Annotated in this window: 51 protein-coding genes (1 of these 51 cut by a window edge); 12 read left to right on the top strand and 39 right to left on the bottom strand. The window is 72.6% G+C overall.

Annotation, left to right across the window (positions count from 1 at the left end):
• The 5 genes from ACIOC1_RS30195 to ACIOC1_RS30175 all read right to left on the bottom strand — a co-directional run.
• A protein-coding gene (locus tag ACIOC1_RS30195; protein WP_401857085.1) for a 3-hydroxyacyl-CoA dehydrogenase NAD-binding domain-containing protein crosses the window boundary here: on the bottom strand, positions 1 to 1,470 show its 5' portion. The gene continues 657 nt to the left of window position 1, outside the view; the window shows 1,470 of its 2,127 coding nt (coding positions 1-1,470); its start codon is at positions 1,468 to 1,470; its stop codon lies off the left edge, out of view.
• Positions 1,467 to 2,687 (bottom strand): acetyl-CoA C-acyltransferase, encoded by a 1,221-nt coding sequence (locus ACIOC1_RS30190; protein WP_355338657.1) that lies wholly within the window; start codon positions 2,685 to 2,687, stop codon positions 1,467 to 1,469. The genes ACIOC1_RS30195 and ACIOC1_RS30190 overlap by 4 nt, the downstream gene beginning before the upstream one ends.
• A gap of 285 nt (positions 2,688 to 2,972) precedes the next feature.
• Positions 2,973 to 4,229 (bottom strand): ribonuclease D, encoded by a 1,257-nt coding sequence (locus tag ACIOC1_RS30185; RefSeq protein ID WP_355338660.1) that lies wholly within the window; start codon positions 4,227 to 4,229, stop codon positions 2,973 to 2,975.
• A gap of 215 nt (positions 4,230 to 4,444) precedes the next feature.
• Positions 4,445 to 5,110, bottom strand: a complete 666-nt coding sequence (locus tag ACIOC1_RS30180) for a LuxR C-terminal-related transcriptional regulator (protein WP_188280408.1) — start codon at positions 5,108 to 5,110, stop codon at positions 4,445 to 4,447.
• Positions 5,111 to 5,357: 247 nt separating this feature from the next.
• Positions 5,358 to 5,990, bottom strand: coding sequence for a DUF3000 domain-containing protein (locus tag ACIOC1_RS30175; RefSeq protein WP_188280407.1), 633 nt, complete (start codon positions 5,988 to 5,990; stop codon positions 5,358 to 5,360).
• 597 nt (positions 5,991 to 6,587) lie between these two features.
• Here ACIOC1_RS30175 and hemE point away from each other — a divergent pair.
• Entirely contained in the window at positions 6,588 to 7,628 is a 1,041-nt protein-coding gene (hemE, locus tag ACIOC1_RS30170; RefSeq protein WP_391048758.1) for a uroporphyrinogen decarboxylase, read from the top strand.
• A 4-nt stretch (positions 7,629 to 7,632) separates the two neighbouring features.
• Here the strand turns inward: hemE and ACIOC1_RS30165 are convergent, their stop codons facing one another.
• A complete protein-coding gene (locus ACIOC1_RS30165) occupies positions 7,633 to 8,754 on the bottom strand; it encodes a DUF4349 domain-containing protein (protein ID WP_401857082.1) in 1,122 nt (373 codons plus the stop codon).
• Between the two features lie 148 nt (positions 8,755 to 8,902).
• Here ACIOC1_RS30165 and hemG point away from each other — a divergent pair, with 148 nt between their 5' ends.
• Together hemG and hemQ are read left to right on the top strand one after the other, a co-directional pair.
• Complete coding sequence (hemG, locus tag ACIOC1_RS30160; RefSeq protein WP_401312164.1) at positions 8,903 to 10,315, top strand: protoporphyrinogen oxidase; 1,413 nt, start codon at positions 8,903 to 8,905, stop codon at positions 10,313 to 10,315.
• An 83-nt stretch (positions 10,316 to 10,398) separates the two neighbouring features.
• A complete protein-coding gene (gene hemQ / locus ACIOC1_RS30155; protein ID WP_355338673.1) occupies positions 10,399 to 11,151 on the top strand; it encodes a hydrogen peroxide-dependent heme synthase in 753 nt (250 codons plus the stop codon).
• 157 nt (positions 11,152 to 11,308) lie between these two features.
• Here the strand turns inward: hemQ and ACIOC1_RS30150 are convergent, their stop codons facing one another.
• From ACIOC1_RS30150 to ACIOC1_RS30125, 6 genes are all read right to left on the bottom strand, one after another.
• Entirely contained in the window at positions 11,309 to 11,593 is a 285-nt protein-coding gene (locus ACIOC1_RS30150; RefSeq protein WP_401857080.1) for a hypothetical protein, read from the bottom strand.
• Between the two features lie 162 nt (positions 11,594 to 11,755).
• Positions 11,756 to 12,547, bottom strand: coding sequence for a peptidyl-tRNA hydrolase (locus ACIOC1_RS30145; RefSeq protein WP_401857169.1), 792 nt, complete (start codon positions 12,545 to 12,547; stop codon positions 11,756 to 11,758).
• A gap of 421 nt (positions 12,548 to 12,968) precedes the next feature.
• Complete coding sequence (msrB, locus tag ACIOC1_RS30140; RefSeq protein WP_401857078.1) at positions 12,969 to 13,373, bottom strand: peptide-methionine (R)-S-oxide reductase MsrB; 405 nt, start codon at positions 13,371 to 13,373, stop codon at positions 12,969 to 12,971.
• A gap of 10 nt (positions 13,374 to 13,383) precedes the next feature.
• A complete protein-coding gene (gene murC, locus ACIOC1_RS30135) occupies positions 13,384 to 14,778 on the bottom strand; it encodes a UDP-N-acetylmuramate--L-alanine ligase (protein WP_401857076.1) in 1,395 nt (464 codons plus the stop codon).
• A 328-nt stretch (positions 14,779 to 15,106) separates the two neighbouring features.
• Entirely contained in the window at positions 15,107 to 15,574 is a 468-nt protein-coding gene (locus ACIOC1_RS30130; protein WP_355338685.1) for an indole-3-glycerol phosphate synthase, read from the bottom strand.
• A gap of 210 nt (positions 15,575 to 15,784) precedes the next feature.
• Positions 15,785 to 16,546: a pyrimidine reductase family protein gene (locus tag ACIOC1_RS30125; protein ID WP_401857073.1), complete on the bottom strand. Its 762-nt coding sequence runs from the start codon at positions 16,544 to 16,546 to the stop codon at positions 15,785 to 15,787.
• Between the two features lie 181 nt (positions 16,547 to 16,727).
• Between ACIOC1_RS30125 and zapE the strand changes: the two genes are divergently transcribed.
• A complete protein-coding gene (gene zapE, locus ACIOC1_RS30120; protein WP_391163888.1) occupies positions 16,728 to 17,765 on the top strand; it encodes a cell division protein ZapE in 1,038 nt (345 codons plus the stop codon).
• A gap of 19 nt (positions 17,766 to 17,784) precedes the next feature.
• Entirely contained in the window at positions 17,785 to 18,753 is a 969-nt protein-coding gene (locus ACIOC1_RS30115) for a PPK2 family polyphosphate kinase (RefSeq protein ID WP_391163889.1), read from the top strand.
• 16 nt (positions 18,754 to 18,769) lie between these two features.
• On the opposite strand, the gene ACIOC1_RS30110 is transcribed toward ACIOC1_RS30115, so the two are convergent.
• The 5 genes from ACIOC1_RS30110 to glgX all read right to left on the bottom strand — a co-directional run bounded on the left by ACIOC1_RS30110 (position 18,770) and on the right by glgX (position 27,055).
• Positions 18,770 to 18,922, bottom strand: a complete 153-nt coding sequence (locus ACIOC1_RS30110) for a hypothetical protein (RefSeq protein ID WP_223186409.1) — start codon at positions 18,920 to 18,922, stop codon at positions 18,770 to 18,772.
• Positions 18,919 to 20,685 (bottom strand): malto-oligosyltrehalose trehalohydrolase, encoded by a 1,767-nt coding sequence (treZ, locus tag ACIOC1_RS30105; protein ID WP_401312187.1) that lies wholly within the window; start codon positions 20,683 to 20,685, stop codon positions 18,919 to 18,921. Before treZ ends, ACIOC1_RS30110 begins: the two co-directional genes overlap by 4 nt.
• Before the next feature lie 252 nt (positions 20,686 to 20,937).
• Positions 20,938 to 21,900, bottom strand: a complete 963-nt coding sequence (locus ACIOC1_RS30100) for a GNAT family N-acetyltransferase (RefSeq protein ID WP_401857070.1) — start codon at positions 21,898 to 21,900, stop codon at positions 20,938 to 20,940.
• A gap of 287 nt (positions 21,901 to 22,187) precedes the next feature.
• On the bottom strand, positions 22,188 to 24,710 hold the full coding sequence (gene treY / locus ACIOC1_RS30095) for a malto-oligosyltrehalose synthase (protein ID WP_401857068.1): 2,523 nt from the start codon (positions 24,708 to 24,710) through the stop codon (positions 22,188 to 22,190).
• 206 nt (positions 24,711 to 24,916) lie between these two features.
• Complete coding sequence (gene glgX / locus ACIOC1_RS30090; protein WP_355338705.1) at positions 24,917 to 27,055, bottom strand: glycogen debranching protein GlgX; 2,139 nt, start codon at positions 27,053 to 27,055, stop codon at positions 24,917 to 24,919.
• A 275-nt stretch (positions 27,056 to 27,330) separates the two neighbouring features.
• On the opposite strand from glgX, the gene ACIOC1_RS30085 reads away from it, so the two are divergent.
• Together ACIOC1_RS30085 and ACIOC1_RS30080 are read left to right on the top strand one after the other, a co-directional pair.
• Positions 27,331 to 28,560 (top strand): SAV2148 family HEPN domain-containing protein, encoded by a 1,230-nt coding sequence (locus ACIOC1_RS30085; protein WP_355338811.1) that lies wholly within the window; start codon positions 27,331 to 27,333, stop codon positions 28,558 to 28,560.
• 125 nt (positions 28,561 to 28,685) lie between these two features.
• Entirely contained in the window at positions 28,686 to 29,396 is a 711-nt protein-coding gene (locus tag ACIOC1_RS30080; protein WP_391048729.1) for an exonuclease domain-containing protein, read from the top strand.
• A 169-nt stretch (positions 29,397 to 29,565) separates the two neighbouring features.
• Here ACIOC1_RS30080 and ACIOC1_RS30075 read toward each other — a convergent pair whose 3' ends face one another.
• Entirely contained in the window at positions 29,566 to 30,432 is an 867-nt protein-coding gene (locus ACIOC1_RS30075; RefSeq protein WP_401857065.1) for an aminoglycoside phosphotransferase family protein, read from the bottom strand.
• A 342-nt stretch (positions 30,433 to 30,774) separates the two neighbouring features.
• Between ACIOC1_RS30075 and ACIOC1_RS30070 the strand changes: the two genes are divergently transcribed.
• Complete coding sequence (locus ACIOC1_RS30070; protein WP_188280389.1) at positions 30,775 to 30,996, top strand: STAS domain-containing protein; 222 nt, start codon at positions 30,775 to 30,777, stop codon at positions 30,994 to 30,996.
• Here ACIOC1_RS30070 and ACIOC1_RS30065 read toward each other — a convergent pair.
• From ACIOC1_RS30065 to ACIOC1_RS29990, 16 genes are all read right to left on the bottom strand, one after another.
• Positions 30,955 to 31,977 carry a sigma-70 family RNA polymerase sigma factor gene (locus ACIOC1_RS30065; protein WP_401857166.1) on the bottom strand — a complete coding sequence of 341 codons (1,023 nt, stop codon included), beginning with the start codon at positions 31,975 to 31,977 and terminating at the stop codon, positions 30,955 to 30,957. The two genes, ACIOC1_RS30070 and ACIOC1_RS30065, sit on opposite strands and share 42 nt — an antisense overlap.
• Positions 31,978 to 32,223: 246 nt before the next feature.
• The gene (locus tag ACIOC1_RS30060; RefSeq protein ID WP_401857164.1) at positions 32,224 to 34,473 is read right to left on the bottom strand and encodes an MMPL family transporter; all 2,250 of its coding nucleotides are present in this window, start codon (positions 34,471 to 34,473) and stop codon (positions 32,224 to 32,226) included.
• Between the two features lie 212 nt (positions 34,474 to 34,685).
• Complete coding sequence (locus ACIOC1_RS30055) at positions 34,686 to 35,438, bottom strand: sirohydrochlorin chelatase (RefSeq protein ID WP_355338717.1); 753 nt, start codon at positions 35,436 to 35,438, stop codon at positions 34,686 to 34,688.
• A complete protein-coding gene (locus ACIOC1_RS30050; protein WP_355338720.1) occupies positions 35,438 to 36,373 on the bottom strand; it encodes an ABC transporter permease in 936 nt (311 codons plus the stop codon). The genes ACIOC1_RS30055 and ACIOC1_RS30050 overlap by 1 nt, the downstream gene beginning before the upstream one ends.
• On the bottom strand, positions 36,360 to 37,163 hold the full coding sequence (locus ACIOC1_RS30045; protein WP_391048725.1) for an ATP-binding cassette domain-containing protein: 804 nt from the start codon (positions 37,161 to 37,163) through the stop codon (positions 36,360 to 36,362). The genes ACIOC1_RS30050 and ACIOC1_RS30045 overlap by 14 nt, the downstream gene beginning before the upstream one ends.
• Before the next feature lie 73 nt (positions 37,164 to 37,236).
• Positions 37,237 to 38,382, bottom strand: a complete 1,146-nt coding sequence (locus tag ACIOC1_RS30040; RefSeq protein WP_355338726.1) for an aliphatic sulfonate ABC transporter substrate-binding protein — start codon at positions 38,380 to 38,382, stop codon at positions 37,237 to 37,239.
• A gap of 261 nt (positions 38,383 to 38,643) precedes the next feature.
• Positions 38,644 to 40,008, bottom strand: a complete 1,365-nt coding sequence (locus tag ACIOC1_RS30035) for a sulfate adenylyltransferase subunit 1 (RefSeq protein ID WP_401312203.1) — start codon at positions 40,006 to 40,008, stop codon at positions 38,644 to 38,646.
• A gap of 2 nt (positions 40,009 to 40,010) precedes the next feature.
• Positions 40,011 to 40,946, bottom strand: coding sequence for a sulfate adenylyltransferase subunit CysD (cysD, locus tag ACIOC1_RS30030; RefSeq protein WP_355338732.1), 936 nt, complete (start codon positions 40,944 to 40,946; stop codon positions 40,011 to 40,013).
• On the bottom strand, positions 40,943 to 41,482 hold the full coding sequence (gene cysC / locus ACIOC1_RS30025; RefSeq protein WP_355338820.1) for an adenylyl-sulfate kinase: 540 nt from the start codon (positions 41,480 to 41,482) through the stop codon (positions 40,943 to 40,945). The genes cysD and cysC overlap by 4 nt, the downstream gene beginning before the upstream one ends.
• Positions 41,483 to 41,577: 95 nt before the next feature.
• Positions 41,578 to 42,282 (bottom strand): phosphoadenylyl-sulfate reductase, encoded by a 705-nt coding sequence (locus tag ACIOC1_RS30020; protein ID WP_355338735.1) that lies wholly within the window; start codon positions 42,280 to 42,282, stop codon positions 41,578 to 41,580.
• Positions 42,279 to 42,458, bottom strand: a complete 180-nt coding sequence (locus ACIOC1_RS30015; protein ID WP_355338738.1) for a hypothetical protein — start codon at positions 42,456 to 42,458, stop codon at positions 42,279 to 42,281. Before ACIOC1_RS30015 ends, ACIOC1_RS30020 begins: the two co-directional genes overlap by 4 nt.
• Positions 42,455 to 44,179, bottom strand: coding sequence for a nitrite/sulfite reductase (locus ACIOC1_RS30010; protein WP_391048716.1), 1,725 nt, complete (start codon positions 44,177 to 44,179; stop codon positions 42,455 to 42,457). The genes ACIOC1_RS30015 and ACIOC1_RS30010 overlap by 4 nt, the downstream gene beginning before the upstream one ends.
• A 155-nt stretch (positions 44,180 to 44,334) precedes the next feature.
• Entirely contained in the window at positions 44,335 to 44,418 is an 84-nt protein-coding gene (locus ACIOC1_RS30005) for a putative leader peptide (protein ID WP_355338823.1), read from the bottom strand.
• 127 nt (positions 44,419 to 44,545) lie between these two features.
• Positions 44,546 to 45,097 carry a GNAT family N-acetyltransferase gene (locus ACIOC1_RS30000; RefSeq protein ID WP_401857060.1) on the bottom strand — a complete coding sequence of 184 codons (552 nt, stop codon included), beginning with the start codon at positions 45,095 to 45,097 and terminating at the stop codon, positions 44,546 to 44,548.
• Between the two features lie 229 nt (positions 45,098 to 45,326).
• Positions 45,327 to 46,604 (bottom strand): GAF domain-containing protein, encoded by a 1,278-nt coding sequence (locus ACIOC1_RS29995; protein WP_401857058.1) that lies wholly within the window; start codon positions 46,602 to 46,604, stop codon positions 45,327 to 45,329.
• 383 nt (positions 46,605 to 46,987) lie between these two features.
• Positions 46,988 to 48,625 carry an acyl-CoA dehydrogenase family protein gene (locus tag ACIOC1_RS29990; protein WP_401857056.1) on the bottom strand — a complete coding sequence of 546 codons (1,638 nt, stop codon included), beginning with the start codon at positions 48,623 to 48,625 and terminating at the stop codon, positions 46,988 to 46,990.
• A gap of 18 nt (positions 48,626 to 48,643) precedes the next feature.
• On the opposite strand from ACIOC1_RS29990, the gene ACIOC1_RS29985 reads away from it, so the two are divergent.
• The gene (locus ACIOC1_RS29985; RefSeq protein ID WP_401857054.1) at positions 48,644 to 49,891 is read left to right on the top strand and encodes a YihY/virulence factor BrkB family protein; all 1,248 of its coding nucleotides are present in this window, start codon (positions 48,644 to 48,646) and stop codon (positions 49,889 to 49,891) included.
• 54 nt (positions 49,892 to 49,945) lie between these two features.
• Positions 49,946 to 50,638 (top strand): helix-turn-helix domain-containing protein, encoded by a 693-nt coding sequence (locus ACIOC1_RS29980; protein ID WP_401312217.1) that lies wholly within the window; start codon positions 49,946 to 49,948, stop codon positions 50,636 to 50,638.
• Here the strand turns inward: ACIOC1_RS29980 and ACIOC1_RS29975 are convergent.
• Entirely contained in the window at positions 50,613 to 51,029 is a 417-nt protein-coding gene (locus ACIOC1_RS29975; RefSeq protein WP_391048703.1) for a VOC family protein, read from the bottom strand. The genes ACIOC1_RS29980 and ACIOC1_RS29975 overlap by 26 nt on opposite strands.
• 491 nt (positions 51,030 to 51,520) lie before the next feature.
• Between ACIOC1_RS29975 and ACIOC1_RS29970 the strand changes: the two genes are divergently transcribed.
• Positions 51,521 to 52,765 carry a ThuA domain-containing protein gene (locus ACIOC1_RS29970; protein WP_355338759.1) on the top strand — a complete coding sequence of 415 codons (1,245 nt, stop codon included), beginning with the start codon at positions 51,521 to 51,523 and terminating at the stop codon, positions 52,763 to 52,765.
• A gap of 190 nt (positions 52,766 to 52,955) precedes the next feature.
• Entirely contained in the window at positions 52,956 to 53,204 is a 249-nt protein-coding gene (locus ACIOC1_RS29965; RefSeq protein ID WP_355338762.1) for a sigma factor, read from the top strand.
• Between the two features lie 43 nt (positions 53,205 to 53,247).
• Here the strand turns inward: ACIOC1_RS29965 and ACIOC1_RS29960 are convergent, their stop codons facing one another.
• The 4 genes from ACIOC1_RS29960 to ACIOC1_RS29945 all read right to left on the bottom strand — a co-directional run bounded on the left by ACIOC1_RS29960 (position 53,248) and on the right by ACIOC1_RS29945 (position 56,824).
• Positions 53,248 to 54,360 (bottom strand): ABC transporter ATP-binding protein, encoded by a 1,113-nt coding sequence (locus ACIOC1_RS29960; RefSeq protein WP_401312224.1) that lies wholly within the window; start codon positions 54,358 to 54,360, stop codon positions 53,248 to 53,250.
• On the bottom strand, positions 54,357 to 55,217 hold the full coding sequence (locus tag ACIOC1_RS29955; RefSeq protein WP_391048694.1) for an ABC transporter permease: 861 nt from the start codon (positions 55,215 to 55,217) through the stop codon (positions 54,357 to 54,359). The genes ACIOC1_RS29960 and ACIOC1_RS29955 overlap by 4 nt, the downstream gene beginning before the upstream one ends.
• A complete protein-coding gene (gene modA, locus ACIOC1_RS29950; RefSeq protein ID WP_401857050.1) occupies positions 55,214 to 56,053 on the bottom strand; it encodes a molybdate ABC transporter substrate-binding protein in 840 nt (279 codons plus the stop codon). Before modA ends, ACIOC1_RS29955 begins: the two co-directional genes overlap by 4 nt.
• A 126-nt stretch (positions 56,054 to 56,179) precedes the next feature.
• Positions 56,180 to 56,824, bottom strand: a complete 645-nt coding sequence (locus ACIOC1_RS29945; protein WP_355338774.1) for a lactate utilization protein C — start codon at positions 56,822 to 56,824, stop codon at positions 56,180 to 56,182.
• Between the last annotated feature and the right edge of the window lie 51 nt (positions 56,825 to 56,875).

The raw sequence follows: 56,875 nt of genomic DNA, 5'->3' as shown, positions 1-56,875 counted from the left end.
GACGATCTCCAGCAGCGGCAGCACCGCGACCGGGTTGAAGAAGTGGAAGCCGACGACCCGCTCCGGGTGCTCCAGCTTCGAGGCCATCTCGGAGACCGACAGCGAGGAGGTGTTGGTGGCCAGGATCGCGTCCGGGCGCACCACCGCCTCCAGCTCCGCGAAGACCTGCTGCTTGACGCCCATCTCCTCGAAGACGGCCTCGATGACGAAGTCCGCGTCACCGAAGGCGGTCGCCTTGTCCAGGTGACCGGAGACCAGCGCCTTGAGGCGGTTGGCCTTGTCCTGGCCGACGCGGCCCTTGGCGAGCAGCTTGTCGATCTCGCCGTGGACGTAACCCACGCCCTTGTCGATCCGCGCCTGGTCGATGTCGGTCAGCACGACCGGCACCTCCAGGCGGCGGGCGAAGAGCAGCGCGAGCTGCGAGGCCATCAGGCCCGCGCCGACCACGCCGACCTTGGACACCGGGCGGGCCAGCGACTTGTCGGGCGCGCCCGCCGGGCGCTTGCCGCGCTTCTGCACCAGGTTGAAGGCGTAGATGCCGCTGCGCAGTTCGCCGCCCATGATGAGGTCGGCCAGCGCCGCGTCCTCGGCGTCGAAGCCCTGCCGCAGATCGCCGTTCTTCGCCGCGGCGATGATGTCCAGCGCGCGGTACGCGGCAGGGGCCGCCCCGTGCACCTTGCTGTCCGCGACGGCCCGGCCGCGGGCCACGGCCTGGTCCCACGCCTCGCCGCGGTCCACCTCGGCCCGGTCCACCTCCAGCTCGCCCTTGAGGACGGCCGCGGTCCAGGCCAGCGACTGCTCCAGGAAGTCCGCCGCCTCGAACAGCGCGTCGGCGATGCCCAGTTCGTACACCTGGGCGCCCTTGAGCTGACGGTTCTGGTTGAGCGAGTTCTCGATGATGACGGTGACCGCGCGGTCCGCGCCGATCAGGTTCGGCAGCAGTACGCAGCCGCCCCAGCCGGGCACCAGGCCGAGGAAGACCTCGGGGAGCGAGAAGGCGGGCAGCGAGGCCGACACCGTGCGGTAGGTGCAGTGCAGACCGACCTCGACACCGCCGCCCATGGCCGCGCCGTTGTAGTACGCGAAGGTCGGCACGGCCAGCGACTGGAGCCGCTTGAAGACCTCGTGGCCGCTCCTGCCGATGGTCAGCGCCTCGTCGCGCGTCCTGAGCACCTCGACGCCCTTGAGGTCGGCGCCGACCGCGAAGATGAACGGCTTGCCGGTGATGCCGACGCCGGTGATCGCGCCCTCCGCCGCCTCCTTCTCCACCTGGTCGAGCGCCGCGTCCAGGTGGGCCAGCGACTGCGGGCCGAAGGTGGTCGGCTTGGTGTGGTCCAGGCCGTTGTCCAGCGTGATCAGCGCGAAACGGCCCGCGCCCGGCAGCTCCAGGTGCCGCACCTGGGCCTGGGTGACGACCTCGCCGGGGAACCGCTCGGCCGCCCCCTTCAACAGCTCGGTGGTGCTGCTCACTTGGTGCCTCCGTCGAAGTGGGGGTTCTCCCAGATGACCGTGCCGCCCATGCCGAAGCCGACGCACATGGTGGTGATGCCGTAGCGCACGTGCGGCTGCTCCTCGAACTGCCGGGCGAGCTGCGTCATCAGCCGCACACCGGAGGAGGCCAGCGGGTGGCCGTAGGCGATGGCGCCGCCGTACTGGTTGACCCGCGGGTCGTCGTCGGCGATGCCGTAGTGGTCGAGCAGCGAGAGCACCTGGACGGCGAACGCCTCGTTGATCTCGAACAGGCCGATGTCGCCGATCGACAGACCGGCCTTGGCCAGCGCCTTCTCGGTCGCCGGGATCGGGCCGATGCCCATCACCTCGGGCTCGACACCCGCGAAGGCGTACGAGACCAGGCGCATCCGTACCGGCAGGTCCAGCTCCCTGGCGACGTCCTCCGCGGCGAGCAGCGAGGCGGTGGCGCCGTCGTTGAGACCGGCCGCGTTACCCGCGGTGACCCGGCCGTGCGGGCGGAAGGGGGTCTTCAGACCCGCGAGCTGCTCCAGCGTGGTGCCCGGCCGCATCGGCTCGTCCGCCGTCGCCAGGCCCCAGCCGGTCTCCCCGGCCTCGGGGGTGGTGCGGCGGATCGCGATCGGCACCAGGTCCTGCTGGATCCGGCCGTTGGCGTACGCCTTCGCGGCCTTCTCCTGGCTGCGGACGGCGAATTCGTCGGCGCGCGCCTTGGTGAGCTGGGGGAAGCGGTCGTGCAGATTCTCCGCGGTCATGCCCATGAACATCGCCGACTCGTCGACGAGCTTCTCCGAGACGAACCGCGGGTTGGGGTCGACGCCCTCGCCCATCGGGTGCCGTCCCATGTGCTCGACGCCGCCGGCCACCACGACGTCGTACGCGCCGAAGGCGATGCCGCCGGCCGTGGTCGTCACGGCGGTCATCGCGCCCGCGCACATCCGGTCGACGGAGAAACCGGGCACGGTGGTCGGCAGCCCGGCGAGGATGCCCGCCGTCCGGCCCAGGGTGAGGCCCTGGTCGCCGATCTGCGTGGTCGCGGCGACCGCGACCTCGTCGATCCGCGCCGGGTCCAGATCCGGGTTGCGCCGCAGCAGCTCCCGGATGCACTTGATCACCAGGTCGTCGGCCCGGGTCTCGTGATACATGCCCTTCGGGCCCGCTTTGCCGAACGGGGTGCGGACGCCGTCAACGAATACGACGTCCCTTCCGGTACGAGGCACGGTGGGTCTCCCTCTTCGACGATGTGGAACGCGGCGCTGAAGCACGCTTCCTACGGCTCGCCTCACATGCTACTCGCCGGTAACTCGTGTGCACAGCTTCCCTCGCGGAAGCGGCGCAGCTCACATCGCACGGATGTTACCGAAGGTTACCCCTGTGGCGGGAGACCCTGAGGGAGCGCCGCGGGCGGGTCGGCCGTTCGACACGGAACCACCGGCGGCGGACCACCGACGCAGGACCACGGACGGGGAACCGCCACCCGCGGACGGACCACCGGCCCCGGCGGGCTATTCGCCCGGGGGCGGGTCCGCCGGGCGGGCGGTCAGCGCGACCGTCAGCAGCGGGGTGGTCAGCTCGACCTGCCACGGGCGGGCGCCCATGTCCGCGAGCTGGGCGGCCACGACCTCCTCGCTCGCGTTCGCCGGAGGCGCCCAGCACAGCCGTCGCACGGTGTCCGGGGTGATCAGATTCTCCTGGGGGAGATTCAGCTCCTCGGCCAGCGCGCTCACCGCGGCGCGCGCCGCGGAGAGCCGGGCGGCGGCGACCGGGTCCTTGTCCGCCCAGGCGCGCGGCGGCGGGGGGCCGGTGTACGCGGCGGCGGGCTGCGGCAGCTCCCGCTCGGGCAGCGCGCGCGCCCGGTCGATCGCGGACTGCCACTGGTCGAGCTGGCGGCGGCCCATCCGGTGCCCGAAACCGGGCAGGGCGGCCAGCGCGTGCGCGTTCGGCGGGCTCTCCAGCGCCGCCGTCACGATCGCGGCGTCGCTGAGCACCCGGCCCGGGGAGACGTCCCGCTCACGGGCGGTACGGTCGCGCGCCAGCCACAGTTCGCGCACCACGGCGATCTGCCGACGCCGCCGCACCTTGTGCATGCCCGAGGTCCTGCGCCAGGGGTCGACGCGCGGCGCGGCCGGCGGGGCGGCGGCGATGGCCGCGAATTCCTGGAGCGCCCACTCCAGCTTCCCCTGGGTGCGCAGCTCCTCCTCCAGCGCGTCGCGCAGATCCACCAGCAGCTCGACGTCGAGCGCGGCGTACCGCAGCCACGGGTCGGGCAGCGGGCGGGTGGACCAGTCCACCGCCGAGTGGCCCTTCTCCAGCGCGAAGCCCAGCACGTTCTCCACCATCGCGCCGAGGCCGACCCGGGCGAACCCGGCCAGCCGCCCGGCCAGTTCGGTGTCGAACAGCGAGGTGGGGTGCATGCCGATCTCGGACAGGCACGGCAGATCCTGGGTGGCGGCGTGCAGCACCCACTCGGTGCCGGTCAGGGCGTCGCCCAGGGTGGACAGGTCGGGGCATCCCGTGGGGTCGATCAGCGCGGTCCCTGCTCCGGCGCGGCGCAACTGGACCAGATAGGCCCGCTGCCCGTAGCGGTAGCCGGAGGCGCGCTCGGCATCGACGGCGACCGGACCGGAACCCGCGGCGAAAGCCGCGACGACATCTGCGAGAGCCTCCGGGCTGGCGGTCACCGGCGGGATTCCCTCGCGCGGGTCCAGCAGCGGGACCGGCGCCGGGCCTGCTTGGGTTGCGGTCTCTCTGGCGTCGGTCACTTGTTAAGGGTAGCCGGGTACGGCGTGTCAGGTGGAGATCCAACGGACAGGGCGTACGGTACGTCGCCGCCGGGTCCGTGAGCGCCGGGGCCGCGGCACCGCCACGACGGCCGACGCGCGCGCGTATACGGCGGGCGTACGCGCGGATACGGGCGCGCGTATACGAAACGACCCCCGGCGGAACGTTCCGCCGGGGGTCGCTCACGGCCGGGGCCTCAGTGGATGATTCCGGTGCGCAGGGCCACCGCGACCATGCCGGCGCGGTCCCCGGTGCCCAGCTTCCTGGCGATCCGGGCGAGGTGGCTCTTGACGGTCAGCGCCGAAAGGCCCATGGAGACGCCGATCGCCTTGTTCGACTGGCCTTCCGCGACCAGCCGCAGGACCTCGACCTCGCGGCCGGACAGCTCGCGGTAGCCGCTGGGGTGGCCGGGGGCGCCCGGCGGGCGGCGCTGCATACGGGCCGCGGTGGCGCCCAGCGGAGCCAGTCCCGGCCGGGTGGCGAGACCGCCGGGGCTGTTGCGGGTGCCGGTCACGACATAGCCCTTCACCCCCCCGGCAAGCGCGTTGCGCACGGCGCCGATGTCGTCGGCGGCGGAGAGTGCGAGGCCGTTGGGCCAGCCTGCCGCGCGGGTCTCGGCGAGCAGGGTGAGGCCGGAGCCGTCGGGGAGATGGACATCGGCGACGCAGATGTCGCGGGGGTTACCGACCCGGGGACGGGCCTCGGCGATGGACGAGGCCTCGATCACGTCGCGAACCCCGAGAGCCCACAGGTGTCGGGTGACAGTGGAGCGGACGCGGGGGTCGGCTACGACGACCATGGCCGTCGGCTTGCTGGGGCGGTAGGCGACCAGGCTCGTGGGCTGCTCGAGAAGAACGGACACCGGGCCTCCTGTGGCAAAGGGGACTGAAACGGTCACAATCTCCTTCGGCAGCAATTGCTCCGGCCTTTAGGGAAAGATCACGATTTATTGAGGATCATTTCCGGCAATTCGGACGAGAAATCGAACATGCGAGAAGTGAGTGCGCCGCGCGATACGCCGGGGAGTGCGCGGGGGCGCGTCATTGGGGGCGCGTGACGTCACCGCAGGCCGGGGCGGTACGCCGGGCTACGGAGGCGGTCTGACGGACTCAGGTACGGCGCTTCGGCATCGGCACCACGCCGCTGCCCCCGCGCACCAACGGCTCCGGGCCCTCCGACGGCGGCAGACCCGCGCACGCGCACAGCAGGTCGCACCAGGCCGCCAGGTGCGCCGCCACCTCGGGCGCGCCCCCCGCCCGCTCCCTCGGCGTCCACGACGCCCGGATCTCGATCTGCGTGTCGTCCACCCGGTCCGCCAGCGCGCCGAAGTAGTGCGACGACGCCCGCGAGACCGTACCGCTCGGGTCGTTGTACGCCGCCCCGCGCGCCGCCAGCGCCCCGGTCAGCCAGGACCAGCTCACCTCGGGCAACAGCGGATCCCCCGCCATCTCCGGCTCCAACTCGGCCCGCACCAACGTCACCAGGCGGAACGCGCCGTGCCACGCCTCGTGCCCGTCCGGCTCGTGCAGCAGCACCAACCGCCCGTCGGCCAGCTCCTCGCCGTCCGCCAGCACCGTCGCCTCCAGCGCGTACGCGTACGACGCCAGCCGCTTCGGCGCGGCCGTCTCCTCGATCCTGACCTCCGGCCTCACCCGCACCGAGCGCAGGGTGTCCACCGAGCGCCGAAAGGGGAGGGGGACGTCGTCACTGCCGTCGCCGAGGTGCCCGTGAACCGCTGCCATGCCCGGAAGACTAAGCCGCCGATGCCCTCCGGGCTCGGAACAACACCCTTATTGCCCTTCGGGGCGCCTTCCCGCTCCCCGCGAGGAGCACCCTTGCGCCTGCCACGCGCCCCCAACCCCCCGACTGCGCGGCGGGGTTCGCCGCTGGGGTGGCTGTGGGGGGGTGAACGTCAAGGGGGGCGCTCTTGTGTGGGGTCAGCGGTACGGGGGACCGTGCGGGGGAGCCGTCTTTTCTATGCTCACCGTCCTTCCCCCTTTTTTTTGCCGCCCTCTCGCCTCCGGCGGCTTAGATCCGGTGTCGACGGTCGATCGTGCTCGCTCCCTCGTTCCTCGGTCGCTGTGCGCGTTCTCCCTTTCAACACCGGCGCCGCCTTCGGCTCGCTGGCTACCGGCGAGCCCACCTGCGTAAACGCACCCCAGCGGCGAACCCCAGCGCGCAGCGGTGCCGCAGGGGCGCAGCCCCTCACGCAAACGCACCCACCGGCGAACCCACCTGCGCAGCGGTGCCGTCGGGGCGCAGGACCCTCGCGCGGACGTGTGCTAGGGGCGCAGCCCCCTTGGTGGGGGTGGTGGGGGAGACGTGGGAGGATTCTCGGCGTGAGTGCGCACCAGCAGACCGCTGCTTCCCCGTTCATCCGCGCCTGTCGGCGCGAGCCCGTGCCGCATACGCCGGTGTGGTTCATGCGGCAGGCCGGGCGTTCGCTGCCCGAGTACCTGAAGATTCGCGAGGGCGTCGCGATGCTGGACTCGTGCACGCGGCCCGACCTCATCGCCGAGATCACGATGCAGCCGGTGCGGCGGCACAAGGTCGACGCGGCGGTCTACTTCAGCGACATCGTGGTGCCGCTCAAGGCGATCGGGATCGATCTCGACATCAAGCCCGGCGTGGGCCCGGTGGTGGCGGACCCGATCCGTACGCGGGAGGACCTGAAGCGGCTGCGGGCGCTGGAGCCCGAGGACGTCGGTTACGTCACCGAGGCGATCGGCCTGCTGACGGCCGAACTCGGCGAGACGCCACTGATCGGATTCGCGGGCGCGCCCTTCACGCTGGCCAGCTACCTCGTGGAGGGCGGCCCGTCGCGCAACCACGAGCGGACCAAGGCGCTGATGTACGGCGACCCCGAGCTGTGGCGTGACCTGCTGGACCTGCTCGCCGACATCACCGTGGGCTTCCTGAAGGTGCAGATCGAGGCGGGCGCGAGCGCCGTCCAGGTCTTCGACTCGTGGGTGGGGGCGCTCGCGCCCGTCGACTACCGGCGCTACGCGATGCCCGCGTCGGTGAAGGTCTTCGACGCGGTCGAGGACTACGGCGTCCCGCGCATCCACTTCGGCGTCGGCACCGGCGAACTGCTCGGTCTGATGGGCGAGGCGGGCGCGGACGTCGTCGGCGTCGACTGGCGGGTGCCGCTGGACGAGGCGGGCCGTCGGGTCGGTCCCGGCAAGGCGCTCCAGGGCAACCTCGACCCGTCGGTGCTCTTCGCCCCGACGGCGGCCGTCGAGGCGAAGGCCCGGGAGGTGCTGGACGCGGCCCCGGCCACCGGCCATGTGTTCAACCTCGGCCACGGTGTCCTGCCCAGCACCGACCCGGACGCTCTCACCCGTCTCGTCGACTTCGTGCACACCTCGACCGAGGTGTGACGGCTCAGTCCGTCGGCGGCTCCTCCGCACGCTCCGGCGCGTCCGTACCCGCCGGAGCCGTGGAGGGCGTGCGCTGCGGGTGGATCGGCGCGTGCGAGGACGGGCTCCAGGGGCGCGGCGCCATCGTCGGCGGCTCCTGCCGGGGCCAGCGGCGGCGCACCAGTCGGTAGCCGATGAAGCCGGCCAGCGCGACCACCAGGAACGGCAGCACGGCCGACAGGACGACCAGCACACCGCGGATCGTCACGTAGAAGGCGTGCCAGCCGCCGCCCAGCGCGTGGCCGACCTGCGTCCAGAAACCGTCCTCGTGCTTCGGCTTCGCCGCGACGTGCTTCACCGGCGGCTCGACCAGCCGCAGCGTCACCGTGGCCAGATCCGTCCGCTCCCGCAGTGCCGCCTGCTGCGCCTGGAGGGACTCCAAGTCGGCCTCGCGCGTGCTCAGTTCGCGCTCCAGCGACACCACGTCGCTGAGCGAGCCCGCCTGGTCCATCAGCTTGCGCACCCGCGCCACACTGGCCTGCTGCGACTTGATCCGGCTCTGTACGTCGACCACCTGGCCGGTGACGTCCTCGACGCCGACCTTGCGCTCCATCAGCGTGCCGAGCCCGGCCAGCCGGGTCAGCAGACCGTCGTACGCCGCGGGCGGCACCCGGAGCTGGATCGTCGACTGCTCGTGGCCCCCGGCGTCGACCGAGGTGTCCTCGGTGCCCGCGTAACCGCCCGCGTCGGCGACCATCGCGCGGGCCTTGTCGAGCGCGTCGCCCACCTTCGGGGTGCGGACGGTCAGGTGGGCCGTACGGACGAGGTAGCTGGGCGCGGACGGCTTGGCGTTGTTGCCGGTGGTGGCGGCCTTGTCCGACGCGGAACCGGGCGTACCGGAAGGCGCGTTCCCGGCGTCCGTTCCGCTGCCGCCGTTCTTCATCGAGTCGCTGCCGCTGTCGTCCTGGCCGCGGGCCGCCGGGGCGGCGGCTTTGTCGGAAGCGCCGCCGCTTTCGCTGCTGCACCCGGCGACCGCGAGCGAGGCGGCCAGCAGCAGCGCGGCCGGGACGGCGGCCAGCCGCCGTCCGCGCAGGCCGGCGTGGTGCGCGCGCCCGGTGCGCGGCGCTCCGGGTCTGTGTGTCCTCACGTCAATTCCCCCCAGGTGCGAGCCTCGTGAGGCCCGCCTAGTGACCTGTAGTGACAGTTGGACGTGGATGGTCCGCGCCGGGTTGCGGTCCCGCGGTAGCGATGGGATCACGTTCGGAACTCGGAACGGAGTCTGAGACAGTGGACGCATGAGCCAGACGCACAACGGCACGGGCGCTCCTGAACACGCGATCGTCATCGGCGGCGGAATCTCCGGACTCGCCGCGGCGCACCGGCTGGCGGGCGCGGGCGTCCGCGTCACGCTGCTGGAGGCGTCGTCGCGGCTGGGCGGCAAGCTGTACGCCGACGAGATCGCCGGGGTGCCGGTCGACCTCGGCGCCGAGTCGATGCTGGCCCGCCGCCCCGAGGCGATCGCCCTGGCCCGCGAGGTCGGGCTCGGCGACGACCTGGAGCCGCCCGCGGTGCTCGGCGCCGCGCTGTGGACCCGCGGCAAGCTGCGGCCCATGCCCAAGGGACACGTCATGGGCGTGCCCGGCGACCTCGGGCCGCTCGCCTCGTCCGGTGTGCTGTCCGCCGCCGGTCTCGCCAGGCTCCCGCTGGACCACGTACTGCCGCGCACCGAACTCGGCGACGATGTCGCGGTCGGCGCCTTCGTCGCCGCCCGGCTCGGCCACGAGGTCGTGGACCGGCTCGTCGAACCACTGCTCGGCGGCGTCTACGCGGGCAACGCCTACGAGATCTCGCTGCGCGCCGCGGTGCCGCAGCTCTTCGAGGCCATGCGCACCGGGCGCTCCCTGATCGAGGCGGCCCGCGACATCCAGCGCCGGGCCGCGGCCAGGGCGGGCGGCGCGGGACCGGTCTTCAACGGCATCCGCGGCGGCGTCGGACGGCTGCCGCTCGCGGTCGCCGAGGCGTGCCGCGCCGCGGGCGTCACCATCGAGACCGACGCGCCCGTACGCGAGCTGCGGCGCACCCCGCACGGCTGGCAGGTCGGCCTCGACGGCCGCGCGCTGGAGGCCGACGCCGTGGTGCTCGCCGTGCCCGCGCCGACCGCGGCCCGGCTGCTCGCCGCCGAGTCGCCCGCCGCCGCGGCCGAACTGGACACCGTCGAATACGCGGGCATGGCGCTGGTCACCATGGCCTTCCGCCGCCGTGAGATGACACGGCTGCCCAACAGCAGCGGCTTCCTCGTCCCGCCGGTCGACGGCCGCACCATCAAGGCGTCCACCTTCTCCAGCCGCAAATGGGGCTGGCTCGGCGAGGCAGGCGGCGACACCGTCGTCCTGCGCACCTCCATCGGCCGCCACGGCGACGAGGCGGACCTCGCCTGGGACGACACCGACCTCGTCCGCCTCTCCCGCGACGACCTGGAGGCCGCCGTGGGCCTGCGCGCCGCCCCGATCGCGGCCCGCGTCACCCGCTGGACCGCGGGTCTGCCCCAGTACCCGGTCGGCCACCTCGCCCGCGTCGCCCGCGTCCGCGAACACCTCACCAAGCTCCCCGCCCTGGCCGCCTGCGGCGCCGCGTACGACGGCGTCGGCATCCCCGCCTGCATCGCCGGAGCCCACCGCGCCGCGGCCGAGCTGCTGCCGCGGGGCTGAACGGCTCCGCGCCGGGCGGCCGCGCGGGCGTCGTGGGGGACCCTGGTGCCGGGAGCGTCGGGGGGCGCGGGAGAATGGGGGGTATGACCGACTCGACTGCCGACCGCGCTTCCGATTCCGCCGACGCCACGTCGGCGAAGGCCCCCAACGCGGGGAAGAAGGCCAAGGACCTCAACGAGGTCATTCGCTACACGCTCTGGTCGGTGTTCCGACTGCGCGACACCCTGCCCGAGGACCGCGGCGGGTACGCGGACGAGGTCGAGGAGCTGTTCGCGCAGCTCGCCGCCAAGGACATCACGATCCGCGGGACCTATGACGTCTCGGGGCTGCGGGCCGACGCCGATCTGATGATCTGGTGGCACGCGGAGACGGCCGAGGAGTTGCAGGAGGCGTACAACCTCTTCCGCCGCACCAAGCTGGGGCGCGCGGTGGAGCCGGTGTGGTCCAACATGGCGCTGCACCGCCCGGCGGAGTTCAACAAGTCGCATGTTCCGGCCTTCCTCGCCGATGAGACGCCGCGCGAGTGGGTCAGCGTCTATCCCTTCGTGCGCTCCTACGACTGGTACCTGCTGCCGGACGAGGACCGCCGCCGGATGCTCGCCGACCACGGCAAGATGGCCCGTGGCTACCCCGACGTGCGGGCGAACACCGTCGCGTCCTTCTCGCTCGGCGACTACGAGTGGATCCTGGCCTTCGAGGCCGACGAGCTGTACCGGATCGTCGACCTCATGCGGCACCTGCGCGCCTCCGAGGCCCGCTTGCACGTCCGCGAGGAAGTCCCCTTCTACACCGGCCGGCGCCGCGAGATCGCCGACCTGGTCGCGGGCCTGGCCTGACGCAGCAGCGCCCGTATCGCGGGGTCGCGCGGCGTGCGCGGCCCACGGGCGGCCAGGGCCGACAGCGGCGGCGCGTCCCGGGGTATCCCCCGGAGCGCCTCCTGCCCGGCCGGGGCCGCCCACCGCGTGTACGGATAGACCTCGACGCACGCCCCCGTCAGCAGCAGCGGCAGCACGTACCAGAGCAGCGCGGCGTGCCGTCCGGCGCACGGACCGACCCGTTCAGCGCGACGGTGGCCACCGCCATCGCCAACGTCAGCCCGGTGGCGCCGCGCACCTGCCGCACCCCCGCCGCGAGCCGTTCGCGTGCCGCCGCGGGAACCCCGAGCCCGGCGGCCACCAGCCGCTCGCCGAGCGCGCGTACGGCCTCCGGCCGGGAACGCCGTTTCGTACCGCCCGAGTTCGACGCCGTCCGTGGGCCGCCGCTCTCCGGGCGCTCCACCGGCCGCGGCGACCCCGGCCAGGCACAGGCGCGCGCCGGCGGCGGTCGCCGCGGCACACGCGACGAGCAGCAGAAGAATCCACATGAGGGATTTCTACCGGACTCCGCCGACACCGCGTTCTCGGCCTGTGGATAACTCCGCGATCGGGCTGGCGGGGCCCGTCAGAGCGTGCCGGGGGCGGGACGCGCGCGCAGGGACGGGTGGTCCGCGACGACGGTGGCGGAGCCCGGGGCGACCTCGGTGAAGCCCGCGTCGCGGACGACGGGGAGCGAGGAGGCACTCAGGCGGGTCCACAGGGCGGGGGAGGGGGTGCGGACGGCCAGGGGGAAACCGGCGGCGCGCCAGGCGTCGCGGTCGGCGTCCGACAGCTCCCACCAGGCGAGTTGGGCGCCGTGTCCGGCCTGGGCCATGGCCTTCCCGGCCGACATGGTGACGTCGGGATTCATCCACAGCACGGGGCGCGGGTCGCCGGGTTCGAGCGGTGACGGCGGCTGCGGGTCGTCCAACTCCGTGCCGGAGACCTGGAGTTTGGCCAGTTCCTTCGGCCAGCCGTCGAGCGGCACGGGCGGGTAGACCCGCACTTCGGCGGGCGGCACATCGGCCGTACCCGCTTCCGTGTCCGCCCCCGGCACCGATCCCGACGCGGACCCCGATCCCGATCCCGTCACCGTGATGCCCGGCAGGGCCGCCGCCCGCCGCCACTCCGCTCCGCGCGCCCGCCGTACGACCTTGCGGATCCTGGCGTCCTGCCAGTCCCGTACCGCCTGCGCCCACTCGCCGTCGTCGGCTGTCGCGCGCTCGTCGCAGAGCAGGGTGAGGACGGCGCGCGCCGCCGTCTCCAGAGCGTCGGTACGGGTCGGGGGCGCGTCGCGCTCGATCCGGACGACGAGCGGGAGGACGAACTGGGGTGCCGCGTCGCGGTCGGCGGCCTGGTGCTGGAAGGGGCTGCTCACCGCCCCAGTCTGCCACCCGCTGCTGGACGCCGATCCGCCGTGGCGTGCGGCGTCGGTCCGTACGGAAGCGGCGGCGGCCGCGGCGGCCACGCCGGAGCTGGTGGCGCCCGCCGATGCCGTCGTGCCAGCCACGATGCTCCCGCAGGGGCACCGCCCGCCCCGGCGGGGCGGTTCGGTTGTCTCCGGACCACCGGCCGGTGGGGGCGGGTCGCGCAGTTCCTCGCGCCCCTTCGGGGCCCGTTCCGTCTGTGGGGACAGTGCCCCGCCGTCGTGGCCGGCCGCGCAGTTCCTCCCCCAGCCTTCGGCCGGGAGGTGCCCCCAGCGCCGCTTCGGGGCCCGTTCCGCCGCGGGGGCTGGTCGCGCGTCCCCGCGGCGCTGAAAGGCTGCCCCCCGCCGGAGGCGCACGGCCCCCCCGGAGGGGTTACTCCGTGGGGGTCAAGGTCAGGGAGATGGAGTTGATGCAGTAGCGCTGGTCGGTCGGTGTGCCGTAGCCCTCGCCTTCGAAGACGTGGCCCAGGTGGGAGCCGCAGCGGGCGCAGCGGACCTCGACGCGGATCATCCCGAGGGTGCGGTCCTCGATGAGTTCGACGGCGTCGGTGTCGGCAGGGTCGTAGAAGGAGGGCCAGCCGCAGTGGGACTCGAATTTGGTGTCGGAGCGGAAGAGCTCGGCACCGCAGGCACGGCAGGCGTAGACGCCGGTCGTCTTCGTGTCGGTGTACTCGCCGACGAAGGGCCGCTCGGTACCGGCTTTGCGCAGGACCGCGTACTCCTCCGGCGACAGCTCGGCGCGCCACTGCTCGTCGGACTTGCTGACTTCGTAGGACATGGAGGTCTCCTCAGCTGCCGAGGCGGGCGAGAATCAGGGGACCGAGGTCGGTCACGTCGCCCGCGCCCATGGTGAGAACGAGATCACCCGGCTTCGCCATTCCTGCGACCACGTCCGGTACCGCCTGCTTGTCGTGTTCCGCGGTCACGTCGGCGCCCGCCGCGCGGGCCGCGTCGATGATGAGTGCGCTGGTCACACCGGGGATCGGGTCCTCGCGGGCCGGGTAGATGTCGAGGACGACGGAGGCGTCGGCGAGGGCGAGGGCGGCGCCCATCTCGGTGGCCAGCTCGCGGGTGCGGCTGAAGAGGTGCGGCTGGAAGACGACCAGGACGCGGGCGTCCCCGGCGGCGCCGCGGATCGCCTCCAGGTCGGCGGCCATCTCGGTCGGGTGGTGGGCGTAGGAGTCGATGACCTGGACGCCCGCCGCCTCGCCCTTGAGCTGGAGGCGCCGCTTGACGCCGGTGTACTTCGCGAGGGCCGAGGCCAGATTCCGGGTCGGGGCGCCGATCGCGGTGCCCGCGGCGAGCGCGGCGACGGCGTTGTGCGCGTAGTGGCGGCCCGGCACGGAGACGGTGAAGGTCAGCGGGCGGCCGTCGATGACGACGGTGACCTCGCTGGTCAGCCCGCGCGGGTTGACCTTCGTGATGCGTACGTCGGCGGTCTCGGCCTCGCCGACCGTCACGATCGTCAGACCGCCGATGTCCCGTACCCGCTTCGTCAGCTCGACGGCGCCCGGCTGGTCGGCGGAGATCACCAGTGTGCCGCCGGGGCGGATCTTCCCCACGAAGGTCTCGAAGGAGTCGTAGATCTCGTCCATCGAGGCGTAGTTGGCGTGGTGGTCGAGCTCCACGTTGAGGATGATCGCGACCTCGGGCGCGTACGTGTGGAAGCTGCGGTCGCTCTCGTCGGCCTCCGCGACGAAGATCTCGCCGCCGCCGTGGTGCGCGTTCGAGCCGGGCGCGTCCAGGTCGCCGCCGATCGCGTACGACGGCTCGCTGCCGAGCGCCGTCAGCGCGACCGCCAGCATCGAGGTGGTGGTGGTCTTGCCATGGGTGCCCGCGACCGCGATCGGCCGGGTGCCCTCCATCAGCGCGGCCAGCGCGTCACTGCGGTGCACGACGGGGACGCCGCGCTCGCGGGCCGCCGCCAGCTCCGGATTCTCCGGGCGGATCGCGCTGGAGACGACCACCGAGGTGGCGTCCTGCGCCAGGTGCGCCGCGTCGTGGCCGATGTGCACGGTCACGCCGAGCGCGCGCAGCGCGCCCGCCGTCTCCGACTCACGTGAGTCACTGCCCGCCACCCGCGCCCCGCGCTGCGCGAGGATCTTCGCGATCCCCGACATTCCGGCGCCGCCGATGCCGATGAAGTGCGGTCGGTCCATGGCGGGGGGAACGGACGGGCTCATACGGAGGTCTCCCGGAGATGTGCGTGGTTCGTTTATTGACCGGGTCCTGATTCTCGCACCTCCGGGCGCGCGGACGACTCTGCCCGCGCACCCGTGGCACCTTCCGCCGGCGCTGCCCGCGCGCCCGTGGCACCGCGCGCCGACCCTGACCGCGCGCCCATGACACCCCCCGCCCGGCGAGACGTTTCTGCAAGGGGTGCCCGGGACACACGACGCCCGAGCCGCCGGGCGGCGCGGCGCCGCCTCATCGCGCTCGCCGCCTCATCGCGCCCTGCGGCTCATCGCGCCCTGCGGCTCATCGCGCTCGGCGCCTCATCGCGCGCTGCGCCTAATCGTGCTCGGCGAAGAGCTTCAGCACCGGCACCCCCACCTTGTGCCGCGCCCGCGACGTCCAGTCGCGGTGGAAGAACTCCTCCACGAAGTGCGGCGCGGTGAGCACGATGACCTCGTCGGCGTTGGTCTCCTCGACGACCGTGCGCAGCAGGTCGAGCGGGTGCTTGTCGACGATCCGGCCCACCGCCTCCGCGCCGGAGGCGCGCAGCGCCTCCAGGGAGTGCGCCAGGGCCCGCTCCGCGACCGGGGTGGCGTCGTCGCCCTCCGGCTCGCGGTCCTCGTGCGCGGCGTCATCCAGATAGCCGAGCGCCACGTCGTCCACGGCCCGCAACAGCCGGTCCTGGTCGCCGCGTGGCTGCATGAGCACGACGAAGGAGACCTGCTCGTCGCCGTGGAGAGAGGTGACGAGCTCCACGTCGGCCGGTGCGAGCGGCTTCTCGATCATGAGTACGGTCGTGAACACGGACGCGTCCTTCTTTCTCGTGCTTCGTCGGGGCCACCGGGCCGGCGTTGGAACAATCCTGCCCCGATCTTCGCGGGGCACTCGGGTAAGTGTTCCCGCGCGGAGCAAAACGGAACGAGGGAATCCGCTTTTTTCGGTCGCGGTTCCACCGTGCGGCGCGCCGCTGGTCAGGTGGGTGGCATGAGGGGTGTCGGTGGGACGGTCGGGCGGTCAGGCCCGGACGTAACGGGTGAACAGGAAGCCGTCCTCCTCCAGGACGGAGCGCGGGACGAGGCGGGCCGGGCCCGGAACGTCGGGGCCGTGCATGATCCGGGGCGCGTCGCCGCCCCCGAGCACCGGGGCGACGGTCAGGCACAGTTCGTCCAGCGTGCCGGCCGCGGCGAACTGCGCGAGGACCCGCGGGCCGCCCTCGTGGAGCAGCCGCGTGTGGCCCAGCGCGGCCAACTCGCGCACCGCGCGGACCGGGTCGACGCCTTCGCCGTCGCCCGCGACGACCACATGGGCGCCCGCCGCGCGGGCGGCGGCGGCACGGTCGGCGGGCGGCGACGCGCCGGTCAGCACCAGGGTGGGGGTGACCGGCGCGGTGAACAGCGGTGTCGTGAAGTCCAGATCGAGTCCGCGGCTGATCACCGCGACGGCGGCGGCCGGGGTCTGGCCGTCCGCCGCCCTGCGCGCCGCGAACACCTCACGGGCCCTCGCGGGCCGGTAGCCCTCCAGGCGAACCGTTTCCGCACCCACCAGCACCACGTCGGCCAGCGCGCGGAGCACGCCGAAGACCCGCATGTCCGCCTCCGACGACAGCGGCGCCGACCTGCCGTCGTACCGGGCCGCGCCGTCCAGCGACGACACCATGTTGGCCCGGAGGTACGGGCCCGCTCCCCGTTCGGGGTACGCGTACGCGTCCGCCAGACCGAGCGGTGTCTCCAGCCCGGCCGAATCGTTCGCTCCCGCTACGGGATAGAGCCGTCGCATCCCCGAAGTCTCCCACGCCGCGCCGCTACGGGCCGGTCGGCGCCCTCGGCCCGCCGCTCCCGTACGCGTGGGGTCGGACACATGCCGGCGGGGGCGGAACCGGGAGGCACTACGCTGGTGAGCTGTGTCGACCTCTGTCGTTTCGTCTGGGAGTGCCGCGATAGGCGGCGATGGCGGGCCCGTGTCACTCAGCGCGCGCACGCCGCATGTGCCGGTGGAGCGATTGGTGGCGGAGATGGTGCCGCCGCCGCGGTTCGACGGCGTCAGGTTCGAGACCTACGTGCCCGACCCGAATCAGCCCAGCCAGGCCGCGGCCGTACGGGCCCTGGCCGGTTTCGCGGCGTCGCTGACGGCCGCGCCGACGCCCAAGCGGTGGTTCCGGCGGGAGGCGCCCGCGCCCGGCGGCCCCGGCGGGGTCTACCTCGACGGCGGTTACGGCGTCGGCAAGACCCACCTGCTGGCGTCGCTGTGGCACGCCACCCCGGCGCCCGCCGAGCGCAAGGCGTTCGGCACGTTCGTGGAGCTGACCAATCTGGTCGGCGCCCTCGGCTTCCAGCACGCGGTGGCGGCGCTCAGCGACCACCGGCTGGTCTGCATCGACGAGTTCGAACTGGACGACCCGGGCGACACGGTGCTGGTGTCCACGCTCCTCGGCAAGCTCGCCGACGCGGGCGTACGGCTGGCGGCGACGTCGAACACGCTGCCCGGCAAGCTCGGCGAGGGCCGCTTCGCCTCCGCCGACTTCATGCGGGAGATCCAGGGCCTGTCCGCCCGCTTCACCAGCCTGCGGATCGACGGCGAGGACTACCGGCACCGCGGCCTGCCCGAGGCGCCGACCCCGCACACCGACGAGCAGGTCACCGCCGCCGCGGCCGTCACACCCGGCGCCGCGCTCGACGACTTCGGCGCGCTGGCCGCGCACCTGGCCACCGTCCACCCCAGCCGCTACGGCGCGCTCTGCGACGGCGTCGGCGCCGTCTTCCTGCGCGGCGTGGAACCCGTCACCGACCAGGCGACCGCGCTGCGCCTGGTGGTGCTCGCCGACCGGCTCTACGACCGCGAGATCCCCGTCTTGGCCTCCGGCGTGCCCTTCGACCGCGTCTTCGGCCAGGACATGCTGGCGGGCGGCTACCGCAAGAAGTACTTCCGCGCCGTCTCCCGGCTCACCGCGCTCGCGCGGGACGCCGAGAAGCTGACCGGCACTGGCGGAGACCGCTGATCCGGCGCAGGATCGGTGCATGGCCAAGAGCGGGAGCAAGGGCAAGGGCAAGCACGGCGCCGAGCACGCGCACGTGGACCGGCACGCGCACGAGGACGGCCGGGGCGGCAAGCACGCCGACGCCGCCGCCAAGAAGGCGCAGAAGGACCCGGGCCTGCGCTCCCTGCTGCGCGTGCCGCCCGGCGGCGGACCGGTCAACCTGCGGGCGTACGACCCCTCCGCGACCCCCGGCGGCCCGCGCGACAAGGCGACGGCCCTGGCCGCGACCGCGGAACTGCGCGCCCGGCTGGCCGAGCTCCAGGAACGGCTGTGGGCGCAGAGCACCGCGGGCGACCCGCACTGCGTGCTGCTGGTGCTCCAGGGCATGGACACCTCGGGCAAGGGCGGCACCGTCAAGCACGTGTCCTCCGGGCTGAACCCGTCGGGCATCCGCGTCACCGCGTTCAAGGCGCCCACCGAGGAGGAGCGCCAGCACCCCTTCCTGTGGCGCATCCGCCGCGCGCTGCCCCGCCCCGGCGAGCTGGGCGTCTTCGACCGTTCACACTACGAGGACGTGCTCATCGCCCGCGTGCGCGACCTCGTGCCGCGCGCCACCTGGAGCCGCCGCTACAGCGTCATCAACCGCTTCGAGCAGTCGCTCGCCGACGACGGCGTCACCGTCGTCAAGGTCTTCCTGCACATCAGCTACGACAAGCAGCGCGAGCGGCTGCTGAAGCGGCTCGACAACCCGGACAAGCACTGGAAGTTCAACCCCGGTGACATCAGCGAGCGCGCCCTGTGGCCCGCGTACCAGAAGGCGTACGAGGTGGCCCTGGAGCGCTGCTCGACCGACGCCGCGCCCTGGCACGTCGTGCCGTCCGACCGCAAGTGGTACCGGAACTGGGCGGTCGCCAAGCTGCTCCTCGAACACCTCGAACTGATCGACCCGGCCTATCCGAAGGCCGACTTCGACATCGAGGAGAACCGCGTCGCGCTCCTCAAGACCTGACCCGCGTGCCCCGGTCCTAGCCGGAGCACGCGGTGCGCTGCGCCTCCTGCCACTCGCACACCGGGCAGTACGTCGCGCCGCGCGTGCTCGCCGGATACTCGGTCGGCTCGCCGCACAGCACGCAGTCCGCGAGGGCTTCCGCGTCGGGCGTCGGGGTCGTCTGTGTCACCCGTTCACCGTAACGCGGGCGCGCAGCACGGCGGCCCCCCGGGGCGGAAGCTGGACGGCCGCGTCCGGGCCCGGCAGCACCTTGCACGACGGCCGGGCCAGCACCACCTCGCACGGCACGTCCAGCGGCACCCGCGCGGGCGCGTCGGAGAAGTTCACGACCGTACGGAAGGGGCCGCGGGCCAGCCGCAGCGTCCGGCCGCCCGCGGTCGCCGCGACCGTGTCGAGCTGGGGATCGGTCAGGGCGGGCTCCGACCTGCGCAGCGCGATCAGCCCGCGGTACCACTCCAGCAGCTCGCGGTGCCCCGCCTTGTCCGGCTCGGCCCAGTCCAGGCACGAGCGGTCCCGGGTCGCGTGGTCCTGCGGATCGGGCACGTCCTCCTCCGCCCAGCCGTGGTCGGCGAATTCGCGGCGCCGCCCGCGCGTGATGGCCGCGCCCAGCTCCGGGTCGTCGTGGTCGGTGAAGAACTGCCAGGGCGTGCCCGCGCCCCACTCCTCGCCCATGAAGAGCATCGGGGTGAACGGCGAGGTCAGGACGAGGGCCGCGGCCACGGTGAGCTGGTCAGGGGTGAGCCGGTCGCCGGTCGCGCGGTTGCCGATCTGGTCGTGCGTCTGCGCGTAGCCCAGCAGCCGGTGGGCGGGCGCGGCGGCCCGGTCCAGCGGGCGGCCGTGGTGCCGGCCGCGGAAGGAGGACCAACTGCCGTCGTGGAAGAAGCCCCCGGTGAGCGTCTTGGCCACCGCGGCGGGCCCGGCGGCGGCGAAATCCGCGTAATAGCCCTGCGCCTCACCGGTGACGGCCGCGTGCAGGGCGTGGTGGAAGTCGTCGCTCCACTGGGCGTGCAGTCCGAGGCCGCCCGCCTGGCGCGGGGCCGTCGTCCGCGGGTCGTTCAGATCGGACTCGGCGATCAGGAACAGCGGGCGGCCGAGCGCGGCTGACAGCCCGTCCACGGCCGTCGACAGCTCCTCGAGGAAGTGCAGGGCGCGCGTGTCCACCAGCGCGTGGACGGCGTCGAGCCGCAGCCCGTCGAGCCGGTAGTCGCGCAGCCACGACAGCGCGCTGCCGATCAGGAAGTCCCGCACCTCGTCGGAGCCGGGCGCGTCCAGATTGACCGCGTCGCCCCAGGGGGTGTGGTGCCGGTCGGTGAAGTACGGGCCGAACGGCGGCAGATGGTTGCCCGACGGGCCCAGGTGGTTGTGGACCACGTCGAGGACGACGCCCAGGCACTGCTTGTGCGCCGCGTCGACAAATCGCTTCATTCCCTCGGGGCCGCCGTACGGCTCGTGCACCGCCCACAGCGACACGCCCTCGTACCCCCAGCCGTTGGTGCCGGGGAACGGGCACACCGGCATCAGCTCGATGTGCGTGATGCCCAGCCGGGCCAGGTGCGGCAGCCGCTCGATCGCCGCGTCGAAGGTGCCCTCGGGGGTGAAGGTGCCGACGTGCAGTTCGTAGACCACCGCGCCGGGCAGCGCGCGGCCCGGCCACGGCACCGTCCAGGCGAACGCGTCGTGGTCGACGACGGCGCTCGGCCCGTCCGGGCCCTCCGGCTGGCGGCGCGAGCGCGGATCGGGCAGCGGCGGACCGCCGTCGAGCAGATACGCGTACCGCGTGCCCGGCCCGGCGGACACCTCCGCGCGCCACCAGCCGGCCCGCGCCGGGTCGGGGCCGAGGCCGTGCCGTGTGCGGTCGTCGATCAGGATCTCCACCTGCTGGGCATCCGGCGCCCACACCTCGAACAGCACCCACGGCTCCCGTCTCGTCATCCGGTTCGTTCAGCGTCTTCGGTCTTCCGCGCGGCGGTCTTCCGCGCGGAAGTTCTCCGTACAGCGGTTTTCTGTACGGCGGTACGGCGGTCTTCTGTACGGCAGTCTTCTGTACGGCGGTCTTCTGTACGGGCGCCCCCGAGGCCGTTCCTCGCGGATGCCCGGGGGCCGTGGCCGCGCCACGGACCCCGGGCACATGCATGCCCACGGAACGGCCTCCCGCATCACCGCGAGCGGATCAGCGGGGGAACATCACACTGCGTCGGGGACGAAGTCGATCCGCTCCTGAACGATCGGATACCCCGCCTTCGCGAAATTCCGCGCCATCGGGACGTTCGTCCGGTCGGTGGCCGCCGCGACCTTGACCGCGCCGCGGTCGACCAGGTCGTGAGTGCACTCGACCAGCAGGTCGTACGAGTAACCACGGCCCCGCTGCTCGGGCACCACGGCGATGAAGCCGATGCACGGGCCGGCCGGATTGCGCGCGGGCACGTGCAGCCCGGCCACCTCGCCGTCCGGGGTGTACGCCACCCGCCGCCAGTCGGCGGGCGAGGGGAACCAGTCGAAGAAGCCGATGGTCTCGTCGAGGGCGGCCTCCAGGCCCTGTTCGGCGATCATCCGGCGGTCGTGGGCGTCGAGGGTGCCCTCCATGATGCGGGCCATGACGGCCCGGAAGGCGGTGTCGTCCGGCTCGGGCCGGTACTCAAGACGCCCGGTGCGCGGCGGCAGCGGGCAGTCCGCCGTCCACTCGTAGCGGTACCGCTCGACCAACTCGCGCAGCCCCGCGGCCTCGACGGCCGCCGCGCGGCTCCGCGCCGCCGCCGTCACGTCGGGGCGCTCGCGCCAGTCGGGCGGCAGCAGCAGGCTGTACTCGGTGTTCAGGGGCGCGGCGCGCAGCAGTGCGGTGGCCGCCTCGGCTTCGCCCTCGGCGAAGTCGAACCAGTCCAGGGCCAGCGGCTCGCTGTCCTCGGGCTTGGCCCACCACGCGGCCCGCGCGACGACCTTCGCACCGCGCAGCGCGACCCACGACCACTCGGGCCGGTACTCGCCGCCCGCGTCGAGGGTCGCGAAGGACTGGCCGAGCAGGGCGCGGCCGACGAACGCGTCGCCGGTGCCGGTGCCGGTGCCGGTGCGCGTGCCGGATGCCGTCTCGGCAAGGGAGTTGAACAGGGCGGACTCGCCCGCGACCAGCGGGCGGAAAACCAGATCGGACATGGTGAAGCGATTCCTTCGGGAGTTCGACGGAGCGCTCCCGGGACCATCTCCCCGTGGATCTACGGACGCCCTGCGGAGGGGCGGGAGCGCGGCACAGTGATGTACGTCATCGCTCTCGCCTCCTTCTCGTCCGGTCATGGGCGTGATCAGCACCCTAGGCGGGCGACGGCCGACAAGGCCACCGGTTTTACGCGGCGGCCTTGTCGGGATGTCGACGCGGGTGCGCGGGAGCGAGCGGGGGCGGCTCAGCCCGCCGGGCTCACCTCTCCGGGCTCACCTCTCCGCGCTCACCTCTCCGGGGTCAGCAGGGCCACAGGGCTGCGGCCCAGCAGTTCGGCCAGCGGGGCCGCGCCCTCGTACGTCCCGCCGCCCAGGCGGTCGTGCCAGCGGCCCGGAGGGAGCGGCAGCGACGCCTCGCGCCAGCCGCCCGCCGCGGCGAGGCGGGCGGAGAGCCGGGTGACGACGGTGAGGGCGGAGCCGCCGCGCAGGAAGGCGAGGCAGTGGTCACCGGCAGGACCCTGCGCGACGAGGGGGATGTACGAGGCGGTGGGGCCGTACCACTCGGGGCGGTCGCGCCGCAGCCGGAGCGCCACCGCGGTCAGGCGCAGCTTGGCCTCGTCGAAGGAGCCCGGCGCGGCGCCGTCCAGCAGGCGGTCCAGGGTGCGGTCGACGCCGAACCGCTGGGTCCCGCCGACCGGCCCGTTCATGGGGCCGCGGTTGTCCGGGTCGACCAGGGTGTACACCGGGAATTCGGTGTTCTGGTAGACGTCGGGCACCCCCGGCATCGTCAGGTGCACCAGCGCCGCGCCGAGCGCGTTGGCATCGGCGTACGGGGCGAGGGAGTTGACGAATTCGCCCACGTCGTAGACGCCCGCGCCGCACGGGCCCTGCTCGGTGAAGTCGGTGACGGCCTTCTCGTACGCCTCGTCCTGCTCGGTCCACGAGGTGTGCAGGCCCGCCTCGCGGACCGCCTTGAGGGCGGCGGGCACCAGCCGGTCCGGGTGGCAGAAGCCGAGGCCGACGCCGGTCTGGAAGACGGTGTACGCGGTGTGCCGGTCGGGCGCGGGCGCGTCGCCTGACCGCTCGGCGCGGGCCTCGCGGGCGCCCATCCACTCCCGCCAGGCGTCGGGGAGTTCGGACAGGACGGCCAGTCGCAACCGCAGGTCGGCGCTGCGCTTGGTGTCGTGCGTGGACAGGACGGTGCCGGTACCGGGGTGGTCGCGCTGAATCCGCGCGCAATAGGCGTGGAATTCCTCCGGGGCCGTCGCCGGATGCGCCGGGCTGCGGCCGACCTCGCACAGCGACAGCAGCGGCGAGTAGCGGTAGAAGGCGGTGTCCTCGACGGACTTGGCGTGCAGCGCGGAGGCGACCTGCGCGAAGCGGACGGCGAAGTCGTCGGCGTCCTCACCGGGCACCGTCGCGTCCTCGGCCGGGCGGCCGAGCGCAAGGTCGCGCAGCAGGCCGATCGCCGGGGCGAGCCGCCCGTCGGCGCTTTCCGCCGCACTGGAGGCGGCCTCGGTCACCATCAGGGTGTCGCCGGGCGTCGCCGGGGTGCCGGGGCGTACGTACGGGCGGTACACCGGGATACGGACCAGCAGCTCGCGCAGCGCCTCCTCCAGCACGGACGTCGCATAGGGCGCCGTGTAAGGGTCGGTCTCCTGGCGCTCGGCTGTTACCGGCCCGACCGCCCCCTCGGTCCCGCCGCCCGTGCCGGGGCCCTGCGCCCGCTGCGCGCTCGCCGCGAGGCGGGAGACCTCCGCGGCGAGGTCGTGGCCGACGATGCGGTGGGCGGCGCGCCGCGCGGTCGGCTCCCACCGGCCGCCGCGGCTGTCCTCGACGCCGGTGAACTCCCGATAGAAGCCGGTCACTTCGGCGACGCCCGCCGGGTCGGTGAACAGCCCGTCGATCCGGTCGAGCGCGTCGTACCCGGTGGTGCCCGCGCACGCCCAGTCGGCGGGCAGCGCCTCGTCCCGCTGGAGGATCTTCTCCACCACCGTCCACCGCCCCTCGCTGGCCTCGGCCAGGCGGCGCAGATAGCCCGCCGGGTCGGCGAGGCCGTCCGGGTGGTCGATCCGCAGCCCGTCGGCGACGCCTTCGCGCAGCAGCCGCAGCACGGTCGCGTGGGTGGCCTCGAAGACGTCCTGCCGCTCGACGCGGACCGCGATCAGGTCGGAGATCGTGAAGAAGCGGCGGTAGTTCAGCTCGGTGCGGGCCTGCCGCCAGTACGCCAGCCGGTACCACTGCGCCTCCACCAGTTCCGGCAGCGGCAGATTCTCCGTGCCCGGCCGCAGCGGGAACCGGTGGTCGTAGTAGCGCAGCACCTCGCCGCCCGCGCGCTTGTCGGAGACCACCGAGAGCTGCCCGAGGACGTCGGGCAGGGGGTCGCCCAGCACGGGCAGCAGCACCTTGCCGCCCAGCGCGGCCCAGTCGATGTCGAACCAGTCGGCGTACGCGGAGCCGGGACCGTCGCGCAGCACCTCCCACAGCGGGCCGTTGAGGTGTTCGGGCGCGGGCACCGCCATGTGGTTGGGGACGATGTCCAGGATCAGGCCGAGGCCGTGCTCGCGGGCGGTGTGCGACAGTGCCCGCAGGCCCTGCTCGCCGCCCAGCTCCTCGCGTACCCGCGAGTGGTCCACCACGTCGTAGCCGTGGGTGGAGCCGGGCACCGCTTCGAGGATCGGCGACAGATGCAGGTGCGAGACGCCGAGCGAGGCCAGGTACGGCACGTGCGCGGCGGTGTCGGCGAAGGTGAAGCCGGGCTGCACCTGCACCCGGTAGGTGGCGGAGGGCGTCACGGGAAGTCCGGTCATGAGGTCTTCTCTACCCCGGATTCGGCCGTGAAGCGGCCGAACGCGCCCGGGTCTCCCCGGACGCCGTCCGTATCGCCGAAAGCGGCCCGTCCTTCCCCGTGGCAGGCCGGCCGCGCCGCCGACCCGCGGGCCACCTGCCGCGCCGCCGACCCGCGGGCCACCGGCCGCGCCGCCTTACGCGGAGCACGTGTCGCGCCGCCGGGCCGCTACAGCGCCGGGCGCTGGAGCACCACCATGCTGCGGTCGGCCAGCTCCACCCGGTCCCCGGCCTGTACGCGCTGGCCGGTGCCCGGCGGGACGCCCCCGGCCAACTGGGTGTCCACCACGAGCTGCCACTCCAAGCCGTGGTTGACCGGGACCACGAACTCCTGCGGCTTCGGCGCCGCGTTGACCATCAGCAGGAACGAGTCGTCGGTGACCGGCTCGCCGCGCGGCCCCGGTTCGGAGATCGCGTTGCCGTTGAGGAAGACCGACATCGACCTGGCGTGCGCCGCCTGCCAGTCGCGCTGCGCCATCTCCTGCCCCTCGGGCGTGAACCAGGCGATGTCCGACAGTTCGTCGTGCGTGCCCTCGACCGGCCGCCCGTGGAAGAAGCGCCGCCGCCTGAACACGGCGTGGTCGCGCCGCAGCCACACCATCGTGCGCAGGAACTCGTGCAACTGCTGCGCCTCGTCGTTCGGCCCGCCGTCGTCCGGCTTGCCGGGCCAGGACACCCACGCCAGTTCGTTGTCCTGGCAGTAGACGTTGTTGTTGCCCTTCTGGGTGCGGCCGAACTCGTCGCCGTGCGAGATCATCGGCACGCCCTGCGAGAGCATCAGCGTGGCGAGGAAGTTGCGCATCTGCCGCCCGCGCAGCGACCGCACCTTCTCGTCCTCCGTCGGCCCCTCCGTACCGCAGTTCCACGACCGGTTGAAGCTCTCGCCGTCACGGTTGTTCTCGCCGTTGGCGTCGTTGTGCTTGTCGTTGTACGACACCAGGTCGCGCAGCGTGAAACCGTCGTGGCAGGTGACGAAGTTGACCGAGGCCAACGGGCGGCGGCCGTCGTCCTGGTAGAGGTCGGAGGAACCGGTCAGCCGGGAGCCGAACTCGGCCAGCGTGGCGCTCTCGCCGCGCCACAGGTCCCGTACCGTGTCGCGGAACTTCCCGTTCCACTCGGTCCACAGGGGCGGGAAGTTGCCCACCTGGTAGCCGCCCTCGCCGACGTCCCACGGCTCGGCGATCAGCTTCACCTGCGAGACCACCGGGTCCTGCTGGACCAGGTCGAAGAAGGACGAGAGCCGGTCCACCTCGTGGAACTGCCGGGCCAGCGTGGCCGCGAGGTCGAAGCGGAAGCCGTCCACGTGCATCTCGGTGACCCAGTAGCGCAGGCTGTCCATGATGAGCTGGAGGACGTGCGGGCTGCGCATCAGCAGGCTGTTGCCGGTGCCCGTGGTGTCCGTGTAGTACCGCTTGTCGCCGCCGAGCCGGTAGTACGAGGCGTTGTCCAGGCCGCGCAGCGACAGCGTCGGCCCGAGGTGGCTCCCCTCGGCCGTGTGGTTGTAGACCACGTCCAGGATCACCTCGATCCCGGCCCGGTGCAGCGCGCGGACCGCCGTCTTGAACTCCAGCACCTGCTGCCCGCGGTCACCCAGCGAGCAGTACGAATGGTGCGGCGCGAAAAAGCCGATGGTGTTGTAACCCCAGTAGTTCGCGAGGCCCGCGTCCACCAGACGGTGGTCCTGGATGAACTGATGCACCGGCATCAGTTCCAGTGTCGTCACCCCGAGTTCCACCAGATGGCCGATCACCGCCGGGTGAGCCAGCGCCGCGTAGGTGCCGCGGATCTCCTCCGGCAGACCCGGGTGAGTCATCGTCAGGCCCTTGACGTGGGCCTCGTAGATGATGGTCTTGTGATAATCGATCCGCGGGGCGCGGTCGTCGGCCCAGTCGAAGTACGGATTCACCACGACGGACGTCATGGTGTGCGGGGCGGAGTCCAGATCGTTGCGCGAGTCGGGCTGTCCGAAGCGGTAGCCGTAGACGGCCTCGTCCCAGTCGATGCTGCCGCTCATCGCCTTGGCGTACGGGTCGAGGAGCAGCTTCGCGGAGTTGCAGCGGTGGCCGCGGGGCGGGTCGTAGGGCCCGTGCACCCGGAAGCCGTACCGCTGACCCGGCATCACCCCCGGCAGGTAGGCGTGCCGTACGAAGGCGTCCGCCTCGCGCAGCTCGACGGCCGTCTCCGACCCGTCGTCGTGCAGCAGGCACAGCTCGATACGGGACGCCACCTCGGAGAAGACGGCGAAGTTGGTGCCCGCGCCGTCGAAGGTGGCACCCAGGGGGTACGACTGACCCGGCCAGACTTGCATCTCGTGACTCTTCCACTCCCGGACCGGGAGAGCGCGGACCGATTCCGCGCACCCGGCCAGCTTCGTTGCCGAATTCGTTGCCGAGAGTGCATCCTCCCACCTGGTCCACCCGAGGGTGACAAAGCCACAACAGCCAGCTACCGCAAGGGTGATGAGCTTGTCCGGTAGTAGTCAAGTAGGGTCAACAGGGCTGCGGGGCACCCTGCACCGCAGTACCCTTCCTTGATCGTGGACGGGGGTGGGAGGCGGGTGGCGTGGAGACGTCCGGAGGTCTGATGCTCCCGGGTGGTGGAGATCAGGAGGACCGTCAGGTCGCGGACGGTGCCGCCGCCGAGGCGGTGCAGAGCGCGGTCACCCTCGCCCAGCCGCTGGAGATCGGAGCGGAGCTGGACTGGGGCGCGGAAGCCTGGTCGGAGGTACGCACCCGCGCCACGCGCGCCGGGCGGGCCTACGTATGGCTCAACCTCGTGGAACAGCGCCTGCGCGCCGTCGTCAACGCGGTGCTGCGCCCGATCTACGAGCCCGTGCACGGCGAGGAGTGGGTGGTCGCCGCGGCGGGCCCGGCCGGGCACGAATGGGTGCAACGGGCCGTCGCCGTACGGGAAGTGAGCCGCCGTAAGGGCTTCCTGCTCGACCCCGCCGACGACAATGTGCTCAGCTTTCTGACGCTGCCCCAGCTCCGCGAACTGGTCGTCCAGCACTGGCCGTGCTTCGAGCCGTACTTCGACGACCGCCGCGACCTCGAACTCGCCCTGGACGAGCTGGAGGTGGCCCGGCACGTCGTCTCGCGCAACCGGGCGCTGTCCAGGACCGTCCTGGACCAGGCCGAGCGGGCCGCCGCCAAGCTGCTGGAGCTGCTGGGCGCGGGACCCGCCCGTACGGCCGCGCAGCGGCTGCCGGTGGACGCCGTCGAGGACCTGGTCGCCGACCGCTACTCCGACGTCATCGGCGTCTACCCGGACCGCGTGCGGCTGCAACGGCAGCTCCCCGTCGAGGACTTGTTCTCCGGCGCGCGCCGGCTCGACGCGATAGGCATCGGCCTCAATCTGCTGGTGCAGAACTACTCGGGGCGGCGCCTGGTGCGGCTTGCCGAGTCCGGCTGCCGGGTCAGACTGCTCTTCCTCAACCCCGCGAGCAGTACGGTCCGCCGCCGCGAGCGGGAACTGGGCCTGGGGCGCGGTGAGCTGGCCAGGTCGGTCGAGATGAACATCATGCACATGCGCCGGGTGCGGGCCCGGCTGCGGGACCCCGACGCCTTCGAGATCCGGGTCTTCGACGAGACCCCGCGCTTCACCGCGTACCTCGTCGACGGCGACACCGGCGACGGCCTGGCCGTCGTGCAGTCCTATCTGCGGCGGGCCCGCGGCATGGAGGTGCCGGTGCTGCTGCTGCGCGGCGGGTCCCGGCAGGTGGTCGCCGAGGAAGGGCCCGCGGAACACGGGCTCTTCGAGGTCTACCGCGAGGAGTTCGAGGGCATCTGGACGGATTCCCGTCCCGTGTCGTGACCTCCGGGGGAGGGGCGGGGACGCCCCGGGAAACGGAACCCCGCCGTCCGGCGCTGTCAGTGGTCCGCGCGATGATGGCAGGGCACACGGGGGTTACGGGGAAATGGGTGGGAAGGATGCTCGCCATGGCATGGCATGAGGAGCTGTTGGTCGGGTTCGACCTGGAGACGACGGGGACGGATCCGCGCCAGGCGCGGATCGTGACCGCGGCGGTCACCGAGGTGAAGGACGGGGAGCCGGTACGGCACCGGGCGTGGCTGGCCAATCCCGGCGTCGCCATTCCCGAGGAGACCACCGCCATCCACGGCATAAGCACCGCCCGCGCGGCGGCCGAGGGGCGCCCGGCGCCGGAGGTCGTCGCCGAGATCGCCGACGCCCTGCGGGGGTACTGGGCGGCCGGGGTGCCCGTCGTCGTCTACAACGCGCCCTTCGATCTCACCCTGCTGGACGAGGAGTTGCGGCGGTACGCGCTGCCGCCGCTGGCCGTTCCCGGGGCCCGCCCGGGGCCCGTGCTCGACCCGCTGGTGATGGACCGCGCCCTCGACAAGTACCGGCGCGGCAAGCGCACCCTGGAGGCCGCCTGCGGCGTCTACGGTGTCGTCCTCGACGGCGCGCACGAAGCGGGCGCCGACGCCCTCGCCGCCGTCCGCGTCGCCCGCGCCCTCGCCGCCCGCTACCCCCAGGTCGCCGACGCCGACCTCTGGGACCTCTACGACGAGCAGCGCGGCTGGTACGCCGACTGGGCCGAGGACTTCGCCTCCTGGCTCCGCCGCAAGGGGTCTGCCGACGCCTCCACCATCGACCGCGCCTGGCCGCTGCGCGTCTCCGCCGCCTGACCCCTCCGGGGCCGGTCACCCGCCGTCCCGCGGCCCGCCGCTGCGGCGGATCGAAGAGGCGCCGCCTCTTCGGCTCACCTGTGCGTCGCGGTCAACTGGGGGCCGTGCAAGGGGTGATGGGGTGGGGGAAGGCGGCGCCTTCCTTGAAGGCCGCCGCGGTGGGGCGGGGTCAGAAGGAGTACCAGCGGACGGTGGGGTCGGCGGCTCTCAGCGAAGCGACACGTCGGCGGAATTCGTTGAGGGCGGCCGGGCTGGCGGGGGCGTGCTGGGCGACCCAGGCGCAACTGGCGGTCTCGCGGGCACCGCGCAGGACGGTGATGCCGGGCCACTCGGTGACGTCCCAGCCATAGGCGGCGGTGAAGGCGTCGTACGCCGCCGCGGGCACCCCGTAGCGGTCACGGCTGAGCGCCTGGACGACGAGGTCGTGCTCGCGCAGGTCGGAGGAGAAGGTCTCCAGGTCGACCAGGACCGGCCCGTCGGGCCCGATGTGCACGTTGCGCGGCAGCGCGTCCCCGTGGATCGGCCCGCGCTCCAGGTGCGGTACGAGCTCGGCCGCGGCGGTCGCGAAACCGTCGCGCCGATTGCGCAGATACGCGGCGTCCGCCGGATCGATCGCGTCCCCGGCCAGCCGCAGCCAGCGCTCGACCCCGCCGAGCAGCTCACGCGGCGGCAGCCCGAAGTCCGGCTCGGGCAGCGCGTGCACGAGCAGCAGCAGCGGCGCCACATCGGCGGGCTCCGCGGGCCGCAGCGGCTCGGGCAGCCGCTGCCAGTACGTGATCGGGTGGCCGTCCACCAGCCGCACCTCGGACTCCGCCGAGCGCACGGCGGGCACATCGTGCTTGGCCAGCCAGTCGGCGGTGCGCACCTCGCGCCGGGCCCGCTCCAGCAGATCGGCGCTGCGGCCGACCTTGATCACCAGACGCCCGGCGGCGTAGACCGCGTTCTCGCCGAAGGCGAGCAGCTCGGCCTCGTGATGCCCGGCGGCATCCAGCACCGCCCGCGCCCGCTCCCGCGTGAACACCCTCGTGTCCGCCATGCCGAAACCCGAACCCTTCGCCGAATCGCCCGCAGTCCCGAATCGTCCACTGTCCCGTACCGCCGCGCCCGCCCGCGCCCTCCCCGTACGCCCCCGCCGTGTCACGCGCCGCCCCACCGACGTGCCGCTTTCCGTACCGCATATGCCGACAGCATCGGTCAACGGCGCGGAACTAGGCCAGTGTCGCATCCGCGCGCCCCCTGAACGCGCGTCACCGGCTGAGAATGCGCCGTGAATACGCCCGAATACGTCGGGCGCGCAGCGATGAATCCTGGCCGCCCGGCCGGTCGGTATCCATGAAGGCCCGTCCGGGGGCCAGGTCCAGGAGAGGCGGAGAAGACTGTGACGGCGGCACCCGGCCCGACGGAACCCCTGGTCGTGGACGTGACCGGGCTCCCCGGCGGCGCGCCCGGCACCATCGGCGCGCTCGCCCGGCTGGGGCTGGCCGCGCACAGGACCGGGCACACCGTGCGGTTGCGCGGCGCCACCGCGGAACTCCGCGAATTGCTCGAACTCGCCGGGCTAGCGGGGCAGTTCGAGTGGGAGGCCGAAAAGCGGGAATAGGTGCGCGGTGTCGAGGAACGCGTTGATGCCGGTGATCCGGCCGTCGGTGATCTCCAGCACCTGGAGCGCCCACGGGTGGTGGCCGCCCTCCGGGCCGTTCGACCGGTACTGCCCGAAGCCGGGCGATCCGTTCGCCCACACCGGCAGCAGCCGGGAGTCCTTGCACTCGACACCGGTGCCGAGGAACCAGTCGCGTATGTCCTGGTGACCCTGGAGCCACAGGGCGTACGGCGGCATGGACAGCGTGACGTCCTCGTGCAGCAGGGCGGTCAGCGAATCGAGGTCGTAGCGCTCGAAGGCGTCCACATAGCGCGCGAGCAGCTTCTCCTGCGCCTCGTCCATCGGCGCGGCGGCGGCCTTGGCGTAGTCGGTCCCCGCCGTGCTCACCCCGGCCTCGCTGAGCGTGGCGCGGGCGCGCTGCAACGCGCTGTTGACCGACGCCACCGTCGTACCGAGCAGCTCCGCGGTCTCGCTGGCCTTCCAGGCCAGCACCTCGCGCAGGATCAGAACGGCCCGCTGCCGGGCGGGCAGGTGCTGGAGGGCGGCGACGAAGGCCAGCTTGATCGTCTCGCGGGAGACCACGACATCGGCCGGGTCGCCGGAGGACGGCAGGGCGCGGACGTCGGGTACCGGCTCGATCCAGACGCTCTCCGGGGAGGCGGCGGGCAGCGTCGCGTCGGCGTGCGACGCGGGGGACAGGTCCATCGGGCGGGCCCGGCGCTTGCCCGCGTTGAGACTGTCCAGGCACACATTGGTCGCGATCCGGTACAGCCAGGAGCGGAACGAGGCCCGCCCCTCGAAGCCGCGCTGCCCGCGCCAGGCGCGGACCAGCGTCTCCTGCACGGCGTCCTCGGCCTCGAACACCGAGCCGAGCATGCGGTAGCAGTAGCCGGTCAGCTCTGCCCGGTGCTCCTCAAGACGGAGCTCCACCTCGTCGGCAGCCAGGGCGGTACCGCTCCCGGCGCTTTCGCTCTCTCTCACGGTCACGCTTTCCACACTAGGCCCGCCCACTGACAACGAGCCCGGAAAAGGGGCCCGGAACACCGCCCGGAACGCGCCGGAGCCCCCGTCCCGGGCGGGACAGGGGCTCCGTGACCTGCGGAGAAACGCGGGATCCGAATTTTCCGAGGTAATTTTCGCGCCGGGCCGAGGCGGGCCGGGCCGGGCCGGGAACAGGTCCCGGGGCCCTTCCCGGCCCCCGGCCGGGGATCAGGCCCCGGCCGGGGATCAGACCCGGTCGGGCACCTGGTCCCGGTACGGCTCCTCCGGCAGCGCGACGACCGGCGGCGGGGCCAGGGTCGACTCGTCGTGCGTCATGTCGGGCAGCCGGTGCATCCAGCGCGGCAGGTACCAGTTGCGCTCGCCGAGCAGGCTCATCACGGCCGGGAGCAGCACCCCGCGGATGACGGTCGCGTCGATCAGCACCGCGAAGGCCAGGCCGACACCCATCTGCTTCATGCTCTGCATGGACAGCGTCCCGAAGATCGCGAACACGGCGACCATGATGACGGCGGCGCTGGTCACGACGCCCGCGGTGGTGGTGATGCCGTGCTCGATCGCGCCGCGGGTGCTCATCCCGCGCACCTTGGCCTCGCGGATCCGGGAGACCACGAACACGTGGTAGTCCATGCTCAGCCCGAACAGGATCACGAAGAGGAACAGCGGCAGCCAGGCCACCACCGCGCCCGTACCGGTGGCGCCCACCAGCGACGCGCCCCAGCCGTGCTGGAAGACCGCGGACAGGATGCCGTAGGCCGCGCCCACCGAGAGCAGATTCAGCACGATCGAGGTCAGCGCGATGGTCAGCGACCTGAAGGACAGCAGCATCAGCAGGAAGGCGAAGACGGTCACGAAGGCGAAGACCGGCAGCACACTGCTGGTGATCTTGGCCGTGAAGTCCATCGACCCGGCCGTCCCGCCGGTCACCGGCGCCTGGAGGCCGTCGACCTTGCCGAGCGTGTCGGGCCGTACGTGGTCGCGCAGCGTCCGCACGTTGTCCTGGGCCTTGGCGCGGTCGCTGCCGCCGGCCAGCGGTACGTCGATCTGGGCGACGTTCTGCGCGGCGTGCACGGTCAGGGTGACCGGGCCCTTGCTGGCGCCCGAGGACACGGCCTCGGCGCGGAAGGCGGCGATGGCCTTCTTGACCGCCGGGGCGTTGATGTCGTCGGCCTTGACGACCACGTTGGCCTGGTCGGGACCGCCGGGGAACGCCTCGTTGATGTGCTCGTAGGTCTGGATGATCGGCAGCTTGCTGCCCAGTTCCTGCGGCATCGACAGATTCGCGGTCTTCATGCCGAACGCGGGGAGCGCGATGACCAGCAGCGCGCCGCCCGCCATCACCGTGGCGGTCTTGGGGTGGCTCAGCACCGGGCCCAGGACGGTCTTCCAGAAGCGGCTGCTGGGGTTGGCGGCGCGCCGGGCGGTGTTCTTCCGGCCGCGGTTCAGGAACGGGATGCGGCCCTTCTCGACCCGGTGGCCGAGCAGCGACAGCAGCGCGGGCAGCACGGTGACCGAACCGAACATCGCGATGGCGACGACGATCATCGTGGCCAGGCCCATCGCCTTGAAGTCACCGATGCCGGTGAAGAGCATGCCCGCCATGGCCACGATCACGGTGATGCCGGAGATCAGGATGGCCCGCCCCGAGGTGGCCGCCGCGATCTTGATCGCGGTCTGTCCGTCGTGCCCCGCGGCCCGCTCCTCACGCTCGCGGCGCAGGTAGAACAGGCAGTAGTCGACGCCGACGGCCAGGCCGACCAGCAGCATCACGGAGTTGGCGGTGTCGCTCATCGGGATGATGTGGCTGACCATCGCCACCACACCGCCCGCGGCCATGAACGCCGTCATCGCCAGCGCCACCGGCAGCAGCGCCGCGACCAGCGCGCCGAACGCGATCAGCAGGATGCCCAGTGCCACGGGCACGGCGGAGAACTCGGCGGTCTTGAAGTCGCTGCCGAAGGCGTCGTTGAGCACCTTCCCGCCGCTCGCGTCGCCGAATTCCTCGATCCGCAAATCCGTGTGCTGCGACTGGACCTTCTTCACCGCGTCCATGACCGGCTGCACCTTGTCGGGCGCGTCGTCCGCCAGGCCGAGCATGTCGAAGCGGACCAGCGCCGAACGCCGGTCGGCGGAGACGGCCTTGGTGTCATAGGGCGAGGTGACCGCGGTGACCTTGCCCGTGCCCTTGACCGCGGTCATCACCTCGGCGACCGCGGTGCGGAAGGCCGGGTCGGTCGCGTGACCCGAGCCCTTGGCCTGGATCAGCACCATCTCGCCCGCCGCGCTCTTGAGCCCGGCGTTCTCCTTGATCGTGGCGGCCTGGTTGATCTCGCCGGACATCGACTTGTCCTGGTCGAGGTCGACCCGGCCCGCCGACTGTCCGACGAACATCGCCAGGATGACGAAGAGCAGCCACCCGCCCACCGCCGCCCAGCGGTGCCGGGCGCTCCAACCGCCCATAGCCGCCGCGATGCCCATCCTGCTGCCGTGTGCGCCTGAGCGACTCACGGTGTCCCCCTTGAAGGATCGTCATGGGTGGCGGCCTGACCTGGTGATCCGGGGCCGCTCCGTACGCCTATGACGCTATGGGGACGCGGGGCGCCGACCCATCCGGCCTGCTGGTGACTTCCGGGAGGGCGGGCTCCCCCTCAGGGGTGGGGACAACCCCACCATGGCCGGGAAGTTGGCCCTTACACCGACACCAGTCGGCGCGCGGGCAGCAGCGCCTCGTCGTACCGGCGCAGCAGCAGTTCGGCCAGCTCCGGCGCGGCGCCGAGCACCGGCGCGAGCACGTCGGCGCCCGCCTCCCGCGCGCCGCGGGCGATCCGGTCGGGCAGGAAGCCCGGCGCGATGACGTACGGGGCCACGGCGATCCGGCGGACGCCCTCGGCGCGCAGCGCGCGTACGGCGTCCTCGGTGCGCGGCAGGGCGGCGGAGGCGAACGCGGGCCGCACGGCGCGCCATCCGGTGCGCCGCCACTCCCGCGCGATGTCGGCGATCACCGCCCTGGCCTCCGGGTCGGTGGAGCCCGCGGAGGCCAGCACGACACCGGTCGAGGCGCGGTCGCCCGGCCGCAGCCCGGCCTCCGTCAGCCGCCGCTCCAAGGTGGCGACCAGCAGCGGCGACGGGCCGAGCACGTCGGCCTGCGTGATCCGCAGCCGGGAGGGGGCGTCCCGCAGTACGGCGGGGATGTCGGCCTTGGCGTGGAAGGCGCGGGTCAGCAGCAGCGGAAGGGCGACGGTCTCCCGTACGCCCTCGGCCGCGAGCCGTTCCAGCACCTGGGGCACCGAGGGAGCGCAGAAGTCCAGGAAGCCGGTCTCGACCCGCAGACCCGGCCGCGCCGCCCTGACCCGCCGGGTCAGCGCGCGCACGGTCTCGGCGTGCCGCGGGTCGCGGGAACCGTGCGCGATGACGACCAAGGGGGGCCGGGCGGCGGGGCGCACTACTGCTGGGCCCCGGCGGTCAGGCCGCGGCTGCGCAGCACCCAGCGCTCCAGCGGGCTGAAGATGATCTGGTCGATGGCGATGCCGACGAACAGGATCAGCAGGATGCCGAGGAAGACCCCGGCCATGTCGGAACCCTCGCGCATGTTCTCCAGGTAGCGGCCGAGGCCGACGCCCAGGTCCGGTGAGGACGCGATGAGTTCGGCGGCCATCAGGGAGCGCCAGGAGAACGCCCAGCCCTGCTTGAGGCCCGCGACGTAACCGGGCAGCGCGGCGGGCAGCAGGATGAACCAGGCGCCGCGCAGGCCGGTCGCGCCGATGGTGCGGCCCGCGCGCAGGTACAGCGGCGGCACCTGGTCGATGCCGGACACCAGGCCGTTGGCGATCGACGGCACCGCGCCCAGCAGGATCACCGTGTACATCGCCGAGTCGTTGATGCCCAGCCAGATCACCGCGGCGGGCACCCACGCCACCGACGGCAGCGACTGGAGCCCGGACAGGATCGGGCCGATCGCCGCCCGTACGAACGGCACACGGGCCACCAGCAGGCCCAGCGGGGTGCCGATGGCCAGCGCGGCGACGAAGCCGAGCAGGCCGCGCTGCACGCTGGTCCAGATGATGGAGAGCAGGTCGCCCTCGTTCCACCGCTCGGACAGCGCCTGGCCGACGGCGTGCGGGCTGGGCAGCTTCGTCGGGTCGGAGAAACCGCCCCACACCGCGAGCTGCCAGACCACCAGCACCAGCAGGATCGCGGTGACCGGCGGCAGCACCTTCTTGAACAGGATCTCCCAGAAGGGCGCCCGCCGGACCTCGACGGTCTCCAGCGCGTCGAGGCCCGCTTCGAGCCCTGACAGGTCGTGCCGGTCCGCGGCGCCCGGCCCGTCCGTCTTCCCGAGCGGGACGGCGCCTTGCGCGGACGTCTCAGTGCTGGCCATGGCGGCGGATCTCCCCACGCAGTTCTTCGGTGATCTCGACGGACAGGTCCGCCACGGCCGCGTCCTCGATACGGCGCGGCTGCGGGATGTCGATGGTCCACTCACGGGCGATCCGCCCCGGCCGCGACGACATCAGCACGACCCGCTCGGCGAGCCGTACCGCCTCCCGGACGTTGTGCGTCACGAACAGCACCGACAGGTCGGTCTCGGACCAGATCCGGGTCAGCTCGTCGTGCAGCACATCGCGGGTGATGGCGTCCAGCGCCGCGAACGGCTCGTCCATCAGCAGCAGTTGGCTGTCCTGGGCGAGCGCGCGGGCCAGTGCCACGCGCTGCCGCATACCGCCGGACAGCTCGTGCACCCGCTTGCCGTACGCGCCGCCGAGCCGTACGAGGTCCAGCAGCCGCTCGGCCTCGGGGCGGCGCTCCTCGCGGGGCACGCCCCGCAGCCGCAGGGCCAGTTCGATGTTCTTGCCCGCCGTCAGCCACGGGAACAGCGCGTGTTCCTGGAACATCAGGGCGGGCCGCCCGCCGGGCGCCGCGATGGCGCCCGCGGACGGCTTGTCGAGTCCGGCGACCAGATTGAGCAGGGTGGACTTGCCGCACCCCGAGGCCCCCAGGAGGCAGACGAACTCACCGGGCCGCACGTCGAGCGTGATGTCGTCCAGCACGAGTTGCCGGGCGCCGGGCCTGCCGAACGCCTTCGACACATGGTCGAGCCGCGCGGCGTACGCCTCGGGCTCCGCGGTCTGCGCGTCGGCACTGGTGAGGGTGTCGGCCATGGGTGTCACCTCCTGGGGTCCTACGGGGCGGGTGCGGTTGACGCCGCTACGGGTCGTCGGGGGGCGGGTGTCGCGGGCGGGGCTACTGAGCGCCGAGCCCCGCGGCGTCCACCGTCGGCTTGCCGTCCGCCGTGAGCACCTTGTTGAGCAGCGTCAGGTCGTACAGCCCGTTGAGCTTCGGCGCCTTGAGCAGACCGGCGTCCACGGCGTGCTGCGCCTCCTCGCCCGCGGTCTTCGCCAGCGGGTCGTCCAGCACCTGGATGGACTTCCAGGCCGGGTCGAGGACGTTGGCCGGGAGCGCCTTCTGCGTCAGCTTCTTGAGCTGCTCGTTCGCGTCCGCCTTGGCCTTGTCGGGGTTGGCCGCGATCCACGCGTTGGTGTTCACCGAACCGCGCAGCACCGCCTCGACCACGTCCGGGTGCGCCTTGAGGAACTTCTGCGACACGATCACATTGGTGATCACGAACTTGTTGTCGGGCCACAGCGTGCTCTCGTCCAGCAGCACCTTCGCGCCCTCGGCGACCAGCTTCGACGCGGTGGGCTCCGGCACCCACGCGCCGTCGATGGAGCCCTGCTTGTACGCGTCGGGGGTGATCTTGTTGTCGGTGCGGACCACCGACACATCGCCCTTGCCGCTCTGCGCGTCGACCTTCCAGCCCTTGGTCTTGATCCAGTTCAGCAGCGCCACGTCCTGGGTGTTGCCGAGCTGCGGGGTGGCGATCTTCTTGCCCTTGACGTCGTCCAGCGTCTTGATCTTGTCGGGGTTGACGACGAGCTTCACACCGCCGGACGCCGAACCCGAGATGATCTTCAGGCTGGCGCCGTTCGACTTGGTGTAGCCGTTGATCGCGGGGGAGGGGCCGATCCAGCCGATGTCGATGGAACCGGCGTTGAGCGCCTCGATCTCCTCGGGGCCCGCGTTGAAGGTCAGTTCCTTGACCGTGGTGGCGCCCAGTTCCTTCTGGAAGATGCCTTCCTTGAGGCCGACCAGCGGGGTGGCGTGCGTCAGGTTCGGGAAGTAGCCGATCTTGACCTGGTCGGCGGAGAGCTTCTTCGCGTCGGCCCCGGCACTGGCGGCCGGCGCGGTCGTCGCGTCACTCGACTTGTCGTCGTTGGAGCCGTAGCCGCAGGCGGCGAGAGCGCCGAACAGGATCGGCAGGGCGGCGGCCGCGGCGGTGAGTCTGCGGCGGCGGAGGGCGCGGGATACGGGACGGGACTGGGCAGACACGTGGGTGTCCTCTCGTAAGGCCCGGCGTGTCGCGCTCGTGGTCAGGGCGCGGCCGGAAGTTCGTCAGGTCTTCGAAAGCAGTGCAACGGGGGCCGCTGTGCGCGGCGCTGGGGTACGGCGGCGGTCACGGCGTGCCCGTGGTCCGCGGCCGGGCGCGTCAGCCCACACATCGTGCGACCCCGCCCGTACCCGCGCCGAGCGAGCCGCTGCCGACGCGGCCGCCCTCCTTCGCGAAACCCGAGAAGGCATCCTGAGTCATCGTCAGAAGTCCCAACCCTCGTCGTCGGCCGCGCCACCCGCGGCCGGATCCGTCTTCTCCGCGAACGCCTCGCCCGCCATGCCCGCGGTCAGCGTCGTACCGTCCGCCGGGTCGATCAGCAGGAAGGAACCGGTCAGCCGGGAGTCCGCGTACGCGTCCACCGGCAGCGGCTCCGCGGTGCGCAGCAGCACCGCTCCGATGTCGTTGACCTCCAGCTCGGCGGGCTCGTTGTCGTGCGCGAGACCGTGCGAGAGGTCGATCCGGTACGGCAGGCCCTTGACGATCGCCTTCACCGTCCGGGTGGTGTGCTTGAGCAGCACGCGGTCGCCGATCCGCAGCGGACGCTCGTGCAGATGGCACACCGTGGCCCTGATGTCCTGGGTGATCGCGGGCGCCGTCGCGGTCGGCGCGATCATGTCGCCGCGCGAGATGTCCAGGTCGTCGGCGAGCAGCACCGTCACCGACTGCGGCGCCCACGCGGTGTCGACGGCCTCACCGAGCGCGTCGATCCCGGAGATCGTGGTGGTACGGCCCGACGGCAGCACCGTCACCGCGTCGCCGACGCGCAGCAGCCCCGAGACGATCTGGCCCGCGTAACCGCGGTAGTCCGGGTGCTCCGCGGTCTGCGGCCTGATCACGTACTGCACGGGGAACCGCGCGGGGCAGCCGGTCAGGTCGTGGCTGACCGGGACCGTCTCCAGGTGCTCCAGGACGGTCGGGCCGCCGTACCAGTCCATGTGCGCGGACGGCTCGACGACATTGTCACCGGCCAGCGCGGAGATCGGGATCGCGGTGATCTCCGGGACGCCCAGCGAGGCCGCGTAGGAGGTGAACTCCTCGGCGATGGCGGCGAACACGGGCTCCGCGTAGTCCACCAGGTCCATCTTGTTGACCGCGAGCACCACGTGCGGGACACGCAGCAGGGCCGCGACGGCCGCGTGCCGCCGGGTCTGCTCGATCACGCCGTTGCGGGCGTCGACCAGCACCACGGCCAGCTCCGCCGTCGAGGCGCCGGTGACCATGTTGCGGGTGTACTGCACATGGCCCGGGGTGTCGGCGAGGATGAACCGCCGCCGCGCGGTGGCGAAGTAGCGGTAGGCGACGTCGATGGTGATGCCCTGCTCGCGCTCGGCCCGCAGGCCGTCGGTGAGCAGCGCCAGGTCCGGGGCCTCCTGGCCGCGGCCGAGCGACGCCCGCTCGACCGCCTCCAGTTGGTCGGTGAGCACCGACTTGGAGTCGTGCAGCAGCCGCCCCACCAGCGTGGACTTGCCGTCGTCGACGGAGCCCGCGGTGGCGAAGCGCAGCAGCGTGGTGGCCGACAACTGCTCGGCGGTGAGGGGGTTGGTGGGACCCGTGGTGGCGGTCATGGTTAGAAGTACCCCTCGCGCTTGCGGTCTTCCATCGCGGCTTCCGACATCTTGTCGTCGGCGCGGGTCGCGCCCCGCTCGGTCAGCCGGGAGGCGGCGATCTCGGTGATCACCGCGTCGAGCGTGGTGGCCGCGGAGTCGACGGCGCCCGTGCAGGACATGTCGCCGACCGTGCGGTAGCGCACCTGGCGGGTCTCCACCGGCTCACCGGCCTTCGGGCCGCCCCACTCGCCCGCGGTCAGCCACATCCCCGACCGGTTGAACACCTCGCGCTCGTGCGCGAAGTAGATCTCGGGCAGCGCGATCTTCTCGCGGGCGATGTACTGCCACACGTCCAGCTCGGTCCAGTTGGACAGCGGGAAGACCCGTACGTGCTCGCCCGGCGCGTGCTTGCCGTTGTAGAGCTGCCACAGCTCGGGGCGCTGGCGGCGCGGATTCCACTGCGAGAACTCGTCGCGCAGCGAGAACACCCGCTCCTTGGCCCGCGCCTTCTCCTCGTCGCGCCGACCGCCGCCGAACACCGCGTCGAAGCGGTGCTCCCTGATGGCCTCGGTCAGCGGCACCGTCTGGAGCGGGTTGCGGGTGCCGTCGGGGCGCTCGCGCAGCCGCCCGTCGTCGATGTACTCCTGCACCATCGCGACATGCAGCCGAAGGCCGTGCTCGGCGACCGTACGGTCCCGGAACTCCAGCACCTCGGGGAAGTTGTGCCCGGTGTCCACGTGCAGCAGCGAGAACGGCACCGCCGCGGGCGCGAACGCCTTCAGCGCCAGGTGCAGCATGACGATCGAGTCCTTGCCGCCGGAGAAGAGGATCACCGGCCGCTCGAACTCGCCCGCCACCTCCCGGAAGATGTGCACGGCCTCGGACTCCAGCGCGTCCAGGTGCGAGAGGGCGTACGGGCTGTCCGTGCTTCCGGAGTGCGCGACGGCGGCGGTCATATGGTGAGCCCCTTCTCGACAAGCAGCGCGTGCAGTACGGAAGCCGACTCCTCGACCGTGCGGCCCTGGGTCTCGATCCGCAGATCGGGGTCGGCCGGGATCTCGTACGGGTCGTCCACGCCGGTCAGGCCGGTCAGTTCACCCGCGGCCTGCTTGGCGTACAGGCCCTTGACGTCACGCACCGAGCAGACCTCGACCGGTGTCGCGACATGCACCTCGACATAGCCGGTGCCCTGCTGCTGGTGGCGCTTGCGGACGGCCTCGCGGCTGTCGGCGTACGGCGCGATGACCGGGACGAGCGCCAACACGCCGTGCGAGGCGAGGAGTTCGGCGACGAAGCCGATGCGCTGCACATTGGTGTGCCGGTCCTCGCGGCTGAAGCCGAGGCCCGCGGAGAGGAATTCGCGGATCTCGTCGCCGTCGAGCACCTCGACCCGGCGGCCCTGCGCGCGCAGCCGCTCGGCGAGTGCGTGGGCGATGGTGGTCTTGCCCGCGCTCGGCAGACCGGTGAGCCAGACGGTGGCGCCGGTGGTCATCCCCAACTCCTGACTGGTCGTCACTGACTCGGTCGTCACCGCGCCGGTCCGCGCGGGGCCGGCCTTCGTGGCACCGGTCCCCGTCCGACCGGCCGTCACAGGTGGATCCCGCACTCGGTCTTGCCCAGGCCCGCCCAGCGGCCGGCGCGGGCGTCCTCGCCCTCCAGCACCCGGCGGGTGCACGGCGCGCAGCCCACCGAGGCGTAACCGTCCGTCAGCAGCGGGTTGGTGAGGACCCCGTGCTCGGCGACGTACGCCTCCACGTCGTCCTGCGTCCAGCGGGCGATCGGCGCGATCTTGACCTTCCGCCGCTTGGCGTCCCAGGACACCACCGGGGTGTTGGCCCGGGTCGGCGACTCGTCGCGGCGCAGGCCCGTCGCCCACGCCTCGTAGCCGCGCAGGCCCTCCTCCAGCGGAGCGACCTTGCGCAGCGCGCAGCACCGGTCGGGGTCGCGGTCGTGCAGCTTCGGCCCGTACTCGGCGTCCTGCTCGGCGACGGTCTGGCGCGGGCTGATCGTGATGACGTTGACGTCCATCACGGCCGCGACCGCGTCCCGCGTGCCGATGGTCTCGGGGAAGTGGTAGCCGGTGTCGAGGAAGACCACGTCCACGCCGGGCAGCGCCCGCGAGGCGAGGTGCGCGACCACGGCGTCCTCCATCGAGGAGGTGACGCAGAACCGCGGCCCGAAGGTGTCGGCGGCCCAGCGCAGCACGTCGAGCGCGGACGCCTCCTCCAGGTCTCGGCCCGCCTGCTCGGCCAGGGTGCGCAAGTCCTCGGCGGTGTGCTGTGCGGTGGTCACGAGGCGCCTCCATGCGGGGAGTTGGCGGTCGTTCCCCTGGACAGCAGCCCGAGGAACTTCAGCGTGAATGCGCGATTGCAGGCGTGGCATTCCCACGCGCCGTGGCCTTCCTCGGACGGACGCAGGTCCTCGTCCCCGCAGTAGGGGCAGTAGAACGGCGCGGCCCGCTCGCTCATGACAGCTCCTCAGCGGAGGCGCGCGCCGCCCACTGCGCGAAGCGCTCGCCGTCGGTGCGACCGGCCTGGAAGCGGGTCAGCACCCGCTCCACGTAGTCCGGCAGCTCCGCCGAAGTGACCTTCAGACCGCGGACCTTGCGGCCGAAGCCCGCCTCCAGGCCGAGGCTGCCGCCCAGGTGCACCTGGAAGCCCTCGACCTGCTCGCCGTCGGCGTCGGTGACGAGCTGTCCCTTGAGACCGATGTCCGCGACCTGGATACGGGCGCAGGAGTTGGGGCAGCCGTTGATGTTGATGGTGACCGGCTCGTCGAAGTCCGGCAGCCGCCGCTCCAGTTCGTCGATGAGCGAGGCGCCGCGCGCCTTGGTCTCCACGATGGCGAGTTTGCAGAACTCGATTCCGGTGCAGGCCATGGTGCCGCGCCGGAAGGGCGACGGCGTGGCCTGGAGGTCCAGCGACTCCAGACCCGCGACCAGCGACTCGACCCGGGACTCCTCGACGTCCAGGACGAGCATCTTCTGGTCGACGGTGGTCCGCAGCCGGTCGGAGCCGTGCTCGGCGGCCAGTTCGGAGATCTTCGTCAGCGTCGCGCCGTCGATCCGGCCGACCCGCGAGGCGAAGCCGACGTAGAAGCGGCCGTCCTGCTGCCGGTGCACGCCGATGTGGTCGCGCCACTGCCGCACCGGCTGGTCGGGCGCCGGACCGTCGGTCAGCTCGCGCTTGAGGTAGTCGTCCTGGAGCACCTGGCGGAACTTCTCCGGACCCCAGTCGGCGACCAGGAACTTCAGCCGGGCGCGGGCGCGCAGCCGCCGGTAGCCGTAGTCGCGGAAGATGCCGATGACGCCCGCCCACACCTCGGGCACCTCGTCCAGCGGCACCCAGGCGCCCAGCCGCACACCGAGCTTGGGGTTGGTGGACAGCCCGCCGCCGACCCACAGGTCGAAGCCGGGGCCGTGCTCGGGGTGCCGGACGCCGACGAAGGCGATGTCGTTGATCTCGTGCGCCACGTCCAGCAGCGGCGAGCCGGAGACCGCGGTCTTGAACTTCCGGGGCAGGTTGGAGAATTCCTTGCTGCCGATGTAGCGGTCGTGGATCTCGTCGATCGCCGTGGTGCCGTCGATGATCTCGTCCTCGGCGATGCCCGCGACGGGCGAGCCGAGGATGACGCGGGGCGTGTCGCCGCACGCCTCCATGGTGGACAGGCCGACCGCCTCCAGGCGGCGCCAGATCTCCGGTACGTCCTCGATCCGGATCCAGTGGTACTGGATGTTCTGCCGGTCGGTGAGGTCGGCGGTGCCGCGGGCGAACTCCTGCGAGATCTCGCCGATCACCCGGAGCTGGGCCACGGTCAGCCGGCCGCCGTCGATCCTGACCCGCATCATGAAGAACTCGTCGTCCAGCTCCTCCGGCTCCAGGATGGCGGTCCTGCCGCCGTCGATCCCGGGGCGGCGCTGCGTGTACAGCCCGTACCAGCGCATCCGGCCGCGCAGGTCGGCGCCGTCGATGGACTGGAATCCGGCCTTGGAGTAGATCGTCTCAATGCGTGTCCGCACATTGAGACCGTCGTCGTCCTTCTTGGTCTGCTCGTTGCCGTTGAGCGGCGTGAAGTGCCCCATGGCCCACTGGCCCTCACCGCGGTGCCGTCCGGCCTTGCGGCGCGACGCGGCAGCCCCGGCGGCGGCGTCTCCGGCCGGAGTCTGGGGCAGGTCAGGGGTGGAAGCCATGGCGATGCGTCCTTCGGGCAGGCTCGAATACGGTCGATTACGCGCGGGAGCACCCTATGGCCTGGGAAAACGCAGGGCTGTGAAACACAGCGGGGCGGCCGGGGACTCCCGGGCATCCACGACGACGGGGATGGCGGGGAGCGGAGCTAAGTCGGTCAGACCGCCGGACAGATGGCGCTGGACACGCGGCAGAAGTCGACGTGCGGCCGACCTACCAAGGCGATTCCAGTGCGTGACATGACGAAAGCGTGGCATGCGGGTCTCCGGAGAGTCCACCGCCATCCATTATGTGGACCAGATAATCTCACCAGGTGAGAAACTGTGGCGTCGGTCACGCCCCGCCCGGCGCGACCGGCGCGCGGACGGTCACGCGCCCGGCGGAGTGGACGGGGAAGCGGCGACCGTCGTGTCGAACACCCGGAAGCCGCGCCGCCGGTAGTTGTCCAGCGCGTACGGCCCGTCCAGCGAGCAGGTGTGCACCCACACCCGCTCGGTCGGTTCCCTTCCCTCCCAGCGGTCGCCCAGGTCCCAGGCCCGCTCGGTGCCGAAGGACAGCAGATGGCCGCCGAGACCGCGGCCCCTGGAGTCCGGCAGCAGCCCGAAGTACACGATCTCCACCACGCCCGCGTCCTGCGCCCCCAACTCCACATAACCCGCGGGGGTGCCGTGTTCGTACGCGACCCACACCTCGGTGCCGGGCTGCGCCAGATGCGCCCGCCACTGCTCCGGCGGCCACGGCAGCCGGTCCCGCCACGCGCAGTCCGCCCCGACCGCCGTATACAGAAAGCGCCCGAATTCGGCCGACGGGACCTGCGACCGCACGATCCGGACACCCGACGCCTCGGGCGGCACGGCCGCGGCCCGCAGCTCGTCGGGCGAGGTCAGTTCGAGGGACCAGGTGGTCACGGGCGTACTCATGCGGCCCACCCTAGGCGGTGCGGCCCGGCGCCCCGGGCCCGCCCCGGACGCCGCGACCGGGCACCCGGTGGCCGGATCTCGCCCCCGGCCCGCGCCCGTACCGCGCTCCGCGCGCCCCCACCGCGCGGACACGTCCTCTTGACGGCCGCGCCGCCGACTCGTTTCGATGGTCATCACGCGAATGCGGCCGGACACGTACGGTGACCGGCCGCGCCCGGCGGCCGTATGGTCAGCGGCGCGCGGCCAGCACCGCGGGCGCGAGCGAGTGCGGGAGGAGGTCCAACGGGTGGTGCGGACGGATGAGTTCGACATTCACCCCGTCGGCGAAGCGGTACGGCCGGTGCGCCAGCACGCCCGCCAGATTCCGCCGCAGCCGGGACAGCTCCGCGCGCACCGTCACCGTACGGCTCGGATCGCCGAACAAGTCGGCGGCCAGCTCGGCCGCGGTCCTGCCGCCGCGGTGCACCGCGAGCACGAACAGCAGCTCCGCGTGGCGCGGACTGAGCTGCTGCGCCCAGCTCCCGGCCGCGCCGCTCACCGTCACCATCCAGTTGCGCGGACGGCTCACGTCCAGCACCACCTGGCTCGCGCCCGACGCCCGCTCGCGGCTGCCCAGCCGTACCAGCCAGCCGCCCGGCAGCGGCTCCACCGAGCACAGGCCGAGCGAGGGCAGCCACATCTGCCCGGCGCTGACGGCCGCGGGCAGTTGCAGCCGGTCCGGCGGCGCCATCCCGGCCACCGCGGCCACCCAGCCGTTGGGGTCGACGGCCAGCGCCTGGCCCTCCATCCGGGCCAGCAGCGGCGCGGCCACCGACCGCAGCCGCTCGACCGCCGCCCAGTGCCTGGCCCGCAGTTCGCCCTCGGCGACCCTGGCCACCGCGGAGACCAGCGACAGATTCGCCGGGTGCGCGGTGGAGGCGGGACCGGTCACATTCACCACGCCCAGCAGCCGTCCGTCGCGCGGATCGTGCAGCGGGGCCGCGGCGCAGGTCCAGCCGTGCAGATTGCGCACGTAGTGCTCGGCCGAGTGCACCTGGAGGGGGGTGCCGGTCACCAGCGCCGTGCCGATCGCGTTCGTGCCGACCGCGTCCTCGGCCCAGCTCGCGCCCTCGGCGAAGCCCAGCCGGTCCGCGAGGGACTTGCGGGACGCGAGGCTGCCGTCGCGCCACAGCACCCGGCCCTCCGGGTCGGTGACGATCATGATGTGCCCGGCCACGTCCGCGACCGCGTTCAGACCGTCGCGCAGCAGCGGCAGCAGAGCGCCGAGCGGGGTGGACTGCCGCCGGTACTCCAGCTCGTCGGTGCCCAGCAGCCCGTCGTTGCGACCGGTGTCCGGGTCCAGGCCCCGGCTCAGGGCGCGTGTCCATGACTCGCCGATCACCGGCCGCGGCGGCTTCGGCGGCACATCACCCGCAAGAGTGGCTTCCCGGACCGAGGCCAGCAGGTGCGCGGACGCGCGGGCGTCCATCGCGTCCCTCCGGCCGACCTGGATCGGAAAGTGTGTCACGTCGCCCCCGCCCTGCGTGCTCTCCGTCTTCCACTGCCCATGGTGCCGCCGTACGGGCCCGGCCGTCGCGATTTCCCTCCCGTCCACCGGAGGTCCCCGCACGGCCTGACGACATGTGCAACGGGCTGCAACCATTGCGAGCGTACGCGACTTCGACGGAGAGTGACGCGGCGTCACCGGCGCGCGGCAGCCCCCCGCCCGCGCTGCCGGGACGGTCGGCCTGACGGCCCAACAGACCGGGGGTGGTGCCGAGTCGGCGCGGCGCCACCCTCCGTGGGCGCGGCGGCGGAAACCTTTCTGCTCCCCCTTCGGGGGGCGAGCGGAGGGACAGCCGCTGCCGCGCCGTTTTCCGTTCCGCCGCGACGGGACTTCGCGGACGCGCCCTAGGACTGGACCGGGCGGGCGCGGTCGACGATCGCGGACAGGTCCAGGGTGTGGGGGAGGGTGCCGAAGGTGGCGCCCCAGTCGTGGCCGAGGCGGGAGGCGCAGAAGGCGTCGGCGACCTCGGGGGGCGCGAAGCGGACCAGGAGGGTGCCCTGGAGGACCAGCGCCATGCGCTCGACGATGCGGCGGGCGCGGGTCTCGACACCGTCGAGGTCGGCGAGTTCGCCGAGGAGGTCCTTGACGGCGCCGTCGAGGCGGTGGTCGGCCCCGCGGGCCAGCCCCAGCTCGGCCAGGAAGGCGTTGAGGGCCAGCGGCTCCCGCTGGAGGACGCGCAGCACGTCGAGGGCCTGGACGTTCCCCGAGCCCTCCCACACCGAGTTCAGCGGCGACTCGCGGAAGATCCGCGGCATGCCGGACTCCTCCACGTAGCCGTTGCCGCCCAGGCACTCCAGCGCCTCGGCCGCGACGACCGGACAGCGCTTGGTGACCCAGAACTTGGTGACGGCCACCGCCAGCCGCCGGAAGTGCCGCTCCTGCTCGGTGTCCGCGTCGCAGGCCGCCGCCAGCCGCAGCGCCGTGGTCGTCGCGGCCTCCGACTCCAGCGCGAGGTCCGCCAGCACGTTGCGCATCAGCGGCTTGTCGGCCAGCGGCCCGCCGAAGGCGCTGCGGTACGTGGCGTGGTGCACGGCCTGCGCCACCGCCTGCCGCATGAGGGCGGCCGAGCCCAGCGCGCAGTCGAGACGGGTCGCCGCGACCATCTCGATGATGGTGGCCACCCCGCGCCCCTCGTCGCCGACCCGCCGCGCCCACGTACCGCTGAACTCCACCTCGCAGGAGGCGTTGGAGCGGTTGCCGAGCTTGTCCTTCAGCCGCTGGATCGCGAAGACGTTGCGGGTGCCGTCCGGCAGCACGCGCGGCAGCAGGAAGCAGGTCAGCCCTCCCGGCGCCTGCGCCAGGACGAGGAAGCCGTCCGACATCGGCGCGGAGCAGAACCACTTGTGCCCGGTCAGCGCGTACGCGCCGTCCTCCGCCAGCGGCTCGGCGTGCGTGGTGTTGGCCCGTACGTCGGAGCCGCCCTGCTTCTCCGTCATGCCCATTCCGAACAGCGCGCCCGGCTTCTCGCCGGCCGCGACCAGTTGCGGATCGTAGACCCGCGACCCGAGCCGCGGCTCCCACTCGGCGGCCAGCGCCGGGTCGGTGCGCAGCGCGGGCACCGCCGCGTGCGTCATCGACACCGGACAGCCGTGCCCGGCGTCGACCTGCGACCAGACCAGGAACCCGGCGGCCCGCCTGAGGTGCCCGTCGGGCCGCGACCAGGCGTCGGTGAGACCGGCGCTGACCGCGTGCCCGAGCAGCCGGTGGTACGAGGGGTGGAAGTCCACCTCGTCGATCCGGTTGCCGTAGCGGTCGTGGGTGCGCAGCACGGGCGAGTACGTGTTCGCCTCCTCGCCCCAGCGCTGTGCCTGGGCGGATCCCGCGGCCTTGCCCAGCTCGCTCAACTCGTCCGTGATCTCCGTGAGCCCGGCCGGATCGGCGTGGCGGGCCACGGCCTCCACGAGGGCGCTGTCGGTGCTGTACACGTCATGGCCGACCAGCGGCGGAGCCTGATTGGTCACCGTGTGAGTGAGGGTGCTCATGGCAGCTAACGTAAGGGGGTGCAAGCAGTCGAAGAAAGAGGCCATCGTCGCCCGAGCAGGTGGCGCCGGGCTCGGGTGGTGTACCGCAACGTCTCCAAGCGCAAGGTCGCTTGGCTGCTGCTGAAGGACACCGTCAACTCCTGCATGGAGTACCGGGTGACCGGCCTCGCCGCCGAGGCGGCCTTCTTCGTCCTGCTGTCGCTGCCGCCGCTGCTGCTCGGCCTGGTCGGCGCCCTCGGCTACGTCGACACCGTCATCGGCCTCGACACCATCGACCACATCCGGCACAACATCCTCACGGCGTCCTCCACCGTGCTCTCCGACAAGGGCGTCAACCAGCTCGTCAAACCCCTGGTCGACGACGTCTTCCACGGCCGCCGCCCGGACCTGATCTCGCTCGGCTTCCTGATCGCCCTGTGGTCGGGCTCCCGCGCGGTCAACGTCTTCGTGGACACCATCACCATCATGTACGGCCTGGAGGGCCGCCGCGGCATCGTCAAGACCCGGCTGATGTCGCTGGTGCTGTACGTCGTGGCGCTGATACTGGGCGCCGCCGTACTGCCGCTGGTCGTCGCGGGACCCGACGCGGTGGTCGACGTGCTGCCGGGCGGCGAGGGCGCGGTCGCGGTGCTGTACTGGCCCGCCGTCCTGCTCGCCACGATCGCCTTCCTCACCACGCTCTACCACGTGTCGGTGCCGGTGCGCTCCGCCTGGTACGAGGACGTGCCCGGCGCGCTGATCGCGCTGCTGATGTGGGTGGTCGGCAGCTTCGTCCTGCGGATCTACCTCACCCACACCGTCGAGGGACCGACGATCTACGGTTCGCTGGCCGCGCCGGTCGCCGTCCTGCTGTGGATCGGCGTGTCCGCCTTCGCCGTCCTGGTCGGCGCGGCCGTCAACGCGGCCGTGGACCGGGTGTGGCCGTCGCTGGCCACCGCCGCGGCCCGCGAGGAGAACGCCAGGCTGCGGGAGGCCGCGGCGGCCGAGGTCGTCGCGCAGGCCGCCGCCCGCAGGGCCGCGTACGCAGGGGACGAGGACGGCGACCCCGACGACGACCCGCCCGCCGAATACCCCGAGCGGTGGGCGGAATTCCTGCCGCACGCCGATGTGCGGTCCCGGCTGCGCCGCCGCCCCGACGTACCGCCGATGGCTCCGGCGCCCCCGCCCGCCCGGCACTCGGCCCCGCACCGCTCGGCCTCCCGGCCCGCGCCTCCGCCGCCCGCCGCGCCCCCGCCGCCGATGCCGCCCTTCCCGCCGGAGCTGTGACGCGCGGCTCGGCTCGGCGGGACCGGCGGCCGGGTCGCGGTGCACCATGGAGGCATGTACGAGGAACGTGCCGCCGCGGTGCCGGGCGTCACCGTGTGGACCCGTGAGAACGGCGGCGGGTCCTACCGCGTGCTGCCCGACGGCTGCATGGACCTGATCTGGTACGACGGCGGCCTGCTGGTCGCGGGCCCCGACACCCGCGCGTTCGTCGCCGACGACGCGCCGGGCGGCTCGTACGCGGGGCTGCGGTTCGCGCCGGGGCTCGGCCCGCTGGTGCTGGGAGTGCCGGCCCGCGAGCTGCGCGACCGCAGGGTGCCGCTGGACGCGCTGTGGCCCGCGGCGCGCGCTGGACGGCTGGCGGACCGGCTGGGCGGCCGGGACGCCGCCGCCGTCCTCGACGCCTGGGCGGTGACGCGGCTCGGCGCGGCCGGGCCCGTCGATCCCCTCCCGGGCGGCGTCGCCAGGGCGCTGGCCGCGGGCCGCCCAGTGGGCGCGATCGCGGCCGGGACGGGCCTGGGGGAGCGGCAGTTGCGCCGCCGCTGCGAGGCCGCGTTCGGCTACGGGCCCAAGACGCTCGGCCGGGTGCTGCGGCTGCAGAGGGCGCTGGAGCTGGCCCGCGGGGGCACCGCGTTCGCGCAGGTCGCGGCGGTCGCGGGCTACGCCGACCAGGCCCATCTCGCGCGCGAGGTCAAGTCGCTCGCGGGCGTGCCGCTCGGGCGGCTCATCCAGCCGACGGCTCCGGCATAGCGGCGAAGAGGTCGACGGTGTTGCCGTCCGGGTCGTACACGGCCGCGTAGCGCTGGCCCCAGAAGGCGTCCCACGGCTTGAGGTGGCCCGTGTGCCCGGCCTCGGTCAGCTCGGCGTAGGCCGCGTCCACGCCCTCGGGGGCGCCGCAGTCGAAGGCCAGCGACATCCGGGAGCCGGTGGCGGGCGACCAGTCGGGGTCGAAGGAGCGGACGGTCTCCACGGTGTCCCAGGCCAGCCGCAGACCGCCGGGGAGCGTGACCTCGACGTGCGGCTCCGCGTCCGCCGCCGCGGGCAGCTCGATGCCCAGGCGCCGGTAGAAGGCGAGCGAGGCGGCCATGTCCGCGACGACGAGGCCGATCAGATCGATACGGGGCGTGAGGGGTGCGTTCATGCCGTTCACGCTAGGCGGGCCGGGCGCCGGGTGTCTTGAACGAAACGGACACCCGGCACCCGACCTGCGACCCCCCGGCCCCCACCGGGGTTGTGAGCGTCGCCGCGGTCGCGCACCGTGCTCCGCGGGCGACGCGGTCCGAAGGATGCGATGAGGCCGATGGGGACTGATGAAGGCCGATGGGGTCGGATGAGGCCGATGGGGTCGGACGGGGCCCGACGGGGAGGAGTACGGGCCAGTGGTAAGGGGGAGGTATGCGGTGGTGCGTGGAAGGAAAGCTTCTTGTCCGTTGGTTCGGAAGGATCGCCCCACCGGGCCGCCGCGTCAAGGGCTGGGTCAAGGAAGTGAACGAAAAACAACTCACCCCCCGGTCAACGCTGTTACTAGGTCAAGGATTCGACCGCGAGTCATTGACATGAACATAGTCTGGACCTTTCAATCGCGGTACAGGCGCACGTCCCCCACCGTCGCGCACAAGGAAGGTCCCCCACATGATCAGATCCCGCACACAAATACCCTGGTCGCGCACCCTGTTGAGGCTGTTCGCGCTGTTCGCCGTGGTGCTCGGGGTACAGGCGGGGCCCGCGCACACCGCGCAGGCCGCCGACTTCAAGGTGATCGCCTTCTACGACGGCACGTACGACGCCGCCCACATCAACTTCGTCCACGAAGCGAACGCGTGGTTCCCGCAGCACGCGGCGCAGTACGGCTTCTCGTACACCTCGACCAACGACTGGAGCCAGCTCAACACCGCCAACCTGGCCCAGTACCAGGTGGTCATGTTCCTCGACAACGCCCCGCAGACCGCGGCCCAGCAGAGCGCGTTCCAGACGTACATGAACAACGGCGGCGGCTGGATCGGCTTCCATGTCGCGGCCTACAACGACGCGTCGTCCAACGGCTGGTCCTGGTACCACCAGACCTTCCTCGGCACCGGCACCTTCAAGTCCAACACCTGGGGGCCGACCGCCGAGACGCTGAAGATCGAGGACCCGAACCACCCGGCCACCGCGGGCCTGCCCGGCACGATCGCCTCGTCCGTCAGCGAGTGGTATAGCTGGCAGAACGACCTGCGGCAGAACCCGAACATCGACATCCTGGCCTCGATGGACCAGTCGACGTTCCCGATCGGGACCGACCCCAACCAGACCTGGTACAGCGGCTATTACCCGATCGTGTGGACCAACAAGAACTACAAGATGGTCTACAACAACTTCGGGCACAACGCGATGAACTACGACACCAACACCGCGCTGTCGTCCACCTTCGCCAGCGCCCAGCAGAACCAGTTGCTGATCCAGGAGATCCGCTGGGCGGCGGGCCAGAGCGGCCCGGTCACCCCGCCGCAGGGCGGCCCGACCGGCGCCATCCACGGCTACGGCGGCAAGTGCGTGGACATCGCGGGCGCCAGCAGCACCAACGGCGCGGCCGTACAGCTCTACGACTGCAACGGCACCAGCGCCCAGACCTGGGCGGTCGGTTCCGACGGCACGCTCAAGGCCCTCGGCAAGTGCATGGACGTCACCTCGGCGGGCACGGCCAACGGCACCAAGGTGCAGCTCTACGACTGCAACGGCAGCGCCGCCCAGAAGTGGACGCGCAGCGGGAGCACGCTGGTGAACGCCGGGTCGGGCAAGTGCCTGGACGCGACGGGCCCCAGCAGCGCCAACGGCACCCGGCTCCAGATCTGGACCTGCGGCACGGGCGCCAACCAACAGTGGACGCTGCCGAGTTGATCCCCCGGCCGGGCTGATCTCCGCGGCCGGCCGACACCCGAGCGGAGCCGGGCCACGGCCCGGCTCCGTACTCGTACGCCCCACGCCCACCTGAGGCCACACCCACCCCGGATGAACGCGGCGCGCGCCGGTCGCGTATTACTCCCACAGGGGTTGCGGCGTGCGCCGCCCCCGGGGGAGGGGACGACCGGTGACACCGGAAGAACGCGAAACCGGGCAGCACACCGAGCACTACGAGATGCTGGTGTCGTTCGCCCTCGGCCACGTGCGCGACCGCGCGCAGGCCGAGGACGTGGCCCACGAGACGCTGCTGCGCGCCTGGCTGCACCTCGGCCGGATCGAGCCGGGCAGCGCCACCGTCCGCGCCTATCTGCTGACCATCGCCCGCAATCTGCTGGCCGTGACACCGGGGGCCGGCTCGCCGCCGAACTCCCGCTGAGGGCCGCCGCGTCGGTACCGCTGAGCCCCGCCGCCCGGCCGGCTCACGCGGGATAGGCGTGCGTCTGGGCCGCCTTGACCGTCGCCCACACCTGCGCGCCCTCGTGCAGGCCCAGTTCGGCCACGGACACCGCCGTCAGGTCGGCGGTCAGCGGCAGGTCGTCGGCGCTCCCAGTGAGGGCGACACGGATCTGGTCGCCGTGCGACTCCAGGCCGCAGATCCTGGCCCGCCAGGTGTTGCGCGCGCTGGAGTCCGGCCGGTCGGTGGAGAGCGTGACCGCGCTCGGCGGGAAGGCCACGAAGGCGGGCCCCGTCAGCTCCTCCGTGGCGGTCACGGTCAGCTCCGGACCGAGCCGGACCGTATGTCCCTCGGCCTCGCCCCGGTAGAGATTGAGCCCGACCAGCCGCGCGATGTAGTCCGTACGCGGACGGCGGGCGATCTCCGCGGGCGTGCCCTCCTGCACCACCCGCCCGTGCTCGATCACCACCAGCCGGTCGGCCAGCACCATCGCGTCCAGCGGGTCGTGCGTCACCAGCACCGCCACCGCCTCGAACGCGGCCAGATGGCGGCGCAGCTCCGCCCGTACGTCCAGCCGCGCGCGGGCGTCCAGCGCCGCCAGCGGCTCGTCGAGCAGCAGCAGCCGCGGCCCGGTCGCCAACGCCCTGGCCAGCGCCACGCGTTGGGCCTGCCCGCCGGACAGCCGCCGCGGCTTGACGCCCGCGTGGTCCGCGAGCCCCATCCGGTCCAGCAGATCCGCCGCCCGCGCCCGCGCGTCCGCCTTGGACGCGCCGTGGCAGCGCGGCCCGAAGGCGACATTGTCCAGCGCGGTCAGATGCGGGAAGAGCAGATAGTCCTGGAAGATCACTCCGACCGGCCGGTCCTCGGCCGGCACCCGCCGCCGTACCGCCGGTTCCTCCAGCGTCCGCCCGTCGAGCCGCAGATGGCCGCCGGACAGCGGGGCGAGACCGGCCAGCGTACGCAGCGCGGTGGTCTTGCCCGCGCCGTTCGGACCGAGCAGCGCCAGCACCTCGCCGGGCGGCACCGACAGCCGTACGTCCAGCCGGAAGGTGCCGCGGTCCAGGACGAGACGCGCGTCGAGGCCGTCGGCGTCCTCGGCGCCCCGCACGTCGGGCCCGTCCCCCTTGTCGAGTCTCATGACGCGGCCGTCCAGCGTTCGCGCAGCCCGGCGAGGACCGCGACGGAGACCGCGAGCAGGACGAGGCTGAGCGCGATGGCGGCGGCCGGATCGTCCTGGAGCGCCAGATACACCGCCAGCGGCATCGTCTGCGTACGGCCGGGGAAACTGCCCGCGAAGGTGATGGTCGCGCCGAACTCGCCCAGCGCCCTGGCCCAGGCCAGCACCGCGCCCGCCGCGACACCCGGTGCGATCATCGGCAGGGTGACCCGGCGGAAGGCGGTGAACCGCGAGGCGCCCAGCGTCGCCGCCGCCTCCTCGAACCGCGTGTCGGCCGCCCGCAGCGTCCCCTCGACGGTGATCACCAGGAACGGCATCGCCACGAACGTCTCCGCCACCACTACACCGGCCGTCGTGAACGGCAGCGTGACGCCGAACGCCGAGTCGAGCCAGCGCCCCACCACACCGTTGCGCCCCAGCGCCAGCAGCAGCGCCACACCGCCGACCACCGGCGGCAGCACCAGCGGCAGCGTCACCAGCGAGCGCACCAGACCGCGGCCGGGAAACGTCGTACGGGCCAGCAGCCACGCCAGCGGCACCCCGAACACCAGCGACACGGCGGTCGCCGTGGTCGCGGTCTCCAACGACAGCCGCAGCGCCGTCCACACCTCGGAACTGGTGAGCTGCGACGGCAGGCTCCGCCACGGCGCCCGGATCAGCAGCGCCAGCAGCGGCAGCAGCAGAAAGACGAGCGCGATCAGCGCGGGCAGCAGCAACGGCAGCGGGACACCGCCGCGGCTGCGCACGAAGCGGCGCCGCGGCCGGTGCCCGGGAAGTCCCGGACCGGCCGCGGCGCCCCACCGCTCCTGACCGGTCACGGGTTGAGGAAGCCCGCCCCGGTGAGCACCTTCTGGCCCTCGGCGGACCGCACCAGCGCGATGAACGCCTGCGCGGCCGTCCCGTTGGGCGCGTTCTTCAGCTCCACGATCGGGTACGTGTTGATCGCCTTCGCCGACTCGGGGAAGTCCACGCCCTGCACCTTGCCGCCCGCGGCCTTCACGTCGGTCTTGTAGACCACCGCCGCGTCGACCTCCTTCAGCTCCACCTTCGTCAGCGCGGCCTTCACGTCCTGCTCGTAACTGACCGGCGTCAGCTTCAGCCCGCTGTCGGTCAGCGCCGTCTGCGCGGCGGCCCCGCACGGCACCGTCTTCGCGCACAGCGCGACCTTGAGGCCGGACTTCGTCAGGTCCTTCAGCGACGCGATCTTGTCCGGGTTGCCGGGCAGCGTCGCGATCTCCAACTGGTTGCGCACGAAGGGGGCGGGAGCGCCCGCCGCGTCCTTGGCGTCGGTGACGATCTTCATCGTCTTCGTACTGGCCGCCGCGAAGACGTCAGCGGGCGCGCCCGAGGTGATGCTGGCCGCGAGCACGTCGCTGCCGCCGAAGTTGAACGTCACCTTCGTGCCGGGGTACGCGGCCTCGAACTGCTTGCCGAGCGTCGTGAAGGACTCCTTCAGCGACGCCGCCGCGAACACGGTCACGGAACCGGTGACCTTCGGCGTGGTCGCCGACGCGGAAGCGGAGGACGAGGCGGAGGGGGACGACGACGAGGCGTCGGAACCCTTGTCCGAGGACGAGCAGGCAGTGAGCGCCAGCAGTACGGCGGCGCCGCCGACGGCCGCCACCATGCCGCGGCGCCGTTCGGTACGGATCATCACAGGAACTCTCTCTCTGCCGCGCACCAGGTCATTGTGACGATCATAGTGACGCATCTGCGAGGGATAAGTCTCCTGGCGCATTGCATAAGCCGCGTGATCCAGCTGTCCGCCTCGTTTGTGCGATCACACAACCATGATGACGTCCAGGGTGCGGGGGCCGTGGACGCCTTCGACGCGGTCGAGTTCGATGTCGCTGGTGGCGGAGGGGCCTGAGATCCAGGTCTGGGGCCGGGTGGGGTCCAGGCGGGGGAGGGCCTGGGGGACCGAGGCGACGATCTGCGCGGGGGTGATGACGCAGATGTGGTGGTCGGGGACGAGGGTGATCCGGCGGCGGCCCTGGTCGGGGGAGGTGTCGAGCACGATGGTGCCGGTCTCGGCGATGGCCAGCGCGCAGCCGGTGATCACGGTGTCGATCGCGTCGAGGTCGTAGGTGGTCTGCTCGGGCCGGTCGGTGTGCCGCTCGGTGTCCGGGCCGATCGCGTCGAGCCAGTGCGCGGGCAGGCCCTGCGGGGTGACGACGCTGCGGCTGCCGTGCTCGGCGATCAGGCGGGCGACGGTCGCGGGCAGTCCGGTCTCGTCCGTGTGGTGGACGTGGGCCCGGTAGTCGGTGAGGTTCTCCGCGAGGAGGGTCGCGGTCTCCTGCGGGGTGCGGTCGGCGTGGGTGTGCAGGTAGTCCCTGGTGAGGGGGGTGTCGTGCGGGCGGTCGTCGCGGGGGACGTCCGCGAGGGCGTTGCGGATGCGGGTGAGGACGGTGTCGCGGGAGGTCACTGGCCGTTCTCCTTGGTCTGGGGGTGGTTGGCTGGTTGGTTTTTCTGCCAC

Source organism: Streptomyces sp. NPDC088197, assembly GCF_044741185.1.
Taxonomy (GTDB): domain Bacteria; phylum Actinomycetota; class Actinomycetes; order Streptomycetales; family Streptomycetaceae; genus Actinacidiphila.
This window is presented reverse-complemented; position numbering and strand designations above follow the sequence as displayed.

Excerpts from the sequence above, each read along its gene's own strand:
- hemG (WP_401312164.1), top strand. The coding sequence starts at position 8,903 with ATGAGCCAGACGCACAACGGCACGGGCGCTCCTGAACACGCGATCGTC.
- ACIOC1_RS30060 (WP_401857164.1), bottom strand. The coding sequence starts at position 34,473 with ATGGGCATCGCGGCGGCTATGGGCGGTTGGAGCGCCCGGCACCGCTGG.
- hemQ (WP_355338673.1), top strand. The coding sequence starts at position 10,399 with ATGACCGACTCGACTGCCGACCGCGCTTCCGATTCCGCCGACGCCACG.
- cysC (WP_355338820.1), bottom strand. The coding sequence starts at position 41,482 with ATGACCACCGGCGCCACCGTCTGGCTCACCGGTCTGCCGAGCGCGGGC.
- ACIOC1_RS30035 (WP_401312203.1), bottom strand. The coding sequence starts at position 40,008 with ATGACCGCCACCACGGGTCCCACCAACCCCCTCACCGCCGAGCAGTTG.
- ACIOC1_RS29980 (WP_401312217.1), top strand. The coding sequence starts at position 49,946 with ATGTACGAGGAACGTGCCGCCGCGGTGCCGGGCGTCACCGTGTGGACC.
- modA (WP_401857050.1), bottom strand. The coding sequence starts at position 56,053 with ATGATCCGTACCGAACGGCGCCGCGGCATGGTGGCGGCCGTCGGCGGC.
- ACIOC1_RS29970 (WP_355338759.1), top strand. The coding sequence starts at position 51,521 with ATGATCAGATCCCGCACACAAATACCCTGGTCGCGCACCCTGTTGAGG.
- msrB (WP_401857078.1), bottom strand. The coding sequence starts at position 13,373 with ATGTCCTACGAAGTCAGCAAGTCCGACGAGCAGTGGCGCGCCGAGCTG.
- ACIOC1_RS29990 (WP_401857056.1), bottom strand. The coding sequence starts at position 48,625 with ATGAGCACCCTCACTCACACGGTGACCAATCAGGCTCCGCCGCTGGTC.
- ACIOC1_RS30125 (WP_401857073.1), bottom strand. The coding sequence starts at position 16,546 with ATGCGACGGCTCTATCCCGTAGCGGGAGCGAACGATTCGGCCGGGCTG.
- ACIOC1_RS29975 (WP_391048703.1), bottom strand. The coding sequence starts at position 51,029 with ATGAACGCACCCCTCACGCCCCGTATCGATCTGATCGGCCTCGTCGTC.
- ACIOC1_RS30000 (WP_401857060.1), bottom strand. The coding sequence starts at position 45,097 with ATGAGTACGCCCGTGACCACCTGGTCCCTCGAACTGACCTCGCCCGAC.
- ACIOC1_RS30085 (WP_355338811.1), top strand. The coding sequence starts at position 27,331 with ATGCTCCCGGGTGGTGGAGATCAGGAGGACCGTCAGGTCGCGGACGGT.
- murC (WP_401857076.1), bottom strand. The coding sequence starts at position 14,778 with ATGAGCCCGTCCGTTCCCCCCGCCATGGACCGACCGCACTTCATCGGC.
- ACIOC1_RS30075 (WP_401857065.1), bottom strand. The coding sequence starts at position 30,432 with ATGGCGGACACGAGGGTGTTCACGCGGGAGCGGGCGCGGGCGGTGCTG.
- ACIOC1_RS30050 (WP_355338720.1), bottom strand. The coding sequence starts at position 36,373 with ATGGCCAGCACTGAGACGTCCGCGCAAGGCGCCGTCCCGCTCGGGAAG.
- ACIOC1_RS29960 (WP_401312224.1), bottom strand. The coding sequence starts at position 54,360 with ATGAGACTCGACAAGGGGGACGGGCCCGACGTGCGGGGCGCCGAGGAC.
- ACIOC1_RS30010 (WP_391048716.1), bottom strand. The coding sequence starts at position 44,179 with ATGGCTTCCACCCCTGACCTGCCCCAGACTCCGGCCGGAGACGCCGCC.
- glgX (WP_355338705.1), bottom strand. The coding sequence starts at position 27,055 with ATGCAAGTCTGGCCGGGTCAGTCGTACCCCCTGGGTGCCACCTTCGAC.
- ACIOC1_RS30005 (WP_355338823.1), bottom strand. The coding sequence starts at position 44,418 with ATGTCACGCACTGGAATCGCCTTGGTAGGTCGGCCGCACGTCGACTTC.
- ACIOC1_RS30115 (WP_391163889.1), top strand. The coding sequence starts at position 17,785 with ATGGCCAAGAGCGGGAGCAAGGGCAAGGGCAAGCACGGCGCCGAGCAC.
- cysD (WP_355338732.1), bottom strand. The coding sequence starts at position 40,946 with ATGACCGCCGCCGTCGCGCACTCCGGAAGCACGGACAGCCCGTACGCC.
- ACIOC1_RS30080 (WP_391048729.1), top strand. The coding sequence starts at position 28,686 with ATGGCATGGCATGAGGAGCTGTTGGTCGGGTTCGACCTGGAGACGACG.
- treY (WP_401857068.1), bottom strand. The coding sequence starts at position 24,710 with ATGACCGGACTTCCCGTGACGCCCTCCGCCACCTACCGGGTGCAGGTG.
- ACIOC1_RS30175 (WP_188280407.1), bottom strand. The coding sequence starts at position 5,990 with ATGGCAGCGGTTCACGGGCACCTCGGCGACGGCAGTGACGACGTCCCC.
- ACIOC1_RS30100 (WP_401857070.1), bottom strand. The coding sequence starts at position 21,900 with ATGTCCGATCTGGTTTTCCGCCCGCTGGTCGCGGGCGAGTCCGCCCTG.
- treZ (WP_401312187.1), bottom strand. The coding sequence starts at position 20,685 with ATGACGAGACGGGAGCCGTGGGTGCTGTTCGAGGTGTGGGCGCCGGAT.
- ACIOC1_RS30015 (WP_355338738.1), bottom strand. The coding sequence starts at position 42,458 with ATGAGCGAGCGGGCCGCGCCGTTCTACTGCCCCTACTGCGGGGACGAG.